Here is a 57,510-nt window from a genome sequence, read left to right as displayed (position 1 = left end):
GCGGGTGGCGACCCAGATGGGCAACACCGCCGCGCTTAAACGTTATATACAGAGTGGTGCAAATGTGGAAAGCACCGCGTACTGGTTATACAGGTGACAAAATGATTCCATTTAACGCACCGCCGGTGGTGGGAACCGAGCTTGAATACATGCAGTCAGCGATGAGCAGCGGTAAGCTGTGTGGCGATGGTGGTTTTACCCGTCGTTGCCAGCAATGGCTGGAGCAGCATTTTGGCAGTGAGAAAGTGCTGCTGACGCCATCCTGTACCGCGTCACTGGAGATGGCGGCATTATTGCTGGACATCCAGCCCGGCGATGAAGTCATCATGCCCAGCTACACATTTGTCTCTACCGCGAATGCATTCGTGCTGCGTGGCGCAAAAATCGTCTTTGTCGATATCCACCCGGATACCATGAACATTGATGAAACGCTGATTGAAGCGGCGATTACCGAGAAAACCCGCGCTATCGTGCCGGTGCACTACGCCGGGGTTGCCTGTGAAATGGATACCATTATGGCGTTGGCGTCACAGTACAACCTGTTCGTGGTGGAAGATGCTGCTCAGGGCGTAATGTCGACCTACAAAGGCCGTGCGCTGGGGACCATTGGGCATATTGGCTGCTTTAGCTTCCATGAGACCAAAAACTATACCGCAGGCGGTGAAGGCGGGGCGACGCTGATCAACGACCGTAAATTAGTTGAACGTGCAGAAATCATCCGTGAAAAGGGGACGAATCGCAGTCAATTTTTCCGCGGTCAGGTTGATAAATATACCTGGCGCGATATTGGCTCCAGTTATTTGATGTCCGATCTCCAGGCTGCCTATCTGTGGGCGCAACTGGAAGCGGCAGAGCGTATTAATCATCAGCGACTGGTACTGTGGCAGAATTATTATGATGCTCTCGAACCGCTGGCGCGCGCCGGGCGCATTGATTTACCCGTCATCCCGGAAGGGTGTGCGCAGAACGCCCATATGTTTTATATCAAGCTGCGTGATATTGACGATCGCGCGGCGTTGATTAACTTCCTTAAAGAAGCCGAAATCATGGCGGTATTCCATTATATTCCGCTGCATGATTGTCCGGCTGGCGATAAATTTGGTGTGTTTTCCGGAGTCGATCGTTACACCACTAAAGAGAGTGAACGTCTGTTGCGTCTCCCGCTGTTTTACAACCTGTCGCCGGTTAACCAGCGCACAGTGATTACGACCTTACTCAATTACTTCTCCTGATATGTCGCTGGCTAAAGCGTCCTTGTGGACGGCTACCAGTACGCTGGTAAAAATTGGTGCGGGTTTGTTGGTGGTAAAACTGCTGGCGGTCTCTTTCGGCCCTGCGGGTGTGGGCCAGGCGGGAAACTTCCGTCAGATGGTCACCGTGCTTGGCGTGTTGGCGGGCGCTGGGATTTTCAACGGTGTCACGAAATACGTTGCGCAGCACCATGATGACCCGGCGCGGTTGCGTAAGGTGGTGGGGACATCATCCGCAATGGTGTTGGGATTCTCTACGCTGATGGCGGTGATTTTTTTGCTGGCAGCAGCGCCTATCAGTCAGGGATTGTTTGGTCATACGCATTTTCAGGGGCTGGTACGCCTGGTTGCGCTGGTACAGATGGGGATTGCCTGGGCAAACCTGTTGCTGGCGTTGATGAAAGGGTTCCGTGATGCCGCAGGTAATGCGCTATCGCTGATTATTGGCAGCCTGGTCGGCGTCGTGGCCTACTACGGCTGCTATCGGTTGGGCGGATACGAAGGTGCCTTGCTGGGGCTGGCGCTGGTGCCAGCGCTGGTGGTGTTGCCCGCCATGCTTATGCTGATCAAGCGTGGAACCATTCCTGTGCAATACCTGAAACCTTCCTGGGATAACGGCCTGGCAGGACAACTCAGCAAGTTTACGTTGATGGCGCTGATTACCTCTGTGACGCTACCAGTGGCATATGTGATGATGCGAAACCTATTGGCGGCGCAATACAGCTGGGATGACGTGGGGATCTGGCAGGGGGTGAGCAGTATCTCTGATGCCTACCTGCAATTTATTACCGCTTCATTCAGTGTGTATCTATTGCCAACACTGTCTCGCCTGACTGAAAAGCGCGACATCACGCGTGAAGTTATCAAGTCGCTGAAATTTGTGTTGCCGGCAGTTGCTGCCGCGAGTTTTACCGTCTGGCTGTTACGTGATTTTGCTATCTGGCTGCTTTTCTCCGCTAAATTCACCGCCATGCGCGATTTGTTTGCCTGGCAACTTGTGGGGGATGTTCTGAAAGTTGGTGCCTACGTCTTTGGCTATCTGGTGATCGCGAAGGCCTCGCTGCGGTTTTATATTCTGGCCGAAATGAGCCAGTTCATTTTGTTGACGGCATTTGCCCACTGGTTGATCCCCGCGCACGGTGCTCTCGGCGCGGCACAGGCCTATATGGCAACGTACATCGTCTATTTTTCTCTTTGTTGTGGCGTGTTTTTACTCTGGCGTAGGCGGGTATGACTGTACTGATTCACGTTCTGGGATCGGATATCCCTCACCATAACCAAACCGTGCTGCGGTTCTTCAACGACGCGTTGTCTGCAACGAGTGAGCACGCGCGCGTGTTTATGGTTGCTGGTCAGGATACGGGATTAAGCGAGAGCTACCCGGCGTTATCACTGAGTTTTTACGGCGGAAAAAAGGCGCTGGCAGAGGCCGTTATTGCCAAAGCTAAGACGGATCGCCAGCAGCGTTTCTTCTTTCATGGGCAGTTCAATACCAGCCTGTGGCTGGCATTGCTGAGCGGGGGGATTAAACCTGAGCAGTTTTACTGGCATATCTGGGGCGCCGATCTGTATGAAGTCTCGAGTGGCCTGAAATTTCGTCTGTTTTACCCGATTCGTCGAATGGCGCAAAACCGCGTGGGTTGTGTCTTTGCCACGCGAGGCGATCTGAGCTATTTCGCTGAGCAGCATCCGTGTGTACGTGGGGAATTGCTCTATTTCCCAACGCGTATGGATCCGTCGCTGAACAATATGAGTAATGAGCGCCAGCAACGCGGGAAAATGACGATCCTGGTCGGAAACTCTGGCGATCGCAGTAATGAGCATGTAGCCGCGCTACGCGCTGTTCATCAGCAGTTTGGTGATACGGTGAACGTGATTGTGCCAATGGGTTACCCGGCAAATAATGCAGGCTATATTGATGAAGTACGCCAGGCAGGTCTGGCGTTATTTAGCGCCGATAATCTGCAAATTCTCAGTGAAAAGCTGGAGTTTGATGCCTATCTGGCGCTACTGCGTCAGTGCGATCTGGGTTACTTTATTTTTGCCCGTCAACAGGGGATTGGTACATTGTGTCTGCTGATTCAGGCGGGGATTCCGTGCGTGCTCAACCGTGAAAACCCATTCTGGCAGGATATGGCAGAGCAAAATATCCCGGTTCTGTTTACGACAGATGTACTCAATGAAGGTATTGTACGCGAAGCGCAGCGCCAGCTGGCATCGGTTGATAAAAGTGCAATTACTTTCTTTAGCCCGAATTATCTGCAACCGTGGCATAACGCGCTGCGCATTGCCTCAGGAGAAACCGTATGAGTCTGATGCAATTCAGCGGTCTGCTGGTGGTGTGGCTACTCTCTACTTTGTTTATCGCCACGCTGACCTGGTTTGAATTCCGACGCGTGCGGTTTAACTTCAATGTTTTCTTCTCGTTGCTGTTTTTATTGACGTTTTTCTTTGGTTTTCCGTTGACCAGCGTGCTGGTCTTTCGCTTTGATGTGGCGGTGGCCCCGCCGGAAATTCTGCTGCAGGCGTTGCTGTCTGCTGCCTGTTTCTACGCAGTGTACTATGTGACCTATAAAACACGCCTGCGTAAACGGAGCCTGGAGAGAACGCGCAGACCGCTGTTTACCATCAATCGCGTTGAAGCCCATTTGACCTGGATTATCCTGATGGCGATTGCGCTGGTGAGCGTGGGCATTTTCTTTATGCACAACGGTTTCCTGCTGTTCAGGCTGCAATCCTATAGCCAGATTTTCTCCAGTGAAGTCTCCGGGGTGGCTCTGAAACGCTTCTTCTACTTCTTCATTCCGGCGATGTTGGTGGTCTACTTCCTGCGTCAGGACAGCAAAGCGTGGCTGTTCTTCCTGGTGAGTACCGTTGCATTTGGTTTGCTGACGTACATGATTGTTGGCGGAACCCGCGCCAATATTATTATCGCGTTTGCCATTTTCCTGTTTATCGGCATTATTCGTGGCTGGATTTCGCTGTGGATGCTGGCCGCCGCGGGTGTACTGGGTATTGTCGGGATGTTCTGGCTGGCACTGAAGCGCTACGGGATGAACGTCAGCGGTGATGAGGCGTTCTATACTTTCCTGTACCTCACGCGCGATACCTTTTCGCCGTGGGAGAATTTGGCGCTATTGCTGCAAAATTACCACAATATTGAGTTTCAGGGACTGGCACCGATCGTCCGTGATTTCTACGTCTTTATACCGTCCTGGCTGTGGCCGGGCCGACCGGGCATTGTGCTCAATTCCGCGAACTATTTTACCTGGGAAGTGCTGAACAATCACTCGGGCCTGGCTATCTCCCCGACGCTGATTGGTTCGCTGGTGGTGATGGGCGGGGCCTTGTTTATACCGTTAGGTGCGATTGTCGTCGGCCTGATTATTAAATGGTTCGATTGGTTGTATGAATTAGGTAACCGGGAAACGAATCGCTATAAGTCAGCGATTTTGCACAGTTTCTGTTTCGGCGCCATTTTTAATATGATCGTTTTGGCACGTGAAGGGTTAGATTCGTTTGTCTCGCGAGTTGTCTTTTTCCTCGTGATTTTCGGCGTCTGTCTGTTGGTGGCAAAATTGTTGTACTGGCTGTTTGATAGTGCGGGACTCATCCATAAACGAATAAAGTCGGTGCCCCGGACACAGGTTGAAGGATCGTAATGACAGATAACACAACTGCGCCGCTGTATTCACTGCGCGGATTAGAACTGATTGGCTGGCGCGATATGCAGCATGCGCTGAATTACCTGTTTGCTGAGGGACATCTCAGGCAGGGGACGCTGGTAGCGATTAACGCCGAGAAAATGCTGACTGCGGAGGATAACCCAGAGGTTCGGACGTTGATCGAGGCCGCTGAGTTTAAATATGCGGATGGGATCAGCGTGGTGCGTTCCGTGTGTAAAAAATTCCCGCAGGCTCAGGTATCACGTGTGGCGGGGGCCGATCTCTGGGAAGCTCTGATGGCACGCGCCGGGAAGGAAGGAACGCCCGTATTCCTGGTTGGCGGTAAGCCTGATGTTCTGACACAAACAGAGGCAAAACTGCGCGCACAATGGCACGTCAATATTGTTGGCAGTCAGGACGGCTATTTTACCGCCGATCAGCGTCAGGCGCTGTTTGAGCGTATTCATGCCAGCGGCGCACAACTTGTTACCGTGGCGATGGGATCGCCGAAACAAGAAATTTTTATGCGCGATTGTCGCCTGGTCCATCCGCATGCGCTGTATATGGGCGTGGGTGGCACCTACGATGTGTTTACCGGGCACGTAAAGCGCGCGCCCAAATTCTGGCAGAGCCTGGGATTGGAGTGGCTGTATCGCTTGCTGCTGCAACCGAGTCGTATCACCCGCCAACTTCGTTTATTACGTTATCTCCGCTGGCACTATACCGGCAATCTCTGACATCACCTCTGCGTTGTTCAGTAGCGCGTTATGCTAAACGCGCTACTTATTCACAACATAATCGCTGCTTTCTCGCACAATCTATTCATTTTTTGAATGCTTTAATTGCCATTTAGACGATTTTAAGAAACCATTCGCAGCAATCATTGCAGTGCCGTGGTGTTTTTGGCGCCAACCGTAAAGCGGTCGGTGCTGAATGGCCTGTTATGGCAAAAAACGATGTACCCATAACGATAACCGGTAATACCGGAAACAATGCAAACACAACAAGAGGATCTATGGCAGAGAATAAATCTGAGCTACAGCGTGGGCTGGAGGCTCGTCATATCGAATTGATAGCCCTTGGGGGTACCATTGGTGTCGGACTGTTTATGGGGGCTGCCAGTACCCTGAAATGGGCTGGACCGTCGGTTCTGCTGGCGTATATCGTCGCTGGGCTGTTCGTCTTCTTCATCATGCGTTCCATGGGGGAGATGTTGTTCCTGGAGCCGGTCACTGGCTCATTCGCTGTTTACGCTCACCGTTATATGAGCCCCTTCTTTGGCTATCTCACCGCATGGTCATACTGGTTTATGTGGATGGCGGTGGGGATCTCGGAGATTACCGCCATTGGGGTCTACGTGCAGTTCTGGTTCCCGGAAATGGCGCAATGGATACCCGCGCTCATTGCGGTGGGTCTGGTGGCGCTGGCAAACCTGGCAGCAGTTCGCCTGTACGGTGAAATTGAGTTCTGGTTTGCCATGATCAAAGTGACCACCATCATTGTGATGATTGTCATTGGCGTAGGGGTTATTTTCTTCGGCTTTGGTAACGGTGGTCAGGCGATTGGCTTTGGCAATTTGACCGAGCATGGCGGCTTCTTCGCGGGTGGCTGGAAAGGGTTCCTGACAGCACTGTGTATTGTTGTTGCTTCCTATCAGGGCGTGGAGCTGATCGGTATCACGGCTGGTGAGGCTAAAAACCCGCAGGTCACGCTACGTAGCGCCGTGGGCAAGGTACTGTGGCGTATTCTGATTTTCTACGTGGGTGCGATTTTCGTTATCGTCACTATCTTCCCGTGGAATGAGATTGGTAGTAACGGCAGCCCGTTCGTTCTCACTTTTGCCAAGATTGGTATTACGGCAGCCGCTGGGATTATCAACTTTGTGGTCCTGACAGCCGCGCTGTCTGGCTGTAACAGCGGGATGTACAGCTGTGGCCGTATGCTCTATGCGCTGGCAAAGAACCGCCAGCTGCCTGCCTCCGTTGGAAAAGTCTCTCGTCACGGGGTGCCGGTCGCTGGCGTAGCGATTTCTATCGTGATCCTGCTGATTGGCTCGTGCCTGAACTACATCATTCCCAATCCGCAGCGGGTGTTCGTTTATGTCTATAGCGCCAGCGTGTTGCCGGGCATGGTTCCGTGGTTTGTGATCCTGATAAGCCAGTTGCGTTTCCGTCAGGCACATAAGGAAGCGATAGCCAGCCATCCGTTCCGTTCCATTCTGTTCCCGTGGGCGAATTATTTGACGATGGCATTCCTGATTTGCGTATTAATTGGGATGTACTTTAATGAAGATACCCGAATGTCGCTTTTTGTTGGCATTGGCTTCCTGTTGGCAGTAACGCTCATTTATAAGGTTTTTGGCCTGAATCGCCATGGTGTAGCCCAAAAACTGGAGGAATAAGCGACAAAACGCACAAAGCGTGACCAAACGATAATTTATTTTAAAAAAGCACTAGACAGCAGACCGAGACCTACGTAATATCCAGCCCCGCAACGGCGCTAAGCGCCCGTAGCTCAGCTGGATAGAGCGCTGCCCTCCGGAGGCAGAGGTCTCAGGTTCGAATCCTGTCGGGCGCACCATTTAGTAGGGTGCCAGAGCTGCGGTGGTTTTAATACCGCGTAAAAGATTTGCAGTGGTGGCTATAGCTCAGTTGGTAGAGCCCTGGATTGTGATTCCAGTTGTCGTGGGTTCGAATCCCATTAGCCACCCCATTAATTTAAAGTTGTGAAATGCGAAGGTGGCGGAATTGGTAGACGCGCTAGCTTCAGGTGTTAGTGTTCTTACGGACGTGGGGGTTCAAGTCCCCCCCCTCGCACCACGACTTAAAGAATTGAACTAAAAATTCAAAAAGCAGTAAAACGGCGAGTAGCGCAGCTTGGTAGCGCAACTGGTTTGGGACCAGTGGGTCGGAGGTTCGAATCCTCTCTCGCCGACCAATTTTGAACCCCGCTTCGGCGGGGTTTTTTGTTTTCTGTTCCTCACTTTTGTACCTCTTCTCCCCCAAATGTTATGAAGTCTTAAAAAGCCGCATTCCCTGGTTTTTACAGTGCAATCACCGCATACGCTGTGTAATAATATGCGTGTAGATGCTCATTCCATCTCTTATGTTCGCCATCAGGCCTCATAAACTCAGGAATGATGCAGAGCCGTTTACGGTGCTTATCGTCCACTGACAGATGTCGCTTTAGCTTCATCAAACACCATGGACATAACGTTGAGTGAAGCACCCATTTATGTTGTCATACAGACCTGTTTAACGCCTGCTCCTTACCGAGTGGGCGTTTTTTTATGCATCTACACGTCATCCTTCAGGCTGCTTCTCGAATGATGTTGCATACAGGGTGTGGGCCCGGTAAGCAAAACGCCACCGGGCAAGAGAGAGTTACTGCGGCGGGTTGTTGCTCTGCAAGGTCAACATCAGACCGTCACGGCGCATGGCCGCCGCTTCTTCTGGCTGATGCAGCCTGTCCAGTGCGTCGGCAAGCCAGGCGTAGTCATATGCATCCGGGCGTTGTTTAAGCGCGGCACGGAAGGCGAGCGTGGCTTCCTGCCATTCGCCGTGTTTCATCAATGACTGACCAAGCGTACTCCACAGCAGTGGGCGGTCGCCCACCACTTTAATTTGCTGGCGCAGTACTTTTTCTATCTGTTCCGGGTTGTTAGTTTTCAGACGTGGGATCGGCAGCACCAGCCGGTCGTCATACTGACGTTTCAGACCGTCGATGATGATTTGCTGTGCCGTATCGTGATCGTCACACTCAATCAGATGTTCTGCCATCGCCACCTGCAGGGCAACCTGATGACGAGTCTTACGGCTCTGGTTTTTCCACCATGCGCGTAATCCCTCGCTGCCCTGATCGGCGCGAACCTGATCCATCAGACCCACCCATGCCTGCTGTTCCAGCATCGCATGGTGTTCTTCATCACCAACATGCGCTTTCGCCATTGATGGAATGATATCCAGTAAAGAACTCCACGCACCGGTGCGAATGTAAGCCTGTTCAGCCAGGCGCAAGACTTCCGGATGGCGTGGCGTCACTTCCAGCAGTTTGTCTACGCTGTGGCGTGCGGCATGGTTTTCATTACGGGCCAGCTGCAAACGAACCCGGGCGATTTCAACCGGGATCGTATCATTTCCGGCGAGTTCGGCTGCGCGTTCAAGGTGTTGATTCGCCCGGGCTTCATCACCGCGCTGCTGAGCCGCTTCCGCCGCCAGAAGGTAATTCACCACCGGCTGTTCTGCGTGATCGGCATTTTTTGACATCAGCTTTTCAACCTGCTGATAGTCGCCTTCTGCCAGTTTAAGCAGCGCCTGCTCGGTCTGCTTACGTGCACGACGGCGTTTACGCCCCACAAACCAGCCGCGGGTATGCGCACCCGTACGGAATATACGGCGCAGCAGCCACTCAATCGCAAAAAGAATAACCATCGCGACGATCAAAATGATCACCAGACCCGTCACGCTGGTTTCGATGTTGTAGTTATCCGTCTGGATCAGAACATAACCCTGATGACCAGCAATCATCGGACCGACGACGATCCCGGCGATCAACAGCACAAAGAGTAATAATACTTTTAGCATCATTATTCTCCCTGCGGCGCGGTTGCCGGAGCATCTGCCTGAGGTACTGGTGCAGGTGCGGCTTCAGCCGGTGATGTGGATGGCTGGGCCAGCAAATTACGCACGCGAGTCTGCATTAGCTTCTCAAGAATGACCTGGCTCTGAAGTGTTTCCGGTACGTCCATGCTGATGCTTTGCTGGCTCAGTTGATCGACCTCTTCAAGGAACGCTTTTGTCGCCGCATCGTCAGTGTCGTAATAGGCGCGAACCCACGTGGAGACATTTTCCAGCGCCTGGCGGTATGTTTCTTCCTGATGGCGAGGCACGGCTTGCGCCGCCACTAGCAGGCGTGAACGGATGTTCTCACGTAAGTAAACATCCTGGTTTGGCGCCAGTAGCGGGACGGCGGTTTCATCACGACGGCGAATGGTGATAAAGCTGTCCATAAAGTTCTGCCAGCTTTTTTGTAGATTGACGCGCCATTCGCTAATGGAGCTGGAAAGCTCACTGCTGTCAGAATCCATCGGTGAATCATCGGTATCGTTATCAGCCAGACGCAGGTTATCAATTTGGTTAGCGAGCTGGTTTACCTTGAGGATGATGCCGTCATAGTCGACCTGAGTGACCGCAGAGAGGCTGGCGATATCGTCGGTAATCGCGCGGCGAGCGGCAATTAAGCTGGGGTCATTCATGTCAGCCAGGCTGGCGTCGGCGCTTTTCAGCAACGCTGCGGCGGTGGTAACGTCCTGGTCGCTCCATAATTTACGCCCCGCCAGTTTCACCAGAAAATCGGCCTGCGCCAGCAGCCAGGTTTTGGCATCGCTTCCGGATATAGCGGCGATTTTTTGCTGAACCTCATCAAGCTGCTTGGCCAGCGCAGTCTGCTGGCGATTGGCATCATCCAACTGTGTTGCCTGCTGCTTAATAATTCCTTCCAGCTCGGACTTTTGGGTCTCTTGCGCTTTTTGCAGCGCCATGAGTTGGTTTGCCAGCGCATCACTGGTTGCTGTCTGCGTAGTGGCCTGCTGTTTCCCCCAGCCATACAGTCCCACGCCTGCCGCCAGCGCAATAGCAATCGCTACAGCACTCAGAATCAGTGCGGTACTGTTCTTACTCTTCTTCTCAGCGTTGTTGACTGGCTGTGATGTGGTGTCCACGGCCTCCCTGGTCTCTTCAACCACGGCGGAGGTTTTTTCTTGTTCCGTCATTATGGCATCCCATTATGAGAGTTATTGTAATGCGCGTAGTAGCGCATCGTTGTCGGCGTTATCAGCGACCTTAATATCTTGCCAGCCCAGTTCCTGGGCGAGGTTCGCCAGACGCTCACTGACGACCAGTAGCCGACAGCGTAGTAACCAGTGCTCACGATACCACTGCGGAATAAGTGACCAGAGCTGCTGTAGCATCTCTCCGCTGGTGACAACCACTGTCTTCACACCGCGTGATTGCCAGCGCATCGCTTCCTCTGCGCCATCGTAATGTTTTGCACTGCGTTGATAACATTCACAAAAATTAACATCGGCTCCGCGCGTTATCAGGGTTTCACCGATCAACTCCCGACCACCGTTGCCACGTAAAATTAGCGCGCGTTTTCCCGCAATATTTTGTAATTCAGGTAATTGTAGCAAGACTTCGCTAATTTCCCGATCCAACGGATAGTGAATATTGCATCCACTCACGGTGTGCAACGCCAGCGCTGTTGTCCGGCCGATGGCAAAATAGCGCGGGAGAGTGGACCAACTTACCCCTTGCCGCTGAAGCTCGGCATCGGCAAAGGTCACGGCGTGCTGTGAGAGGGCAAAAACCAGATCGTTTTCGGTGAGCGCCGAAAGACGGGGGGCAAGCGTTGGCAGTTCCCGGCCCGGCGCGAACTCAATAAGCGGAAAGCTCCAGGCCACCTGCCCCAGTGTGCGCAGACGGCTCACTAACTCTTCCCCAGCGGGAGATGGGCGGGTGACCAGAATACTCATGCGGGGGCATCTCCGTTATAAACTTCAGCCAGAATGGCGCGTGCACCGTTTTCCAGCAGCTCTTCTGCCAGAGATATACCCATTTTTTCCGCATCCTGCGCTGCGCCACGACGTTCTCCACATACCATCTGTGAACCATCTGGCGCACCGACTAACGCGCGTAGCCAAATCTCACCGTTGATGAGTTCCGCATAACTGCCGATAGGAACCTGACATCCCCCCTCCAGGCGGGTGTTCATGGCGCGTTCTGCTTTTACGCGCAGGGCTGTTTCTTCATGGTTGAGTGGCGCTAACAGTGCCTGAGTGCGCTGATCGTCGAGTCGACATTCGATACCCACAGCGCCTTGTCCGACCGCAGGCAGAGACACTTCTGGCGCCAGTGCTGCGCGGATTCGTGACTCCAGCCCTAAGCGTTTTAATCCAGCGACGGCCAGAATAATGGCGTCGTAGTCACCGTTGTCCAGTTTGCTCAGGCGAGTACCTACGTTGCCGCGCAGCGAGCGGATGATGAGATCCGGGCGCTGTTTTGCCAACTGGCACTGGCGACGTAAGCTGGACGTTCCAACGATGCTACCCGCTGGCAACTCATCCAGTGTGTTGTATTTATTTGAGACGAAAGCATCACGCGGATCTTCACGCTCGCAAATAGTGACCAGCCCAAGACCTTCAGGAAATTCGACCGGCACATCCTTCATGGAATGCACGGCGATATCTGCGCGTTTTTCCAGCAGTGCGACTTCCAGCTCTTTAACAAACAAGCCCTTACCCCCGACTTTTGCCAGTGGGGTATCCAGAATCACGTCGCCACGGGTCACCATGGGAACCAGTTCAACGACCAGATCGGGGTGGTTTGCCATCAAGGCGTCTTTGACATAATGTGCCTGCCAGAGCGCAAGGGGGCTTTGGCGTGTGGCAATTCTCAAAACATTGTCTAACATGCTTGTTACCGTCATTATCAATCATTGACCATCCTAACATCCTTATCAAAGGGATGTCAGCGTTACGCTCAAACGTAAGTGAGAGGAAAAGGCGCTGCATCATCACTGGCAGTGATTAATGACGAGAAACCTCCCGACCGTATGAAGGAATTTACACGTAACGAACGGTGCTACACTTGTATGTAGCGCATCTTTCTTTACGGTCAATGAGCAAGGTGTTAAATTGATCACGTTTTAGACCATTTTTTCAGCTGTACTCCCTAAAAAAATAGGGGTGAAAAAACGGTAACGGTTATTTTTGACATACGGTTTATCCGAATTGCTGAAGATTGTTGATGAGCGCTTGCGCCGCAGCAATCGACAACATGATGGATAGCAACATCAGGCGATACGTCTTGTACCTCTATATTGAGACTCTGAAACAGAGACTGGATGCCATAAATCAACTGCGTGTGGATCGCGCGCTTGCTGCCATGGGACCTGCCTTCCAGCAGGTATACAGTCTGCTGCCGACATTATTGCACTACCACCACCCACTGATGCCGGGTTACCTCGATGGTAACGTTCCCAAAGGCATATGCTTTTACACGCCTGATGAAACCCAACGCCACTACCTGAATGAGCTGGAACTGTACCGCGGTATGTCACCGCAGGACCCTCCAAAGGGCGAACTGCCGATCACCGGTGTTTACTCTATGGGTAGCACATCTTCCGTAGGGCAAAGCTGTTCCTCTGACCTCGATATCTGGGTCTGCCATCAATCCTGGCTGGATAGCGAAGAGCGTCAGCTGCTGCAACGTAAATGCAGCCTGCTGGAAAGTTGGGCTGCCTCGCTGGGCGTGGAAGTCAGTTTCTTCCTGATTGATGAAAACCGTTTCCGCCATAATGAAAGCGGCAGTCTGGGTGGTGAAGACTGTGGCTCGACGCAGCATATCCTGCTGCTTGATGAATTCTATCGCACCGCTGTGCGCCTCGCAGGTAAACGTATTCTGTGGAATATGGTGCCTGGTGATGAAGAAGAGCATTACGACGATTACGTCATGACGCTCTACGCGCAGGGGGTGTTAACGCCAAACGAATGGCTGGATCTGGGTGGACTCAGTTCGCTTTCCGCCGAAGAGTACTTTGGTGCCAGCCTCTGGCAGTTGTACAAGAGTATCGATTCCCCGTACAAAGCGGTGCTGAAAACGCTGCTGCTGGAAGCCTATTCCTGGGAATACCCCAATCCACGCCTGTTGGCGAAAGACATTAAACAGCGCCTGCACGACGGCGAAATTGTCTCTTTTGGTCTCGACCCGTATTGCATGATGTTGGAACGTGTAACTGAGTACCTCACTGCGATTGAGGACTCAACGCGTCTTGATTTAGTGCGCCGATGTTTCTACTTGAAAGTCTGTGAGAAACTGAGCCGTGAACGCGCCTGCGTGGGCTGGCGTCGTGAAGTGTTAAGTCAGTTAGTACAAGAGTGGGGTTGGGATGAAGCCCGCCTGACGATGCTGGATAACCGCGCTAACTGGAAAATTGACCAGGTACGCGAAGCGCACAACGAACTGCTCGACGCAATGATGCAGAGCTATCGTAATTTGATCCGTTTTGCGCGCCGCAACAATCTTAGCGTCAGCGCCAGTCCGCAGGATATTGGCGTACTGACCCGTAAGCTGTATGCCGCATTTGAAGCCTTGCCCGGCAAAGTGACGTTGGTGAACCCGCAGATCTCACCGGATCTCTCAGAACCCAATCTGACCTTTATCCACGTGCCGCCAGGTCGCGCCAACCGTTCGGGTTGGTATCTTTACAACCGCGCACCTAACATGGATTCGATCATCAGCCATCAGCCGCTGGAATATAACCGCTATCTCAATAAGCTGGTGGCGTGGGCGTGGTTTAACGGCCTGCTGACATCGCGTACGCATTTGTTTATTAAAGGTAACGGTATTGTCGACTTGCCGAAGCTGCAGGAGATGGTAGCCGATGTATCACACCACTTCCCGCTGCGTCTGCCGGCACCAACGCCGAAAGCGCTGTACAGCCCGTGCGAAATTCGCCATCTGGCGATTATTGTCAACCTCGAATATGACCCGACGGCGGCGTTTCGCAATCAGGTCGTGCATTTTGATTTCCGTAAGCTGGATGTCTTTAGCTTTGGCGAAGAGCAAAATTGTCTGGTGGGTAGCGTAGACCTGCTGTATCGCAACTCGTGGAATGAAGTGCGAACCCTGCACTTCAACGGCGAGCAGGCGATGATTGAAGCGTTAAAAACGATTCTGGGCAAAATGCATCAGGATGCAGCGCCACCGGATAGCGTCGAAGTGTTCTGTTACAGCCAGCATTTGCGTGGTTTGATCCGCACGCGTGTCCAGCAACTGGTGTCTGAGTGCATCGAACTGCGCCTGTCCAGTACGCGCCAGGAAACCGGACGCTTCAAAGCGCTGCGCGTTTCCGGTCAGACGTGGGGCCTGTTCTTCGAACGTCTGAACGTTTCGGTGCAGAAACTGGAAAACGCCATTGAATTCTATGGCGCGATTTCGCACAACAAATTGCACGGTCTTTCCGTCCAGGTTGAGACGAACCATGTGAAATTACCGTCGGTGGTGGACGGTTTTGCCAGCGAAGGGATCATTCAGTTCTTTTTTGAAGAGACGGGTGATGAGCAGGGCTTTAACATCTACATTCTGGACGAGAGTAACCGCGTCGAGGTGTATCACCACTGTGAAGGCAGTAAAGAAGAGCTGGTGCGAGATGTCAGCCGCTTCTATTCATCGTCGCACGATCGCTTCACTTACGGCTCCAGTTTTATCAACTTTAACCTGCCGCAGTTTTATCAGATTGTGAAAACTGACGGGCGCGCGCAGGTGATCCCGTTCCGCACCCAGCCGATTAGTCCAGTCCCGCAAACCAGTCAGGATAACGACACACCGCTGTTGCAGCAGTATTTTTCGTGAACATGATGCCGGATAAGCAAAGTGCATCCGGCAACAAATCTTAACGGAAGCTCACTGCCTCGCCCGCCTGCTGCGTTGCCGCCTGTTCCAGCAGATCCCAGAAGGCTTCACCGCTGCGGTCGCAAATCCATTCGTCACCTTTCAGGTCAAAATGGTAGCCGCCCTGTTTGGTTGCCAGCCACACCTGATGCAGCGGCTCCTGACGGTTAATGATAATTTTGCTGCCATTTTCGAAGCTGATGGTCAGTACGCCACCGTTGATCTCACAATCGATATCGCTGTCGCCGTCCCAGTCATCCAGGCGCTCTTCAATGGTCATCCACAGGGTGTCGGCAAGGCGATGAAATTCACTGTCGTTCATTTTTTTATCCTGTTTTTCGTGATGGTCGCAGTATAACGCGGAATAAATCACGTTGCAGTTTTTAGCCAAACTCTTGCTTTTACGCCTTCTCCTGCGATGATAGAAAACAGAAAGCATGAACTTACAGGCAATCCATAATGAAAAACGTGTTTCAGGCACTCGCTGTACTTTTTACACTGTTCAGCCTGACGGGCTGTGGTCTGAAGGGACCGCTCTATTTCCCGCCAGCAGACAAAAACGCGCCGCCTCCGACAAAGAGCATTCAGTCGCCAGCACAATCTACGACGCCGGATAAAAACGATCGTGGAATCAGTGATGGACCTTCTCAGGTGAATTACTGACGGTAAGTTTCTGTACCCGCGTGAACGGAGTAAACAATGCAATTCTCTAAAATGCATGGCCTTGGCAACGATTTTATGGTCGTCGACGCGGTAACGCAGAATGTCTTTTTCTCACCCGAGCTGATCCGTCGTTTGTCCGACAGGCATCTGGGTGTTGGGTTCGATCAACTGCTGGTTGTCGAGCCGCCTTACGATCCGGAGCTGGATTTCCATTACCGCATTTTCAATGCTGATGGCAGTGAAGTCTCGCAGTGTGGAAATGGCGCTCGTTGCTTTGCCCGTTTTGTGCGCCTGAAAGGGTTGACGAATAAGCGTGATATTCGTGTCAGTACCGCGAATGGCCGCATGGTATTAAGCGTAACGGACGATGAGCTGGTGCGGGTCAACATGGGGGAACCCAACTTTGAACCCTCGCAGGTCCCTTTTCGTGCCAATAAAGCAGAGAAGACCTATATTATGCGAGCGGCCGAGCAGACAGTATTGTGCGGCGTGGTTTCAATGGGGAATCCGCATTGCGTGATTCAGGTTGATGATGTTGATACGGCCACGGTGGAAACGCTGGGACCGGTTCTGGAAAGCCATGAACGCTTCCCTGAGCGCGCCAATATCGGCTTTATGCAAGTAGTCAAACGTGAGCATATCCGACTGCGTGTTTATGAGCGTGGCGCAGGTGAAACGCAGGCTTGCGGCAGCGGCGCGTGTGCGGCTGTCGCTGTCGGTATTCAGCAGGGCCTGCTGGCAGATGAAGTGAGGGTGGAATTACCGGGCGGTCGACTTGATATCGCCTGGAAAGGTCCGGGTCATCCGTTATATATGACTGGCCCGGCGGCACATGTCTACGACGGATTTATTCACTTATGAAGCAACCAGGGGAAGAACTACAGGAAACGCTCATGGAACTGGACGACCGGGCGGTCGTCGATTATCTGCAACGTAATCCTGAGTTTTTTATCCGTAATGCTCAAGCGGTCGAAGCGATGCGCGTCCCGCACCCGGTGCGGGGCACGGTCTCTTTAGTTGAATGGCATATGGCTCGGGCACGCAATCATATCAACGTGCTGGAAGAGAACATGGCGTTGTTGATGGAACAAGCGAATGCCAACGAAAGCCTGTTCTATCGGCTGTTAAATCTGCAAGGACGGCTGGTGTCCGCGAACAGTCTTGACGACATGCTGATGCGACTTCATCGCTGGGCGCGTGAGTTAGGGCTGGCGGGAGCGACGGTCCGTCTGTTTCCGGATCGCTGGCGACTTGGTGCTCCCTCGAAATTTACCCATCTGGCATTAAGCCGTCAGGCTTTCGAACCGCTGCGCATTCAGCGTCTTGGTCAGTCACAGCACTACCTTGGACCACTCCACGGCCCGGAACTGTTAATCATGATGCCGGAAGCGAAAGCCATCGGCTCGGTGGCAATGTCGATGTTGGGGCAGGATGGCTCTCTTGGTGTCATGTTGTTCAGTAGCCGTGATGCCAATCATTACCAGCAGGGGCAGGGCACGCAGTTATTGCAGGAAATCTCGCTGATGTTGCCGGAACTGCTGGAGCGTTGGATTGAACGCGTATGACCGATTCACCTCTTTCTCAGGATGTGACGCGCTTTTTACGTTATCTGGGCGTTGAGCGCCAACTGAGCCCTGTCACGTTGCTTAATTATCAGCGTCAGCTTGATGCCATTATCGCTTTAGCCGGTGAAACCGGTCTGAAAAGCTGGCAGCAGTGTGATGCGCTCATGGTTCGTAGTTTTGCCGTACGTAGTCGTCGTAAAGGGCTGGGACCTGCCAGTCTGGCTTTGCGCCTGTCTGCACTGCGCAGTTTCTTCGACTGGATGGTTAATCAGGGTGAGCTGAACGCTAATCCGGCAAAGAGTGTTTCCGCGCCGAAAGCGCCGCGTCATTTACCCAAAAATATTGACGTTGATGACGTTAATCGCCTGCTGGATATCGATCTCAACGATCCCCTCGCCGTGCGCGACCGGGCAATGTTAGAAGTGATGTACGGCGCAGGGCTGCGTCTGTCTGAACTGATTGGGCTGGATATTAAACATCTCGATCTTGATACTGGAGAAGTGTGGGTGATGGGCAAGGGCAGCAAAGAACGCCGTCTGCCGATTGGCCGCAATGCGGTGGCGTGGATTGAGCACTGGTTAGATCTGCGCGGACTGTTTGGCAGCGATGAAGATGCGCTGTTCCTGTCAAAACTGGGTAAACGTATCTCTGCGCGTAACGTGCAGAAACGGTTTGCCGAGTGGGGTATTAAACAAGGGCTTAACAGTCACGTGCATCCCCACAAATTGCGCCACTCTTTTGCGACACATATGCTGGAGTCGAGCGGCGATCTTCGCGGTGTGCAGGAGTTATTGGGACACGCCAACCTCTCAACGACCCAAATCTATACCCATCTTGATTTTCAACACCTGGCTTCAGTGTACGATGCGGCGCATCCACGCGCCAAACGGGGGAAATAATGCGTTTTTACCGGCCTTTGGGGCACATTTCTGCGCTCACCTTTGACCTTGATGACACCCTTTACGATAACCGTCCCGTTATCACGCGCACCGAACAGGAAGCGCTCGCTTTTGTGCAAAACTATCACCCGGCGCTGAGCGCGTTGCAAAATTCCGATCTACAGCGTCTGCGTCAAGCCGTGCGCGACGCCGAACCGGAAATCTACCATGACGTGACCCAATGGCGTCATCGCGCCGTCGAGCGCGCCATGCTGGAGGCCGGCCTTTCGGCGGCAGAGGCGAAAATGGGGGCAAATGCCGCGATGATGAACTTCGCCAAATGGCGCAGCCGCATTGACGTCCCGCAGACAACGCATGACACGCTGAAGGCGCTGGCCCGCAAGTGGCCGCTGGTGGCAATCACCAACGGTAATGCGCAACCAGAGCTGTTTGGTCTGGGTGATTACTTTGAGTTTGTGCTTCGCGCGGGTCCTGATGGGCGATCAAAACCGTTCAGCGATATGTACGCGCTGGCGGCGGAAAAACTGAATATGCCAATGGGGGAAATTTTGCACGTGGGCGACGACCTGACGACAGACGTCGCCGGGGCCATTCGTTGCGGCATGCAGGCTTGCTGGATCAAACCGGAAAATGCCGACCTGATGCAAACTGCAGACAGCCGTTTGCTGCCGCATATCGAAATTTCACAGTTGGCATCTCTGACCTCGCTGATATAATCACCAACAGAACTCTGTATATATACCCAGCTTTTTGGCGGATGGCGCTACGCTTATCCGCCCTACCTACTTTTACGTGGCGGTGCCAATGGACGTTTCTTACCTGCTCGACAGCCTTAATGACAAACAGCGTGAAGCGGTGGCCGCGCCACGCAGCAACATGCTGGTTCTGGCGGGCGCGGGGAGTGGTAAAACGCGTGTGCTGGTGCACCGTATTGCCTGGTTACTGACGGTTGAAAACAACTCGCCGTACTCCATTATGGCGGTGACGTTTACCAACAAAGCGGCGGCAGAAATGCGTCACCGTATTGGTCAGATCATGGGAACCAGCCAGGGCGGTATGTGGGTGGGGACGTTCCATGGCCTGGCACACCGTCTGCTGCGCGCGCACCATATGGATGCGAATCTGCCGCAGGATTTCCAGATCCTCGACAGCGAAGACCAGTTGCGTCTGCTCAAGCGCCTTATCAAAGCCATGAATCTGGATGAGAAGCAGTGGCCACCGCGTCAGGCGATGTGGTTCATCAACAGCCAGAAAGACGAAGGACTGCGTCCGCATCACCTGCAAAGCTACGGCAACCCGGTTGAGCAAACCTGGCAGAAAGTCTATCAGGCCTACCAGGAAGCGTGTGACCGCGCCGGGCTGGTGGATTTCGCCGAGCTGCTGCTGCGCGCCCATGAACTGTGGCTTAACAAGCCGCATATCCTGCAGCACTACCGCGAACGCTTTACCAATATCCTGGTGGACGAATTCCAGGATACCAACAACATTCAGTACGCGTGGATCCGTCTGCTGGCGGGCGACACCGGCAAAGTGATGATCGTGGGTGATGACGATCAGTCGATCTACGGCTGGCGCGGAGCGCAGGTGGAAAACATCCAGCGCTTCCTCACGGATTTCCCCGGCGCAGAAACCATCCGCCTGGAGCAGAACTACCGCTCGACCAATAATATCCTCAGCGCGGCCAACGCCCTGATTGAAAACAACAATGGGCGCCTGGGTAAAAAACTGTGGACCGATGGTATCGACGGTGAACCGATTTCGCTTTATTGCGCGTTCAACGAACTGGATGAAGCGCGCTTTGTGGTTAATCGCATTAAAACCTGGCAGGACAACGGCGGTCAGCTTGCGCAGTGCGCGATTCTCTACCGTAGCAACGCCCAGTCGCGTGTGCTGGAAGAGGCATTGTTACAGGCCAGCATGCCGTACCGTATCTACGGCGGTATGCGCTTCTTTGAACGCCAGGAAATCAAAGATGCGCTCTCTTACCTGCGTTTAATCGCTAACCGCAACGATGATGCCGCGTTTGAACGCGTGGTGAATACCCCGACGCGCGGTATTGGCGATCGTACACTGGATGTGGTGCGCCAGACCTCGCGTGACCGCCAGCTGACGCTGTGGCAGGCATGTCGTGAGTTGCTACAGGAAAAAGCCCTTGCCGGTCGTGCTGCCAGCGCGCTGCAGCGTTTTATGGAGCTTATTGATGCTCTGGCGCAGGAAACGGCCGATATGCCACTGCATGTGCAAACAGACCGGGTGGTGAAAGACTCCGGCCTGCGCATGATGTACGAGCAGGAGAAAGGCGAGAAAGGCCAGACACGCATCGAAAACTTAGACGAACTGGTCACGGCGACACGCCAGTTCAGCTACAACGAAGAAGATGAAGATTTAATGCCGCTGCAGGCGTTCCTCTCTCACGCAGCGCTGGAAGCGGGCGAAGGGCAGGCGGATACCTGGCAGGACGCGGTACAGCTGATGACCCTGCACTCGGCGAAAGGCCTTGAGTTCCCGCAGGTGTTTATCGTGGGGATGGAAGAGGGCATGTTCCCCAGCCAGATGTCGCTGGACGAAGGCGGTCGTCTGGAAGAAGAACGTCGTCTGGCCTATGTCGGCGTCACCCGAGCTATGCAGAAGCTGACGCTAACCTATGCCGAAACGCGCCGTCTGTACGGCAAAGAGGTTTACCATCGCCCATCGCGCTTTATCGGCGAACTGCCGGAAGCGTGCGTGGAAGAGGTTCGCCTGCGCGCCACCGTCAGCCGCCCGGTCAGCCATCAACGGATGGGAACGCCAATGGCGGAGAACGATACCGGTTATAAGCTCGGCCAGCGCGTGCGCCACGCCAAGTTTGGTGAAGGCACTATCGTCAATCTGGAAGGCAGCGGGGAACACAGCCGTTTGCAGGTGGCGTTCCAGGGGCAGGGGATCAAATGGCTGGTTGCCGCTTACGCGCGGCTGGATACGATATAACTTTCAGAAAAATATCATTATTTTGTAACGATCTGCTAGCCTTACTGATGAGAAGGTAATTTATCCAGACTAGCGTTTCGTTGCGTGTTGACGTCAAAATTTTGCTGGCGTAACATGCGCGCACGATTACGCTAAGAGGACATTCGCCTTGGACACACCCAGTAGATACTGGCTCATTATCCTGTCATCCAGGATCAACTCCTAAGGCTATCCCTTTTTGCTGATAGCCTTCGCGGTTGTCAGCGACCTTCAATTTTATCCCGTCGCGCTGAGTCAGGCTGTTTAATGGTCTGAAACCCAATTTGTTTCTGTGTGCCCACCGAACTGTCCGATAATTTTTTGCATTGGGAGTCCCGGTCATGCTGAGCGCATTTCAACTGGAAAACAATCGTTTAACACGTCTTGAGGCGGATGAGATCGAGCACCTGGCCAGTTCGGTCTGGGTTGATTTAGTCGAGCCGGACGACGATGAACGAAACCGTGTGCAAAAGGACTTGGGCCAGAATCTGGCTACGCGCCCTGAACTGGAAGACATCGAAGCATCCGCACGTTTTTTTGAAGACGAAGACGGTTTGCATATCCACTCCTTCTTCTTTTATGAAGACGCCGACGATCACGCGGGTAACTCAACGGTCGCATTTACCATTCGCGAAGGCCGGTTGTTTACCCTGCGCGAACGCGAGCTACCGGCATTTCGCCTGTACCGCATGCGTGCGCGTAATCAGGCGATGGTGGATGGCAACGCCTATGAGTTGCTGCTCGATCTGTTCGAAACCAAAATCGAACAGCTGGCGGATGAAATAGAAAACATCTATAGCGATCTGGAAAAACTCAGTCGCGTGATTATGGAAGGGCGTCAGGGTGATGAGTATGACGAAGCACTTTCCACGCTGGCGGAGCTGGAAGATATCGGCTGGAAAGTTCGCCTGTGTCTGATGGATACCCAGCGCGCACTGAATTTCCTGGTACGTAAAGCGCGCCTGCCGGGTAGCCAACTGGAGCAGGCGCGTGAGATCCTGCGCGATATCGAATCCCTGTTGCCGCATAACGAATCACTGTTCCAGAAAGTTAACTTCCTGATGCAGGCGGCGATGGGCTTTATCAATATCGAGCAGAACCGCATCATCAAGATCTTTTCGGTGGTTTCTGTCGTGTTCCTGCCGCCGACGCTGGTGGCGTCCAGCTATGGGATGAACTTTGAGTTCATGCCGGAGCTGCACTGGAGCTTCGGTTATCCTGGGGCGATTGTCTTTATGATGCTCGCGGGTCTGGCGCCGTATCTGTACTTCAAGCGCAAGAACTGGCTGTAATGGTTGTGCCGGATGGCGGCAGTGTCATCCGGCACCACAACGTTAAAGTCCCCTTTGCGTTCTGCGTAGGGTATAAATCGCATCCATCACGAAAATTGCCAGCGCCACCCAGATAAAGGCGAAGGTGACCATTTTATCCGCTCCCGGCACTTCACCGTAGAAGGTTACCGCCAGCAGGAACATCAGCGTTGGCCCGATATACTGGAAAAAGCCCAGCGTGGACAGACGTAGGCGGGTTGCCGCACCGGTAAAGCACAGCAGTGGGATAGTGGTCACGACACCCGCAGCAATCAGCAGAAGATTGAGTGACATGGGGTTCTGACCCATATGGCTGGTTGGGCTGTCTGCGATACCGAACAGATAAATTGCCGCAATGGGCAAGAGCCACAAGGTTTCGATCAGCATGCCGGTTTGTGCCTCGACGGCGATCTTCTTACGCACCAGGCCATAAAAAGCAAAACTGAATGCCAGTCCCAGGGCGATTATTGGCAGGGAGCCGAAGGTCCACAACTGCACCAGCACGCCACAAGCGGCTAACAAGACCGCAAGCCACTGCATACGGCGGAACCGTTCTCCAAGAAAAATCATCCCCAACACGATATTTACCAGTGGGTTAATAAAGTAACCGAGACTGGCTTCCAGCATATGGTGGTTATTGACCGCCCAGATAAAAAGCAGCCAGTTTCCGCCAATTAGGACCGCTGAGAGCGCCAGCAGAAAAATCTTCTTTGGCGTTTGCAGCAGCGTTTTGATACCTGACCATTGGCGACTAACGCTCATCAGCGCCACCATAAAGAAAAATGACCAGATGACGCGGTGTGTCAGGATCTCATCCGCCGGGACGTAGTAAATCAGTTTGAAGTAGGCGGGAGCGATACCCCAAATAAAATAGGCAGCAAGAGCGAGTAACACGCCCTGCCGCGTTTGTTTAGCATCCATTGGGAGAACTCATTGCAGAAAAGTAACCGTAGTTTACCTTTTTTCAGACGCTTACCCCACCATATAAGTGGCAGTTGCACTGGCGATATAGCGCTGTTCTTCGTTATGCAGCTCCACTCGCGCGACTGCCACTTTATTGCCTGCTCGCAGCAGACTGCTGGTGGCCGTAAAGCGATTCCCTCTGCCTGGTCGCAGGTAATCAACGCGCAGATCGATGGTGCCCATGCGTGACATTCGCTGACGCAGTTCGTCCTCGCTGATGGTTTCGTGGCGGGTTAGCGTACTGCCAACACACACCAGTCCGGCGGCAACGTCCAGCGCTGAGGCGATCACCCCGCCGTGCAGGATGCTTTGCGCCCAGTTACCCACCATCATCGGTTGGTTATTAAACGCTAATTGCGCAAATTCTTTTTCATAACGTTCCAGTTCCAGCCCCAATGCCCGATTAAACGGCATGTGATAGACAAACATTTCACCCACTAATTTAAGGGCTTGCTCAGCAGTAAGAACAGCAGACATACGATCCCGACACCTTATTGGTTAATGAAATGTTGATATTATGCTTATTATTTGTTGTTTTCTACTTTAGGACGGGATAACTAACGATGAATTAGCTAAGTATGTAGAATACTTGGCAGATAATTATACAATTCATCAATATTTTGGTTCAGGAGAACACTACCGATGCGGGCGATTCTGGGTTGGTTACTACCAGCAGTCATGCTGCCGTTGACCGCGTATGCGCAGGAAGCGACAGTGAAAGAGATTCATGATGCACCTGCAGTGAGAGGCAGTATTATCGCCAATATGCTGCAAGAACACGATAATCCTTTCACGCTGTACCCCTATGACACCAACTATCTCATCTACACCAATACCAGCGACATGAACAAAGAGGCGATCAGCAGCTATAACTGGTCGGATAATGCGCGCAAAGATGAGGTTAAGTTTCAGCTAAGCCTGGCATTTCCGCTTTGGCGCGGGATTTTAGGCCCGAATTCAGTGCTCGGTGGTTCATATACTCAGAAATCCTGGTGGCAGCTTTCTAATAGTGAAGAGTCTTCACCGTTTCGTGAAACTAACTACGAGCCGCAGCTATTTCTAGGATTCGCCACCGATTATCGCTTTGCTGGCTGGACGCTACGTGACATCGAAATGGGCTATAACCATGATTCAAATGGTCGATCCGATCCCACCTCGCGCAGCTGGAACCGTCTGTACACTCGTCTGATGGCTGAAAATGGTAACTGGCTGGTGGAGGTTAAACCGTGGTACGTCATCGGTAGCACGGATGATAACCCCGACATCACCAAATACATGGGCTACTACCAGCTTAAAATGGGTTATCACCTCGGTGACGCCGTCATCAGCGTGAAGGGCCAGTACAACTGGAATACCGGTTATGGTGGTGCTGAAATCGGCGCGAGCTACCCGATCACTAAGCATGTCCGCTTCTACACCCAGGTCTATAGCGGCTACGGCGAATCGCTGATCGACTACAATTTCAATCAGACGCGTGTGGGTGTGGGTGTGATGCTCAACGATATCTTCTGATAGGTTTGATAGCATTTTAATCATTGCAGTTTCTCTCTCAGGCGCTGAAAATAGCGCCTGTTTTTCTTTAAGGCTAATGGGGTTAATGTGGCGCAGGCGGAAGTGTTGAATCTGGAAATGGGCGCTAAACAGGTTTTGCAGGAAACCTTTGGCTACCAACAGTTTCGCCCTGGTCAGGAAGAAATCATCGATACTGTGCTTTCTGGTCGCGACTGCCTGGTCGTCATGCCGACCGGTGGTGGTAAATCCCTCTGCTATCAAATTCCCGCATTATTGCTGAACGGACTCACCGTTGTTGTCTCGCCGCTTATTTCCCTGATGAAAGATCAGGTCGACCAATTATTAGCAAACGGCGTGGCGGCGGCGTGTCTGAACTCTACCCAAAGTCGTGAACAGCAGCTTGAGGTCATGGCGGGCTGTCGCAGCGGGCAAATTCGTTTGCTGTACATTGCACCCGAACGTTTGATGCTGGATAACTTCCTCGAACATCTGGCGCACTGGAATCCGGTGTTGCTGGCCGTTGATGAAGCCCACTGCATCTCGCAATGGGGGCACGATTTCCGCCCTGAATACGCCGCGTTGGGTCAATTGCGTCAGCGTTTTCCGACGCTGCCGTTCGTGGCGCTGACCGCGACCGCTGATGACACTACTCGCCTGGATATTGTGCGCTTGCTGGGGTTGAACGATCCGCTCATTCAGATCAGCAGTTTTGACCGGCCGAACATTCGTTACATGCTGATGGAGAAGTTTAAGCCGCTCGATCAGCTGATGCGCTATGTACAAGAACAGCGCGGCAAGTCCGGCATTATTTACTGTAACAGCCGCGCGAAGGTCGAAGACACCGCAGCGCGTCTGCAAAGTCGTGGCATCAGCGCGGGTGCCTATCATGCTGGGCTGGAAAACAGTGTACGTGCCGAGGTGCAGGAAAAATTCCAACGCGATGACCTGCAAATCGTGGTGGCGACCGTAGCGTTTGGGATGGGAATCAACAAACCTAACGTACGCTTTGTGGTGCATTTTGATATCCCGCGTAACATCGAATCCTATTACCAGGAAACCGGCCGTGCCGGGCGCGATGGACTGCCTGCGGAAGCGATGCTGTTTTACGATCCCGCTGATATGGCATGGTTACGCCGTTGCCTGGAAGAGAAACCCGCCGGGCAGCTACTGGATATTGAACGGCATAAACTCAATGCGATGGGAGCGTTTGCCGAGGCGCAAACCTGTCGTCGTCTGGTATTGCTGAATTATTTTGGTGAAGGGCGTCAGGAGCCGTGCGGTAACTGCGATATTTGTCTCGATCCGCCAAAACAGTACGATGGTTTAATGGATGCGCGTAAGGCGCTGTCGACAATCTACCGCGTCAACCAACGCTTTGGTATGGGGTATGTCGTGGAAGTCTTGCGCGGAGCCAATAACCAACGTATTCGCGAACTGGCCCATGACAAGCTGCCGGTCTATGGCATTGGTCGTGAACAGAGCCATGAACATTGGGTGAGTGTGATCCGCCAACTGATCCACCTTGGTCTGGTGACGCAGAATATTGCCCATCACTCCGCGTTACAGTTAACCGAAGCCGCACGACCGGTTCTGCGTGGCGAAATCTCGTTACAGCTTGCCGTGCCGCGTATTGTGGCGCTGAAACCACGTGCGATGCAGAAATCCTTCGGCGGCAACTACGACCGCAAGCTCTTCGCCAAATTGCGTAAGCTGCGTAAAGCTATTGCCGATGAAGAAAATATCCCGCCGTACGTGGTTTTCAACGATGCGACGCTGATAGAAATGGCCGAGCAGATGCCGGTTTCTCCGAGCGAAATGTTAAGTGTCAACGGCGTGGGTATGCGTAAACTTGAGCGTTTCGGCAAAGAGTTTATGGCGCTTATTCGTGCACACGTTGATGGTGACGACGAAGAGTAGTCAGCCGGGCAAAAAAGTGCCAGGATGGTGACTCACTGAACTATTCCCCCACGAGTCATTTTTATGTTAACGCTATTTTTCACCGTTGCGTTGGTGCATATCGTTGCACTGATGAGTCCCGGTCCCGATTTTTTCTTTGTCTCTCAAACGGCGGTGAGCCGTTCGCGTAAAGAAGCGATGATGGGTGTGCTGGGTATTACCTGCGGCGTCATGGTCTGGGCGGGCGTGGCGCTGCTCGGCCTGCATCTGATCATCGAAAAAATGGCCTGGCTGCATACCATTATTATGGTCGGCGGGGGTCTGTATCTGTGTTGGATGGGCTACCAGATGCTGCGCGGTGCGTTTAAAAAGCAGAATGTTGCGACTCCAACACCACAGGTTGAACTGGCACAGAGCGGGCGCAGCTTTTTAAAAGGTCTACTTACTAACCTGGCAAACCCTAAAGCCATTATCTACTTTGGCTCCGTGTTCTCATTGTTCGTTGGCGATAACGTAGGAACGGGCGCGCGCTGGGGGATCTTTGCCCTAATCATCGTGGAAACGCTGGCGTGGTTTACCGTAGTCGCCAGCCTGTTTGCGCTACCGAAAATGCGCCGCGGTTATCAGCGTCTGGCGAAGTGGATCGATGGATTTGCTGGCGCACTGTTTGCAGGTTTCGGCATTCACCTGATTATTTCGCGCTGATTCTGTTATCCGCCTGGGGATGCCCAGGCGGAACGCGGTTTATTGAGCAAGCTTTTGTAATTCGTCTTTCGACAGGCCAGTCATTTCCATAATTGCTTCGGTATCCAGCCCACGCTTGAGCATTGCCTTTGCTATGTCCAGTATGGCAATACGTTTGCCCTCTTCGCGACCTATCTGCTTTAGTTGATCCGCCATTGTCATCAATTTGTCTCCATGCTGCGGCACACGCTGTGCCAGCTTATACAGTAATGTCTGAACATCTTGTGTATTCCCTGCTTGCACCATGTAGTTTACCAGCATGGTTAATTGTTGTCCGCTCATCTTCTCCAGCATAAACAGGTGGGTAAGTTTATCCAGCAACTGCGCCATGTCGCGTTGGCGAATATGCTTTTGTACTAATGTTAGTGCCGCCATGCTGCGATGTTGCATGATCTCATCGTCGGGGATGACCGTCACATCCACCAACGGAAACGGCGTACTGTAAAGCTGAAGGGCGGTCCCCGAATCCTCAAAGTGATCCAGCCAGTTCATTGAACCTTGCCAGGGACTTTGTTTCCCATGGTAAAAGAGAACAGGAATAACCAGTGGTAGAGTGTCGTTTCCCACCTCCAGGTGACGTTGCATGGAGCGCATCAGTCGAAACGACATATGCTTGTCCGGTGAGCTTTGATGCTCAATGAGCACATGTGTACATAACCCTGCCCGCTGGTGGTTTCCAGTGAATAGAGAATATCGCTGAAATAGGGGCGTAGATCGTCCTCGACAAAGCTGCCTGATTCCAGGTGTAGCGTTTCTAGTTTGCAAATTTTGATTAACGAGGGAGGAAGATGGAGTTCAATGAAGTCCCGCGCGGTTTCCATGCGGGACAGGAAAGTCTTAAATACGGCGTCATGAGGTGTGGTTGCTTCCGCCATCGTTCATCATCCGTGAGTGGTGAATGTGGCGGCATTCTGGCACTAGCATTCAACACCTAACAGCACAGAATAAAAGACGTTTCTCCCTTTACGGCGAGTCTCGAAAAGGCATACAGTGATGTTCAGACCGTTCACATTTCATTGCGAGCGCTATTCCAGTTTTCTAGGCATGCCGTGCCGAGGCCAGCAGGGCGCCTATCAGCATAAACAGTGAACCAAACACTTTGTTCAGCGCCTTCATTTGCTTTGGCCCCTTAATCCAGCTCGCAATACGGGTGGCCAGCGTCGCGTAACCGATCATCACAATGATATCGACAACAATGGTGGTGATACCAAGCACCACATACTGCATGACCTGAGGTTCTTGCGGCATGATGAACTGTGGGAACAGCGCAGCAAGAAACACAATACTTTTCGGATTGGTCAGGTTAACGAAAACCGCCCTTTTGAACAGGCGGCTGCGTGTTTGCGTGTTCGCCATGGTGTTCAGATCGATAGCGCCCGCTGCCCGCCATTGCTGAATACCCAACCAAATCAAATAGGCAGCTCCCGCCCACTTCAGCACTTCAAACGCGATGACTGAACGTGAGAACAATGTCCCCAGCCCAACACCAACCAGTACGATATGAATGCCAAGCCCGGTCTGCAAACCGGCAATAGAGGCGCAGGCGCCACGATAGCCGTGACTGATGGCGGTTGTCATGGTGTTGATTGCGCCAGAGCCCGGAGACAGGCTCAAAATAATAGAGGTCAGCAGGTAGGCGAACCACCATTCAAAGGTCATGAGAAACTCCCGGATTGTCTATTTTTATGCCACAATACGCTACTGCCGTTGCGTTGTATCAGGCTCGGCGAAAAAAACGATTTTACTTGGTCAGCGAGGCTGGATACCCGATGTTTCAGCAGCAAAAAGACTGGGAAACAAGAGAAAACGCGTTTGCCGCTTTTTCCATGGGTCCACTGACAGATTTCTGGCACCAGCGGGAGGAAGCGGAGTTTACGGGTGTAGATGATGTTCCCGTACATTTTGTTCGCTTTCGTGCCGAAAAAAACGATCGTGTCATCGTTGTCTGTCCAGGGCGCATTGAAAGCTATGTGAAATACGCTGAGCTGGCGTATGACCTGTTTCATTCAGGTTTTGACGTACTCATTATCGATCACCGTGGTCAGGGGCGTTCCGGGCGGATGTTATCGGACCCACATCGTGGTCATGTCGATAACTTTAATGACTACGTCGATGATTTAGCCGCCTTCTGGCAGCAGGAAGTACAACCTGGCCCGTGGCGAAAACGCTATATACTGGCCCATTCCATGGGCGGCGCGATTGCCACGCTGTTCCTGCAGCGCCATCCAAATCAATGTGATGCCATTGCGCTTTGTGCGCCAATGTTTGGTATCGTGATGCGTTTTCCCGACTGGATGGTGCGCCACATTCTTGACTGGGCCGAAGGGCATCCGCGCATCCGTGAAGGCTATGCGATGGGGACCGGCCGCTGGCGGGCGTTGCCATTCGGTATGAATGCGCTAACCCATAGTCGACAGCGCTATCGGCGTAACCTACGCTTCTACGCCGATGATCCGCGATTACGTGTGGGTGGCCCTACCTATCACTGGGTGCGTGAAGGTATTCAGGCGGGCGAACAGGTTCTGGCTGGAGCGGGTGATGACGCAACGCCAGCGCTGCTTATTCAGGCCGAAGAAGAACGTGTGGTGGATAACCGCATGCACGATCGTTTTTGTGAACTCCGCGCTGCAGCAGGCCATCCGGTAGAAGGAGGTCAGCCGCTTGTCATAAAAGGCGCGTACCATGAGATCCTTTTCGAAAAGGACGCAATGCGCTCAGTCGCGCTTAACGCCATTGTTGATTTTTTCAACAGGCATAACTCATCCAGCGGAACTCGCTTTTCCTAGAGGTTTAATTTTCTTATGTATCAGGTTGTTGCGTCTGATTTAGACGGTACGCTGCTTTCTCCCGACCATACTTTGTCCCCTTATGCCAAAGAGACGCTGAAACTTCTGACGGCTCGCGGTGTTCACTTCGTGTTTGCCACTGGTCGTCATCATGTTGATGTGGGGCAAATTCGCGATAACCTCGGCATTAAAACCTACATGATCACATCCAACGGTGCCCGCGTGCACGATCCTGACGGAAATCTCGTGTTTTCCCACAACCTGGATCGCGACATTGCCAGCGATCTGTTTGGTGTTGTGAACGCCAACCCGGATATCGTGACGAACGTTTACCGCGATGATGAGTGGTTCATGAACCGCCACCGCCCGGAAGAAATGCGTTTCTTTAAAGAGGCGGTATTCAATTATTCACTGTTTGAACCTGCGCTGCTGGAGCCTGAAGGCGTTAGCAAAGTGTTTTTCACTACCGATTCTCACGAAAGGTTGCTACCGCTGGAACAGGCGATTAACGCCCGCTGGGGCGATCGTGTGAACGTCAGTTTCTCCACACTGACGTGCCTGGAAGTCATGGCAGGTGGCGTGTCGAAAGGCCATGCGCTGGAGGCGGTGGCAAAAGCGATGGGCTATAGCCTGAAGGACTGTATCGCCTTCGGTGACGGGATGAACGACGCGGAAATGCTCTCGATGGCAGGCAAAGGCTGTATCATGGGCAACGCGCATCAACGCCTGAAGGACCTGCATCCGGAACTGGACGTGATTGGCCTCAATGCCGACGATGCCGTGCCGCATTATCTGCGCGATCTCTTTTTAACGTAACTGTTCTTTAGTTGACCAGTTGTCAACTAAACTCTTCGCTACAATGGGTGTACCTTTTGTTCAGAGACATCCATTGTGGCGCTACTCATCATTACCACTATTTTGTGGGCCTTTTCTTTTAGCCTGTTTGGCGAGTACCTTGCCGGTCATGTCGATAGCTATTTTGCAGTGCTGGTGCGTGTTGGGCTGGCGGCTCTGGTGTTTTTACCGTTTTTGCGTACCCGTGGGCACAGCGTAAAAACAATCGCGCTGTATATGCTGGTGGGCGCCATGCAGCTTGGCATCATGTATATGCTGAGTTTTCATGCCTATCTGTATCTGACGGTTTCAGAGCTGCTGCTCTTTACCGTTCTGACACCGTTGTACATTACGCTAATTTATGACCTGATGAGCGGGCGCCGTTTACGCTGGAGCTATGCGTTCAGCGCACTACTGGCGGTAATTGGCGCCGGGATTATCCGTTACGATCAGGTGACCAGCCACTTCTGGACCGGCCTGCTGCTGGTACAGCTTTCCAACATTAGTTTTGCCATCGGCATGGTGGGCTATAAGCGCCTGATGGAAACCCGCCCGATGCCACAGCACAACGCCTTTGCCTGGTTTTATATGGGGGCGTTGCTGGTGGCAGTTGTTGCCTGGTCTATATTAGGGAATGCGCAAAAAATGCCTGAAACCACGCTGCAGTGGGGAATTCTGGTGTTCCTTGGCGTGGCGGCTTCTGGCATTGGTTACTTTATGTGGAACTATGGCGCGACGCAGGTGGATGCCGGTACGTTGGGTATTATGAACAATATGCATGTACCGGCGGGGCTGCTGGTCAACCTGGCTATCTGGCACCAACAGCCGCACTGGCCAAGCTTTATCATTGGTGCGGCTGTGATAGTGGCTTCACTGTGGGTACATCGTAAGTGGGTCGTTCCGCACTCCGCACAAACGGCAGGTGATCGCAGGCGTGATTCCGCGCTGAGCGAATAAATGCTTCCGTGACCGGCTGGCGCTGCTCGCCATCGCGCACGGCGGCGTACAGTCGGCTCCACAGCCCATCGCCCAGGGTTTTGGTTACCACCAGACCCTGGCGTTCAAAACTCTCTACTACCCAGTGCGGCAGGGCCGCAATACCCATCCTGGCGGCTACCATCTGGATCAACAGCAGGGTGTTATCCACGCTCTTCAGCGACGGGCTGACGCCCGCGGGCTGCAGGAAATTCCGCCAGATATCCAGGCGGCTGCGTTGTACCGGATATATCAGCAGCGTCTCGCTGGCCAAATCTTCCGGCGTGACCTGTGTTTTGCTGGCCAGTGGGTGATCGGGTGCCAGTACCAGACGAACTTCAAAATCGAACATCGGTGAATAGTGCAGGCCGCTGCGCGGCAGAATGTCGGATGTCATCACCAGATCCAGCTCATCCTGCTGTAGCGCCGGTTGCGGATCGAAGGTCACACCGGATTTAAAATCCATCTCCACCTGTGGCCAGTTAGCACGGAAATTTTCCAGCGCGGGCGTCAGCCACTGAATACAGCTGTGGCATTCAATCGCGATACGCAGTCGGGTTTGCTGCGGTTCATTGCATGCCTGCAGCGCGCGACCGATTTGCGGCAAGACCTGGTTTGCCAGCTGGAGCAGAATTTCACCCTGTGGCGTAAAGCGCAGCGGTTGGCTTTTACGTACAAATAGACGAAAGCCGAGGCGTTGTTCCAGATCGCTGAACTGGTGAGACAGGGCGGATTGGGTCTGATGCAACGTCGCTGCTGCGCCTGCCAGCGAACCACTGTTCCGCAACGCCTGTAGCGTTTTCAGATGCTTAATCTCGATCATGAAAGTCCTTCACTTCGGCATGAATAAATTGCGCTTGAGGATTATACAGTACCTGTCAATTATGGATGTGTAAACATCTGGACGGCTAAAATCCTTCGTCTTTTAAATTTATGGTGCGTTGGCTGCGTTTCTCCACCCCGGTCACTTACTTCAGTAAGCTCCCAGGGATGAATAAATTTGCCGCCTTCCCTAAATTCAAAATCCACAGGATTTACATATAATTAGAGGAAGAAAAATGACAATACTGAATCACACCCTCGGTTTCCCTCGCGTTGGCCTGCGTCGCGAGCTGAAGAAAGCGCAAGAAAACTACTGGGCAGGTAACGCCTCTCGTGAAGAATTGCTGGCAACGGGTCGCGAACTGCGCGCCCGTCACTGGGATCAGCAAAAACAGGCTGGCGTTGACCTGCTGCCGGTGGGCGATTTCGCCTGGTACGATCACGTGCTGACGACCAGCCTGCTGCTGGGTAACGTCCCGGCCCGTCATCAGAACAAAGATGGCTCCGTCGATATCGACACCTTATTCCGCATTGGTCGTGGGCGTGCACCGACCGGTGAACCTGCTGCTGCGGCAGAAATGACCAAATGGTTTAACACTAACTATCACTATATGGTGCCTGAATTCACCAAAGGCCAGCAGTTCAAGCTGACCTGGACTCAGTTGCTGGATGAAGTTGACGAAGCGCTGGCACTCGGCCACAACGTAAAACCCGTCCTGCTGGGCCCGGTAACTTACCTGTGGCTGGGCAAAGTGAAGGGCGAACAATTTGACCGCCTGAGCCTGCTGAACGACATTCTGCCGGTTTACCAGCAGGTGCTGGCAGAGTTGGCTAAGCGTGGCATTGAGTGGGTTCAGATTGATGAACCTTCGCTGGTGCTGGAGCTACCCCAGGAATGGCTGAACGCCTTTAAACCGGCGTATGACGCTCTAACCGGTCAGGTGAAGCTGCTGCTGACCACCTATTTCGAAGGCGTCACGCCAAACCTGGATACCATCACCACGCTGCCGGTGCAGGGTCTGCACGTTGACTTCGTGCACGGTAAAGATAACGTCGCCGAGTTACACAAGCGCCTGCCTGCCAACTGGCTGCTGTCAGCCGGTCTGGTGAACGGTCGTAACGTCTGGCGTGCTGATTTGACAGAAAAACATGCACAAATTAAGGACATTGTCGGCAAACGTGCGCTATGGGTGGCCTCTTCCTGCTCTCTGCTGCATAGCCCGATTGACCTGAGCGTTGAAACCCGCCTGGATGCCGAAGTGAAGAGTTGGTTTGCCTTCGCCCTGCAAAAATGCGGCGAGCTGGCGCTACTGCGTGATGCGCTGAACAGCGGCGATACCGCGGCGCTGGTTGAATGGAGCGCACCGATTCAGGCGCGTCGCCACTCCACTCGTGTACATAATGCCGCGGTGGAAAAACGTCTGGCTGCGATCACCGCCAGGGACAGCCAGCGCGCCAACCCTTACCCGGTTCGCGCCGAGGCGCAACGTGCCCGCTTTAATCTGCCGGCATGGCCGACCACCACTATCGGCTCATTCCCGCAAACCACGGAGATTCGCGGCCTGCGTCTGGACTTTAAAAAGGGCAATCTGGATGCGAATAACTATCGCACTGGCATTGCAGAGCACATTAAACAGGCGATTGCCGAGCAGGAACGTCTGGGCCTCGACGTACTGGTACACGGTGAAGCTGAACGTAACGACATGGTGGAATACTTTGGCGAACATCTGGATGGCTTCGTCTTTACCCAGAATGGCTGGGTGCAGAGCTACGGTTCACGCTGTGTGAAACCACCGGTTGTTATTGGCGACGTCAGCCGCCCGGAAGCGATTACCGTTGAGTGGGCTAAATACGCGCAGTCGCTGACTGACAAACCCGTTAAAGGCATGCTGACTGGTCCGGTGACCATTCTTTGCTGGTCGTTCCCGCGTGAAGATGTGACCCGTGAAACGATCGCCAAACAGATTGCGCTGGCGTTGCGTGACGAAGTAGCGGATCTGGAAGCGGCGGGTATCGGTATTATTCAGATTGATGAACCGGCACTGCGTGAAGGCCTGCCGCTGCGTCGCAGTGACTGGGCGGCGTATCTGGAGTGGGGCGTGGAAGCCTTCCGTATCAATGCCGCGGTGGCGAAGGATGAAACCCAGATCCACACTCACATGTGTTACTGCGAGTTCAACGACATCATGGACTCTATTGCCGCGCTGGACGCGGATGTGATCACCATTGAAACCTCGCGTTCCGACATGGAGTTACTGGAATCGTTTGAAGAGTTCGACTACCCGAACGAAATCGGGCCGGGCGTCTATGACATTCACTCGCCTAACGTCCCGAGCGTGGAGTGGATTGAAGCCCTGCTGAAGAAAGCCGAACAGCGTATCCCGGCTGAGCGTCTGTGGGTGAACCCGGACTGCGGCCTGAAAACCCGCGGCTGGCCGGAAACTCGGGCAGCCCTGGCTAACATGGTCAAAGCTGCGCAGAATCTGCGTCAGGCGTAACGAAACGTAGGCCCGGTAAGCGAAGTGACTCCGGGCAATAGGTCGGGTGGCGGCTTTGCCTTACCCGACCTACTCGATTATCTATTCTCACCGTATTGCGCGAACCACTCCAGCATTCTCTGCCAGGCGTCTTTGGCCGACTCCTCGTGGTAGCTTGGACGATAATCGGCGTTAAAGGCATGGCCCGCGTCGGGATACACCACAATTTCCGCTTTGGCATTTGCGGCGCGTAATGCCTGACGCATGGTTTCCACGCTGTCCTGCGAAATACTGGTGTCCTGAGCGCCATAGAGCCCCAAAACGGGGGCGTTCAGATCGGTGGCGATATCGACGGGATGTTTGGGGGAGTTTAACGTTTTGTCGCCGACCAGTTTGCCATACCACGCCACCGCCGCTTTTAGCTGTGGATTGTGTGCGGCATACAGCCAGGTAATACGTCCACCCCAGCAAAAACCCGTCATCATTAATTTATGCACATCGCCGCCGTTGCGGGAGGCCCAACTGGCAACATGATCCAGATCGGCAAGAACCTGTGAGTCCGGGACTTTCGCCACCAGGCCGCTTAGAAGCGTCGGGATATCGGCAAAATCACTGGGATCGCCCTCGCGAAAATAGAGTTCGGGTGCGATAGCCAGATAACCTTCCAGCGCCAGTCGACGGCAAACATCACGAATGTGCTCATGAATACCAAAAATTTCCTGCACGACAATGACGACGGGCAGCGGGCCATCGGTCTGTTGTGGTCGTGCGTAATACGCAGGCATATCATCGCCTTGTGAGGGTATTGATGTCACTCCAGCGATAATCGCGTTATCCGGAGTGTGAACCGTCGTGGACGCCGGTGGGGATACAGCAGGTGCAAAACCAGATTGTCGTGTTGTCATGGTATTCTCCGTACCCTTAAATATTGTGCAAAATAGCGCATTGTTAACTATAGACACATGCAACGAACCACATTGCCTCAAACGGTCTATCTTTTGTGCAAGGCTTCCTTACATTGCGCCATCAATGTGACGCAAGTCACTATTTTACGGTAATTCGATGCAATTGATTTCCGTCATGGTGATGGCTGTCACGAAAAGATGTTTGTGCCTTCGGTAAAGTGTGTTTTTGCTTCTTCTGACAAAACCGATTCACAGAGGAGTTTTTATGTCTAAGTCTGATGTTTTTCATCTCGGCCTCACTAAGAACGATTTACAAGGGGCCCAGCTCGCTATCGTCCCTGGCGACCCGGAGCGTGTGGAAAAGATCGCCGCGCTGATGGACAAGCCGGTTAAGCTGGCATCTCATCGCGAGTTCACTACCTGGCGTGCTGAGCTGGATGGTAAAGCAGTGATCGTCTGCTCTACCGGTATCGGCGGCCCGTCGACGTCTATTGCCGTAGAAGAACTGGCGCAACTGGGCATTCGTACCTTCCTGCGTATCGGTACGACCGGCGCTATTCAGCCGCATATCAACGTTGGCGACGTGCTGGTTACCACCGCGTCTGTCCGTCTGGACGGGGCGAGTCTGCATTTTGCACCAATGGAGTTCCCGGCAGTTGCCGATTTCGAATGCACCACCGCGTTGGTGGAAGCGGCGAAATCTATCGGTGCGACCACCCACGTAGGCGTTACCGCGTCTTCAGACACCTTCTACCCGGGCCAGGAGCGTTATGACACTTTCTCTGGTCGCGTAGTGAGCCGTTTCAAAGGCTCGATGGAAGAGTGGCAGTCGATGGGCGTCATGAACTATGAAATGGAATCTGCGACGCTGCTGACCATGTGCGCAAGCCAGGGTCTGCGTGCCGGTATGGTTGCAGGTGTTATCGTCAACCGTACTCAGCAAGAGATCCCGAATGCAGAAACGATGAAGCAAACGGAAAGCCACGCGGTGAAAATCGTGGTAGAAGCCGCACGTCGTTTACTGTAATTCTCCCTTCTTTGTTAAAAGGCCGACCTGTTCGGCCTTTTTATTTTGCGTAGTACCTCGCAGGAAATTCCTTTTAAACTGGACGTTTATACAGCACAATTCTATTTTGTGCGGGTAAGTCGTTGCTGTAAGGGGGCGTTGTGGATATTTCAATTTTGATGAGTGCCGTGCTGGCATTAGCTGCAGGGCTGCTGGTGGGCTGGCTGGCGACAAAAGCGCGCGCCGATCAGATCCGCGCAGACCTCATCGAAGAACGACGAGAACTGGATATTGCTCTCAGTGCAGCCCGGCAACAGCTCTCGCAGGAAGCCCACTGGCGCGACGAATGCGAGTTGCTGAATAACGAACTCCGCAGCCTGCAGAGTATCAATACCTCACTAGAAGCCGATCTCCGGGAAGTCACCACCCGTCTGGAAGCAACGCAACAGCATGCAGAAGATAAAATTCGCCAGATGATCAACAGTGAACAGCGCCTGAGCGAACAGTTTGAGAATCTGGCGAACCGCATTTTCGAGCACAGTAACCGTCGGGTAGATGAGCAAAATCGCCAAAGCCTTAACAGCCTGCTTACACCATTACGCGAACAGCTGGACGGTTTTCGCCGTCAGGTGCAGGATAGCTTTGGTAAAGAGGCTCAGGAGCGCCATACCCTGGCACACGAAATTCGTAACCTCCAGCAGTTGAATGCGCAGATGGCACAGGAAGCGGTTAACCTGACGCGGGCATTGAAAGGTGATAACAAAACACAGGGAAACTGGGGAGAGGTGGTACTTACGCGGGTACTGGAGGCTTCCGGCCTGCGGGAAGGCTATGAATACGAAACCCAGGTTAGCATCGAGAATGATGCGCGCTCACGGATGCAACCGGACGTTATTGTCCGGCTACCGCAGGGTAAAGATGTGGTGATCGACGCTAAAATGACGCTGGTTGCCTATGAGCGCTATTTTAATGCAGAAGATGAATACACCCGGGAGGGGGCGCTGCAGGAGCATATCGCCTCCGTGCGGAATCATATTCGTCTGCTGGGTCGTAAAGACTACCAACAGCTTCCAGGGCTGCGTACACTGGACTATGTGCTGATGTTTATCCCCGTTGAACCTGCTTTCCTGCTGGCGCTGGACAGACAGCCCGAACTGATTACCGAAGCGCTCAGAAATAACATTATGCTGGTGAGTCCTACCACGCTGTTGGTGGCATTACGTACTATCGCTAACCTGTGGCGCTATGAGCATCAAAGCCGCAACGCGCAACAAATTGCGGATCGGGCCAGTAAACTTTATGACAAGATGCGCCTGTTTGTGGATGATATGTCGGCAATCGGCCAAAGCCTGGATAAAGCCCAGGATAACTACCGACAGGCAATGAAGAAGCTCTCTTCGGGGCGTGGAAATGTCTTATCACAGGCGGAAGCCTTCCGCGGCTTAGGCGTGGAAATTAAGCGTGAGATTAATCCTGAGTTGGCTGAACATGCCATGAGCCAGGATGAAGAGTACCGTTTGCGCTCGGTTTCCGAGGCGCAACAAGAAGAGACATACGCCGATAATGCGGCGGTAAATCAGCAATCGAGCTAGCCCATTTGGGGTAGTTGAACCCGGCAGAAGGGTAGGGCAAATGGGCCCAATCTGTTACACTTCTCGAACATTTTTTGGATGAGCAGGCACTGAGATGGTGGATAATTCACAAGAAACGACGCACTTTGGCTTTCAGACCGTCGCTAAAGAGCAGAAAGCTGACATGGTGGCCCACGTTTTTCATTCTGTGGCGTCTAAATATGACGTTATGAATGACTTAATGTCATTTGGCATTCATCGTTTGTGGAAGCGCTTCACCATTGACTGTAGTGGCGTGCGTCGTGGACAAACCGTTCTGGATTTAGCGGGCGGCACGGGCGATCTGACCGCAAAATTTTCTCGCATGGTTGGTGAAACCGGTAAGGTTATTCTTGCAGATATCAATGACTCAATGCTCAAAATGGGTCGCGAAAAACTGCGCAATATTGGCGTGATTGGTAACGTTGAATATGTCCAGGCAAATGCTGAGGCACTGCCGTTCCCTGACAATACCTTTGATTGCATCACCATTTCTTTCGGCCTGCGTAACGTTACGGATAAAGAGAAAGCGCTACGCTCGATGTATCGTGTGTTGAAACCTGGTGGACGCTTACTGGTGCTGGAATTCTCTAAACCGATCATCGAACCGCTGAGCAAAGCGTATGATGCGTACTCTTTCCATATCTTGCCACGTATTGGTTCGATGGTTGCGAGCGACGCAGATAGCTACCGCTATTTGGCTGAGTCTATCCGTATGCATCCCGATCAGGACACGTTAAAAGCAATGATGCAAGATGCCGGGTTTGAAAGTGTTGATTACTACAACCTGACGGCAGGTGTTGTTGCGCTGCATCGTGGTTACAAGTTCTGACAGGAGACCGGGGATGCCTTTAAAACCCTTAGTTACCGCTGGCGTTGAAAATCTGCTCAACACCTTTCTGTATCGTTCTCCTGCGCTAAAATCAGCCCGAACGCGTTTGCAGAGCAAGGTACTGCGTGTTGATCTTAAAGGATTTTCTACGCCGTTAGTCCTGGTGTTCAGTGAGCGCCAGGTCGATGTGCTGGGGGCATGGGAAGGCGAAGCCGATTGCACCGTGATCACACATGCCAGCGTGTTACCTAAATTACGTGACCGGCAGCAGCTCACAACGCTTATTCGTAGCGGCGAACTGGAAGTGCAGGGCGATATTCAGGTGGTGCAGAACTTTGTGGCTCTGGCTGACCTGGCGGAATTTGACCCTGCAGAGCTATTAGCACCTTATACCGGTGATATCGTCGCGGAAGGTGTTAGCAAAGTCCTGCGCGGCGGCGTGAAGTTCCTGCGTCATGGCATTCAACGTCAGCAACGTTATGTTGCCGAAGCGATCACTGAAGAGTGGCGTATGGCCCCTGGCCCGCTTGAAGTTGCATGGTTTGCGGAAGAAACGGCAGCGGTTGAGCGCACGGTCGAATCTCTGGCCAGACGGCTGGAAAAACTGGAGGCCAAATGACGCCAGGAGAAGTACGGCGCCTTTATTTCATCATTCGCACTTTTTTAAGCTACGGTCTTGATGAACTCATCCCCAAAATGCGTATTACGCTGCCGCTCCGTTTGTGGCGTTACACATTGTTTTGGATGCCAAACCGACATAAAGATAAGCCGCTGGGTGAAAGGCTGAGACTGGCTTTGCAGGAATTGGGGCCGGTGTGGATCAAATTTGGTCAAATGCTGTCCACCCGTCGAGATCTGTTTCCGCCGCATATCGCTGATCAGCTGGCCCTGTTGCAGGATCGGGTTGCTCCATTCGATGGACAACGAGCAAAAGAACAAATTGAAGAAGCAATGGGTGGGCTACCTGTTGAAGCGTGGTTTGATGATTTTGAGATCACACCATTGGCATCTGCGTCTATTGCTCAGGTGCATACCGCGCGACTGAAGTCGAATGGCAAAGAGGTGGTGATCAAGGTTATTCGTCCGGATATCCTGCCGGTAATCAAAGCCGATTTAAAACTGATCTATCGTCTTGCTCGCTGGGTCCCTCGCCTGTTGCCGGACGGCCGTCGTCTGCGGCCAACAGAAGTGGTCCGTGAATATGAAAAAACATTGATCGACGAGCTGAACCTGCTGCGTGAGTCGGCAAACGCCATTCAACTGCGACGCAATTTTGAAGACAGCCCGATGCTGTACATCCCGGAAGTGTATTCCGACTATTGTAGTCAGAACATGATGGTGATGGAGCGTATTTACGGTATCCCTGTTTCGGATGTTGCAACGCTTGAGAAGAACGGTACCAACATGAAACTGTTGGCTGAGCGTGGTGTTCAGGTCTTCTTTACCCAGGTATTCCGCGACAGTTTTTTCCATGCCGATATGCACCCTGGTAACATTTTCGTCAGCTATGAGCACCCTGAAAACCCGAAATACATCGGTATTGATTGCGGGATCGTGGGCTCATTAAATAAAGAAGATAAGCGTTATCTGGCTGAAAACTTTATTGCGTTTTTTAATCGCGATTACCGTAAGGTTGCCGAGCTACATGTTGATTCTGGTTGGGTTCCTCCCGATACCAATGTTGAAGAATTTGAATTTGCAATTCGTACCGTGTGTGAGCCGATCTTCGAAAAGCCGCTGGCAGAGATCTCCTTTGGTCACGTGTTGTTGAATTTGTTCAATACGGCACGTCGATTTAATATGGAAGTCCAGCCTCAACTGGTGTTGTTACAGAAGACGCTGCTGTACGTTGAGGGTGTTGGCCGACAGCTCTATCCTCAGTTGGATTTGTGGAAAACGGCCAAGCCTTTCCTTGAATCCTGGATTAAAGATCAGGTAGGTATTCCGGCGCTTGTCAGGGCATTTAAAGAAAAAGCACCGTTCTGGGTCGAAAAAATGCCAGAAATACCTGAACTTGTGTATGACAGTTTGCGCCAGGGCAAATATTTACAGCACAGTGTTGATAAGATTGCGCGCGAGCTTCATGCGAATCACGTACGTCAGGGACAATCCCGTTATTTATTGGGTATTGGCGCAACGTTGCTGTTAAGTGGGACATTCCTGCTGGTAAGCCGTCCTGAGTGGGGGCTTATGCCTGGCTGGTTAATCGCGGGTGGTGTTATCGCCTGGCTGATCGGCTGGCGCAAAATGCGCTGATTTTTTCATCGCCCAAGGCAGGTCGTGTAACGTATACTACGGCCTTATTAATTCATCATCTATGACAGAGGAACATGTATGGGTGGTATCAGTATTTGGCAGTTGTTGATCATTGCCGTCATCGTTGTACTGCTATTTGGCACCAAGAAACTCGGCTCCATCGGTTCCGACCTTGGCGCGTCTATTAAAGGCTTCAAGAAAGCGATGGGTGATGATGAACCTAAGCAGGATAAAACCAGCCAGGATGCTGATTTTACCGCTAAATCCATCACCGATAAGCAGGGTGAAGTGAAGAAAGAAGACGCCAAAAGCCAAGATAAAGAGCAGGTATAATCCGTGTTTGATATCGGTTTTAGCGAACTGTTATTGGTGTTCGTTATCGGCCTCATCGTACTGGGGCCACAACGATTGCCAGTGGCAGTAAAAACGGTCGCGGGCTGGGTCCGTGCGCTGCGCTCTCTTGCAACTACTGTGCAGAATGAACTGACCCAGGAGCTTAAGCTTCAGGAGTTTCAGGACAGCCTGAAGAAAGTGGAGAAAGCGAGCCTGACAAATCTAACGCCGGAGCTGAAAGCATCGATGGATGAGCTGCGCGAAGCGGCTGAGTCGATGAAGCGTTCTTACAGCGTGCACGATCCTGAGAAGGCGAGCGATGAAGCGCACACTATCCATAACCCTGTGGTGAAAGGAAGTGAAGCGCAGCACGAGGGGGCTACCCCTGCTACTGCTGAAGCACAGGCCAGTTCGCCGGAGCAAAAACCGGAATCCACGGGTGCTGACACGCCGGAGTTGAAGGACACTGTTTCCGTTACGTCGATGGACGCGGAAAAGAAACCTGCTGCACCGGCTGTCGAATCCTCACCCTCGTCGAGTGATAAACCGTAAACATGTCTGTAGAAGATACTCAACCGCTCATCACGCATCTTATTGAGCTGCGTAAGCGACTCCTGAACTGCATTATTGCGGTTATGGTAATCTTTCTGGCGTTGGTTTATTTTGCCAACGACATTTACCATATGGTTGCGGCACCGCTGATTAAGCAGATGCCTCAGGGGGCAACGATGATCGCCACCGATGTGGCTTCACCGTTCTTTACCCCGATAAAGCTAACCTTTATGGTGTCGCTGATCCTGTCGGCACCAGTGATCCTGTACCAGGTATGGGCATTTATTGCGCCTGCTTTGTATAAGCATGAACGCCGCCTTGTCGTGCCGCTGCTGGTCTCAAGTTCGCTGTTGTTCTATATCGGGATGGCATTCGCCTATTTTGTCGTCTTCCCGCTGGCATTTGGCTTCCTTGCCAACACAGCTCCGCAAGGCGTGCAGGTTTCGACAGACATTGCCAGTTATCTCAGCTTTGTCATGGCACTGTTTATGGCGTTTGGCGTCTCTTTTGAGGTACCTGTCGCCATTGTATTGCTGTGCTGGATGGGCATTACGACACCTGATGATTTACGTAAGAAACGTCCTTACGTAGTTGTCGGGGCATTTGTTGTGGGGATGTTACTGACTCCACCAGATGTCTTCTCGCAAACGCTGTTGGCTATACCGATGTACTGCCTGTTTGAAGTGGGTGTTTTCTTCTCTCGTTTTTATGTTGGCAAGCGACGTACGCGAGACGAAGATAACGAGGCTGAGAATGCGAAAGAAGCCGAAACCACCGAGAAAACCGAAGAGTAAATTCAGCCGCCCGTAAGGGCGGTTGTCATATGGGAGGAAGCATGTTTGATATTGGCGTTAATCTAACCAGTTCACAATTTGCGAAAGACAGGGATGAAGTTGTAGCGCGCGCTTTTGCTGCAGGTGTAAACGGCATGCTTCTGACCGGAACAAACCAGCATGAAAGCCAGCAGGCGCTAAAGTTAGCACAGCATTATCCACATTGCTGGTCCACAGCAGGCGTCCACCCGCATGACAGTAGCCAATGGCAATCCTCAACAGAGGCGGAAATTATTGCATTGGCGAATCAGTCCGAAGTGGTCGCCATTGGTGAATGCGGCCTGGATTTCAATCGTAACTACTCCACTCCGCAGGAACAGGAACGAGCGTTCGAGGCGCAATTGCGTATTGCCGCCGAATTGCAGATGCCAGTTTTCATGCATTGTCGGGATGCCCACGAACGTTTTCTGACGCTGCTGGAACCCTGGCTGGACAGCCTTCCTGGCGCAGTGCTGCACTGTTTCACTGGCTCGCGCCGGGAGATGCAGGACTGCGTGGACAGAGGGCTTTACATTGGGATTACCGGATGGATCTGCGATGAACGTCGGGGGATGGAACTGCGGGAGCTGTTGCCGTTTATCCCGGTGGAAAGGCTATTGATCGAAACCGATGCCCCTTATTTACTCCCCCGCGATTTAACACCGAAACCGGCTTCCCGACGTAATGAACCTGCACACCTGCCGCATATTCTTGAGCGTATTGCGCACTGGCGCGGGGAAGATCCTCAGTGGCTATCAACGGCGATTGATGCCAATGTCAGAACGTTATTCGAAGTGACCTTCTGAGTCTGTTTATATCTTTCGAAAGCCGGTGTTTTTCACGCTCTGCTTAATCTCTTTATTCAACAGGTTAAGCAGGAGCATGGAGCGCGCTTCGCCGTCGGGTTCGGTGAAAATCGCCTTTAACCCTTCAAATGCCCCTTCAGTGATAATTACGCTGTCGCCAGGATGCGGCGTTTCCGGGTCTACAATCCCCTCGGGCTTGTAGATAGAAAGCTGGTGAATAACGGGAGAGGGGACGGTGGCAGGTGTTGCCCCAAAGCGTACAAAATGGCTGACGCCACGCGTCGCATTGATGGTCGTGGTGTGGATCACTTCCGGATCGAATTCGACAAACATGTAATTAGGGAAAAGTGGCTCACTGACTGTGGTACGTTTACCACGCACCATTTTTTCCAGGGTGATCATTGGCGTCAGACAGTTGACTGCTTGTCTTTCCAGGTGTTCCTGGGCGCGCTGAAGTTGCCCGCGTTTGCAGTACAGTAAATACCAGGCTTGCATAATAACTCTTATCCGCTTGTTTTGAGCGCAAGCATAGCAAAAGTCATTATACACTTCATCTTTCAAGCCTCATCGGTGTGGGTTGCCAGAGTTCACGCTAATTTAACAAAAATACAGCATCACAATGATGAACGCCGTATAATGAGGCGCTTACAAAGAGGCCATAATGGACGCCATGAAATATCACGATTTACGCGACTTCCTGACGCAGCTTGAACAGCAGGGCGAGCTCAAACGCATTACTCTTGAGGTGGATCCCCACCTGGAGATCACTGAAATTGCCGATCGCACCTTGCGTGCCGGTGGGCCTGCGCTGTTGTTTGAGAACCCTAAAGGCTATTCGATGCCGGTACTGTGCAACCTGTTTGGCACGCCAAAACGTGTCGCCATGGGGATGGGGCAAGAGGATGTCTCGGCGCTAAGGGAAGTGGGTAAGCTGTTGGCGTTTTTGAAAGAGCCGGAGCCGCCGAAAGGATTCCGCGATCTGTTTGATAAACTGCCGCAGTTCAAGCAGGTGCTTAACATGCCAACCAAACGGCTACGCGGTGCGCCTTGTCAGCAAAAAATTTCTTCAGGCGATGACGTTGATTTAAACCGTATACCGGTAATGACCTGCTGGCCGGAAGATGCAGCGCCGCTAATTACATGGGGACTCACCGTCACGCGTGGTCCGCATAAAGAGCGACAGAATCTGGGCATTTATCGCCAACAGTTGATTGGCAAAAATAAGCTCATTATGCGTTGGCTTTCACATCGTGGTGGCGCGCTGGATTATCAGGAGTGGTGTGCTGCACACCCCGGTGAGCGTTTCCCCGTCTCCGTGGCGTTAGGGGCAGACCCGGCGACCATTCTGGGCGCTGTGACCCCTGTGCCTGATACATTATCAGAGTACGCCTTCGCCGGGCTGCTGCGTGGCACTAAGACTGAAGTTGTCAAATGTATCTCTAACGATCTCGAAGTACCCGCCAGCGCTGAAATTGTTCTGGAAGGCTATATCGAGCCGGGTGAACTGGCACCGGAAGGGCCGTATGGCGATCATACGGGTTATTACAATGAAGTGGATAGCTTCCCGGTTTTCACCGTCACACACATTACCCAGCGTGAAGATGCGATTTATCACTCCACCTATACCGGGCGTCCACCCGATGAACCTGCGGTGCTCGGCGTGGCGCTGAACGAAGTGTTCGTGCCGATTCTGCAAAAGCAGTTCCCGGAAATCGTCGACTTTTATCTGCCGCCGGAAGGCTGTTCTTATCGACTGGCCGTGGTGACGATGAAAAAACAGTACGCAGGCCATGCCAAACGCGTCATGATGGGTGTTTGGTCATTTTTGCGTCAGTTTATGTACACCAAATTTGTTATTGTCTGCGATGATGATGTTAACGCACGTGACTGGAACGATGTGATTTGGGCAATTACTACCCGTATGGACCCGGCCCGGGATACGGTACTGGTAGAGAATACGCCGATTGATTACCTGGACTTTGCCTCGCCGGTTTCCGGCCTTGGTTCAAAAATGGGGCTGGATGCCACAAATAAATGGCCGGGTGAAACCCAACGAGAGTGGGGGCGCCCGATTAAAAAAGATCCTGAAGTGACTGCGCGTATTGACGCAATTTGGGATGAATTAGCCATCTTTAATGACGGCAAAAGCGCCTGAGGCGCGATCGTTTTGCCTATTGATCCGACAGAGAGAGCGCATGACAACCTTAAGCTGTAAAGTGACCTCGGTAGAAGCTATCACTGACACCGTATATCGCGTACGTTTAGTGCCGGACGCGGCGTTTTCCTTTCGTGCTGGTCAGTATTTAATGGTCGTGATGGACGAACGTGATAAACGCCCGTTCTCCATGGCATCTACGCCGGATGAGCACGGATTCATTGAGCTGCATGTGGGGGCTTCTGAGCTAAATCTTTATGCCATGGCTGTTATGGACCGAATTCTGAAAGATCGGGAAATTAAGGTCGACATCCCGCACGGTGAAGCCTGGCTGCGTGATGATGAGAATCGTCCGCTGATCCTGATTGCTGGCGGCACAGGGTTCTCATACGTACGCTCGATTTTGCTGACAGCACTGGCGCGCAACCCAAACCGTGATATCACTATTTACTGGGGCGGACGAGAAGAGAAACATCTCTACGATCTCTCTGAACTGGAGGCACTGTCAGTTAATCATCCGAACCTGCGTGTTGAGCCTGTAGTGGAACAGCCTGAAACGGGCTGGCGTGGTCGTACGGGAACCGTATTAACGGCAGTGTTACAGGATTACGGCACTCTGGCGGAACATGATATTTATATCGCCGGGCGTTTCGAGATGGCTAAAATCGCGCGCGACCTGTTCTGCAATGAACGTCAGGCGCGTGAAGATCGTCTGTTTGGCGACGCGTTCGCGTTTATTTAAACGATGTGCGCCGGAACCCCACCGGCGCATTCATGAATTCCCCACCTTCCACATGACGGTTGCTGGCCCAGCATCTTTGCATATCTCCTGTTTTACAAAACCTCATCATTTTTAGTGAACAAAGTTATTTCCCTATTTTCCTGTAGATATAACAACATTTTGTGATACTCCATCATTTGTTTAGTAAACAAATTTGGCGCTCTATGCAGCATCATAATTGTGAGAGGCCAATGAGGGGAGAGGTCACCATGAGGCTCGGACTGGATATAGGCGGGACTAAAATCGAAGCGGTGGTAATTGATAAAACAGGTGAGATTATTTACCGCGAACGACGCGCTACACCCAAGCAAAGCTACGGCGATTTTTTCCATGCCGTGACGGATATGATTGCTAAGGCTATGCAGACCGTTAACCAACCTTTATCGGTCGGTATTGGGGGCCCTGGAGCAGTAGATAGCAGGGGATTAATTAAAAATTCCAACATTCTGGTGCTAAATCAGCAGGCTTTTACCCGTGACCTTGAACAAGCATTAGGGATGCCTGTGCCCGTCACTAACGATGCTAACTGCTTTACACTGTCAGAGGCTATGGACGGCAGTGGATGCGGACACTGTGTGGTATTTGGCGTAATTCTCGGTACTGGCTGCGGAGGCGGGTTGTGTGTTGATAACCGTTTGATCTCCGGCCCTAATACCTGCGCAGGGGAGTGGGGGCATAATGCATTGCCACGTTACCATGAGTCCCGGGATGGTGAGGGGGTTACCTGCTATTGCGGACAACAGAACTGTATTGAAAGTTTTATCTCTGGCACTGGTCTGGAACGCCAGTACATGAATCACACGAATTATCGGGCCAGCTGATGCGGTAAGTGAGCAGGTCATGTTGCATCAGCCTGATGCGTTGATCTGCGCCGGATTTTTTTAGCCAGAGCTGCTTGGGCTGCTGCAACAAATGAAATTGCCGCTGGTGCTTGTAGATCTGTGGGCTCCAGGTTTGCCATGCGTCAATCCGGACAATACCCAGGGCGGCTATCTGGCGACAAAACATTTGATCGAACAGGGGTGTAGCCGTATCGCTTATCTTGCCAGTACTCTCTCACACTACAGTATTCGTCAGCGTGAAAAGGGTTATCGCCAGGCACTGTATGAAGCCCGTCTGCTGATGCCTCCGGAGTACGAAGCCATCGCACCGCCGCTGCTCGATACTGAACAATCGTTGGTCGAGGCGGTTAATGAACTGCTCAGACTGCCGGAACCGCCCGATGCTATTTTTGCTTATAACGATGCGGCGGCGATGGTTGTTCAGCGGGTGTGTGCGCAGCAGGGGATTCGTATTCCAGAAGATCTTGCGCTGGTAGGATTTGATGATATTGATGCTGCGGCCTGGTCACATCCGCCGCTGACTACAATTGCGGTTGATAAGCAGCAACTGGGGCGCGAAGCACTGCGTTTACTGCTGGAAGGCAAGCCGGAAGAGAATCTGTTGCTGCCGGTACAATTGGTGGTACGTAGCAGTTCAGGGAAATAAAAAACCCGCCCCTGACAGGCGGGAAGAACGGCAACTAAACCTTTCCCCGTCATAATTCACACTGCCTCTTTGTTGGCTGCCTTTGCTCACCCCGGTCACATAGTTATCTATGCTCCCGGGGATTCGCTCAGTTACCGCCGCGATGCAGCACGAATTATTTAGGGGAATTTATCTTTGATTACACTCGCTCAAATACTGTGGCGATGCCCTGACCTAACCCGATACACATCGTCGCCAGACCGAACTGCACGTCTTTGCGTTCCATCAGGTTGATCAGAGTGGTACTGATACGCGCACCAGAGCATCCCAGTGGGTGACCCAGTGCGATCGCCCCGCCATTGAGGTTGATCTTCTCGTCGATCTGTTCCATCAGCCCCAGATCTTTAATGCACGGCAGGATCTGGGCGGCAAAGGCTTCGTTCATCTCAAACAAGCCGATGTCGCTGGTGGAGAGTCCCGCTTTTTTCAGCGCCAGCTTTGAGGCAGGAACCGGACCATAACCCATGATTGAGGGGTCACAGCCGACTACGGCCATCGAGCGAATACGTGCACGCGGCGTCAGACCCAGTTCACGAGCACGGCTCTCACTCATTACCAGCATCGCGGCAGCACCATCGGAGAGCGCGGAAGAGGTACCCGCGGTGACGGTACCGCTGACCGGATCGAATGCCGGGCGTAGGGTGGACAGCGCGTCGACAGTGGTTTCCGGACGGATAACCTCATCATAGTTAAACTGTTTCAACACGCCGTCGGCATCATGACCGCCAGTCGGGATGATCTCGTTTTTAAAGGCACCGGACTGAGTAGCGGCCCAGGCGCGAGCATGTGAGCGTGCGGCGAAGGCATCCTGCATTTCACGGCTAATACCGTGCATACGAGAGAGCATTTCTGCCGTCAGCCCCATCATTCCCGCGGCTTTCGCTACGTTACGGCTCATACCTGGGTGGAAATCAACGCCGTGGCTCATCGGCACATGGCCCATATGTTCCACGCCGCCCACCAGGCACGCCTGCGCATCGCCAGTCATAATCATGCGTGCTGCATCGTGTAGCGCCTGCATCGACGAACCACACAGACGGTTGACCGTAACCGCAGGAACGGAGTGTGGGACTTCTGCCAGCAGTGCGGCGTTACGGGCGATATTGAAACCCTGCTCCAGCGTCTGCTGCACACAACCCCAGTAAATATCATCGAGTGCGGTGGGTTCCAGCGCGGGATTACGCGCCAGCAGACTACGCATCAAGTGTGCGGAGAGATCTTCTGCCCGCACGTTGCGAAACGCGCCCCCTTTCGAACGGCCCATCGGGGTACGGATCGCATCAACAATTACAACCTGTTCCATTGTGACTCCTTAAGCCGTTTTCAGGTCGCCAACCGGGCGGGCAGGCTCAACCGGGGGATAATACGGTTCGTTATGGCGTGCTTTATCACACAGACCGGCTGGTACTTCATACAGCGGACCCAGGTGCTGATACTGCTGCGCCATATCGAGATACTTCGCACTGCCAAGTGTATCCAGCCAGCGGAACGCACCGCCGTGGAACGGAGGGAAGCCCAGGCCATAAACCAGTGCCATATCGGCTTCTGCCGGGCTGGCAATGATGCCTTCCTCCAGGCAACGCACCACTTCGTTGACCATTGGGATCATCATACGAGCGATAATCTCTTCGTCGCTGAAGTCGCGTTTCGGCTGGCTGACGTCTGCCAGTAAGCCATCAACGGCGGCGTCTTCTTCTTTCTTCGGCTTGCCCTTGTTGTCTTCTTTATAACGCCAGAATCCGAGACCGTTTTTCTGTCCGAAACGGCTGGCATCAAACAGCGCATCAATCGCGTCGCGATAATCTTTCTGCATACGCTGCGGGAAGCCCGCGGACATCACAGCCTGAGCGTGATGTGCGGTATCAATACCCACCACGTCCAGCAGATAAGCCGGACCCATTGGCCAGCCAAACTGTTTCTCCATCACTTTGTCAACTTTGCGGAAATCCGCACCATCGCGCAGTAACTGGCTGAAACCTGCAAAGTAAGGGAACAGCACGCGGTTAACGAAGAAACCAGGGCAGTCGTTGACCACAATCGGCGTTTTGCCCATTTTGCTGGCCCAGGCGACAACCCTGGCGATGGTTTCATCCGAGCTTTTCTCTCCGCGAATGATTTCAACCAGCGGCATACGGTGTACCGGGTTAAAGAAGTGCATACCGCAGAAGTTTTCCGGGCGTTTGAGAACGCTGGCCAGCTCGTTAATTGGGATCGTGGACGTATTCGACGCCAGTACAGTATCCGGGCGTACCTTATCTTCGGTTTCTGCCAGCACTGCTTTTTTCACTTTTGGGTTTTCGACTACGGCTTCAACGACCACATCTACACGCTCGAAACCGCTATAGTCGAGAGTTGGCTGAATGGTTGAAATAACACCAGCCATTTTCAGACCGTCTATCTTGCCGCGCTCCAGCTGCTTGTTAAGCAGCTTGGCCGCTTCGGTCATACCCAGCGTCAGTGATTTGTCATTGATGTCTTTTATCACTACCGGTACGCCTTTCCAGGCAGACTGGTAAGCAATGCCGCCGCCCATAATGCCAGCGCCCAGTACCGCTGCTTGCTGAGGTGCCTCAACATTCCTGGTGAGTTTTTTCGCTTTGGCTTTGACAAACTGATCGTTGAGGAAGATACCAACCAACGCGCGAGCTTCACTGGTGTGCGCCAGTGGAACAAAGCTCTTATTTTCCAGATTCAGCGCTTCTTCACGACCGAATCGCGCTGCTGCTTCAATGGTTTTCACTGCGGTAATCGGTGCGGGATAATGTTTACCGGCCGTCTGCGCCACCATGCCTTTGGCGATGGTAAAGCTCATGGCTGCTTCAATTTTGCTGAGTTTCAGTGGTTCCAGTTTCGGCTGGCGTTTAGCTTTCCAGTCGAGGTCGCCGTTGATTGCCTGACGTAATACAGCGATCGCGCCATCAAGCAGTTTGTCTTGTTTCACCACGCCATCAACCAGGCCAATTTTCAGCGCGTGCTCAGCGCCAACATCTTTACCTGCAGCAATGATTTCCAGCGCGCTATCAGCACCCAGCATACGAGGCATACGCACGGAACCGCCAAAGCCCGGCATAATGCCCAGTTTGGTTTCCGGCAGACCAATGCGCAGGTCTGGTGTTGCCAGACGATAATCAGTTGCCAGCACGCACTCGCAGCCGCCGCCCAGCGCGTAACCGTTTACCGCAGAGAGAGTCGGAACAGGCAGATCTTCCAGGCGATTAAAGACGCTATTGGCAAAGTGCAGCCACTGGCTCAACTGCTCTTCGGGAACGAGGAACAGTGAAAGAAATTCGGTGATATCGGCACCGACAATAAAAGCCGCTTTATTAGAGCGCAGGAGCAGCCCTTTTAAATTTGGTTGTTTTTCCAGCACATCAAGCGCATGGCCCAGGCTGGCAACGGTGGCCGTGTCGAGTTTATTGACCGAGCCAGGGGCATCGAACACCAGTTCGGCGATGCCATCTTCCAGCCAGTCAAGGTACAGGGTGTCGCCTTTGTAAAGCATGTCAGTCTCCTGAATCCGCAAGGTGATCTGGTCATACCAGATGAATCGAAGTGTGTGTTTTATGTTAAAGAAATGCAAATAAATGATTAAAGAAATGACGATTCGATCACGCTCGGCAGAAATCACGCAGTCATAAAGCGATGTGCTAAGATGCGGAGACTTGAGGTCAAAAAAACAGAAGGGTAGAAAATGGAATCACTGGCCGCACTCTATAAAAATCATATTGTTACCTTACAAGAACGTACCCGTGATGCACTGGCGCGCTTCAAGTTGGATGCGTTACTTATTCATTCTGGTGAGCTTGTTAACGTTTTTCTCGACGACCATCCGTATCCGTTTAAGGTCAACCCGCAGTTTAAAGCCTGGGTTCCCGTCACGCAGGTTCCCAACTGCTGGTTGCTGGTGGATGGCGTGAATAAGCCAAAACTGTGGTTCTATTTGCCGGTTGATTACTGGCACAACGTAGAGCCGCTGCCGACGTCCTTCTGGACGGAAGAGGTCGAGATCATTGCGCTGCCTAAAGCGGATGGTATTGGTAGCCAACTGCCTGCTGCACGCGGCAATATCGGTTATATCGGTCCGGTTCCGGAACGTGCGCTGCAACTGGACATCGCGGCCAGCAACATCAACCCGAAAGGGGTGATCGACTACCTGCACTATTACCGCGCCTATAAAACTGATTACGAACTGGCCTGTATGCGTGAAGCGCAGAAAATGGCGGTGAGTGGGCACCGTGCCGCGGAAGAAGCGTTCCGTTCCGGGATGAGCGAGTTTGATATCAACCTGGCTTACCTGACTGCCACCGGTCATCGCGACACCGACGTGCCGTACAGCAACATCGTTGCGCTTAACGAACATGCTTCGGTTCTGCATTACACCAAGCTGGATCACCAGGCTCCGTCTGAAATCCGTAGCTTCCTGCTGGATGCGGGGGCGGAATATAACGGTTATGCGGCAGACCTGACGCGTACCTGGTCGGCGAAAAGCGACAACGACTACGCGCAGCTGGTGAAAGACGTGAACGACGAAGAGCTGGCGCTCATCGCGACGATGAAAGCGGGTGTCAGCTATGTGGACTATCACATTCAGTTCCATCAGCGTATTGCGAAGCTGCTGCGTAAACATCAAATCATCACCGACATGAGTGAAGAGGCGATGGTGGAAAATGATCTCACCGGACCGTTTATGCCGCACGGTATCGGTCACCTGCTGGGTCTACAGGTACATGATGTTGCAGGTTTCATGCAGGATGACACGGGCACACACCTTGCCGCGCCGTCGAAGTACCCTTACCTGCGTTGCACCCGTGTGCTGCAGCCAGGCATGGTTCTGACCATCGAGCCGGGTATCTACTTCATTGAATCGCTGCTCGCCCCGTGGCGTGAAGGGAAATTCAGCAAGCACTTCAACTGGCAGAAAATTGAAGCACTGAAGCCGTTCGGCGGGATTCGTATTGAAGACAACGTGGTTGTCCACGAGAACAATATTGAAAACATGACGCGGGATTTGAAACTGGCGTAATGGACAGTTGGTTAATCCCTGCGGCGCCGGTTAGCGTCGTTGAAGAAATCAAAAAAAGCCGCTTCATTACGTTGCTCGCTCATACGGACGGTGTAGAAGCGGCGAAAGCGTTTGTTGAGTCAGTCAGAGCGGAACACCCGGATGCCCGTCATCATTGTGTAGCGTGGGTGGCGGGTGCGCCGAATGACTCGCAGCAACTGGGGTTTTCAGACGATGGTGAACCGGCGGGTACGGCAGGCAAGCCGATGCTCGCACAACTGATGGGGAGCGGCGTCGGCGAGATTACCGCGGTGGTAGTGCGTTACTACGGTGGTATTCTTCTCGGTACTGGTGGGCTGGTAAAAGCCTACGGTGGTGGTGTAAATCAGGCGCTGCGCCAGTTGACGACACAGCGCAAGACGCCATTAACCGAATATACTTTGCAGTGTGAGTACGGCCAACTGGCAGGTATTGAAGCACTGTTGGGGCAGTTAGACGGTAAAATCGTTTCCAGTGATTACCAGGCATTCGTTCTGCTTCGGGTCGCGCTTCCTTATGCGAAAGTGGATGAATTTTCAGCAAAGCTGGCGGATTTTAGTCGTGGTTCATTGCAATTGTTAGCGATTGAAGAATAATCCCCACCTCATTTTAAAGAACTAAGGAAGCGGCAGAGATGCATTTTCGCGCCATCACCCGAATCGTTGGACTACTGGTCATCTTATTTTCGGGGACGATGATCATCCCCGGGCTGGTAGCACTTATCTACCGTGATGGTGCGGGTCGTGCATTTACGCAAACTTTCTTTGTTGCCCTGGCGATCGGCTCCATGTTGTGGTGGCCGAACCGTAAGGAGAAGGGCGAGCTGAAATCCCGGGAAGGGTTTCTGATAGTAGTCTTATTCTGGACTGTGCTGGGTAGCGTGGGTGCGCTACCGTTCATTTTCGCAGAAAGCCCGAACCTCACGATCACCGATGCTTTTTTTGAATCCTTCTCCGGGTTAACAACCACGGGGGCGACTACATTGGTGGGGTTGGATTCACTGCCGCATGCCATTCTCTTTTATCGTCAGATGTTGCAATGGTTTGGTGGTATGGGGATCATCGTCCTGGCGGTGGCTATCCTGCCTATCCTTGGCGTGGGGGGGATGCAGCTCTATCGTGCAGAAATGCCGGGGCCGCTGAAAGATAACAAAATGCGCCCACGTATTGCCGAAACGGCGAAAACCTTGTGGCTCATCTATGTGCTATTGACGGTTGCGTGTGCGCTGGCGCTGTGGTTTGCCGGCATGCCTGCCTTTGACGCTATTGGCCATAGCTTCGCCACCATTGCTATCGGCGGCTTTTCAACACATGACGCCAGTGTGGGTTATTTCGACAGCCCTACCATCAACACCATTATCGCTATCTTCTTGCTGATCTCCGGTTGTAACTACGGTTTGCACTTCTCTTTACTAAGTGGGCGCAGCCTGAAGGTTTATTGGCGCGACCCTGAATTCCGCATGTTTATCGGGGTACAGTTAACGCTGGTGGCCGTTTGTACGCTGGTGCTGTGGATACACAATACATACGGTTCGGCGCTTACGACAATCAACCAGGCATTTTTCCAGGTTGTATCGATGGCGACCACTGCCGGATTTACTACAGACAGTATTGCTCGCTGGCCGTTGTTCCTGCCGGTGTTGCTACTGTGTTCTGCGTTTATTGGTGGCTGTGCCGGGTCAACGGGCGGTGGTTTGAAGGTGATTCGTATCCTGTTACTGTTTAAACAGGGTAACCGCGAACTGAAACGACTGGTTCACCCCAATGCGGTCTATAGCATTAAGTTGGGTAACCGTGCGTTGCCGGAACGAATCCTTGAAGCGGTATGGGGCTTCTTTTCTGCCTATGCGCTGGTCTTTATTATCAGTATGCTGGCAATTATTGCGACTGGTGTGGATGACTTCTCTGCGTTTGCCTCCGTAGTGGCGACGTTGAATAACCTCGGGCCTGGGCTGGGGGTGGTTGCCGACAATTTTGCCAGCATGAACCCGGTGGCGAAATGGATCCTGATTGCCAACATGCTGTTTGGTCGTCTGGAAGTCTTTACTCTGCTGGTGCTCTTTACCCCTACTTTCTGGCGTGAATAATGGAGTAACACGTGAAAACACTGATTCTTTTTTCTTCCCGGGACGGACAAACGCGCGAAATCGCTGAGTATCTGGCTTCTGAACTTAAAGAGCTGGGTGTCTGGGCAGATGTCATGAATTTGCATCGTACCGAAGAGCCTGAGTGGAAAAATTATGACAGCGTGGTGATTGGCGCATCAATTCGCTATGGCCATTACCATTCTGCATTTCAGGAATTTGTGAAAAGGCATGCCACGCAGCTGAATACGATGCCGAGTGCGTTTTACTCTGTTAACCTGGTTGCCCGTAAACCGGAAAAACGCACACCGCAAACCAATAGCTATGCGCGTAAGTTTCTGATGAGTTCTCCGTGGCGTCCAGATCGCAGTGCGGTGATCGCAGGTGCTTTGCTTTATCCTCGTTATCGTTGGTATGACCGTGTCATGATCCAACTGATTATGAAGATGTCAGGCGGTGAAACTGATACGAAGAAAGAAGTGATCTATACCGACTGGGAACAGGTAGCGGGTTTTGCGCGGGAAATAGCCCAATTAACCAACAAAACGTTGCCAAAATAAACGGAAAGAATAAAAAATACGCACTTAGTAAATAATTTCAAATTTCCCCTTGTCAGCCTGAAATAACTCCCTATAATGCGCCTCCACTGACACGGAACAACGGATTACACGCCGCCGGGTCAGCGGGGTTCCACTGAGAACCTCACGAAGAAAAGCGAAATTAAATGCTTGACTTCATAGCGGGATGGCGTAATATGCACACCCCGCGCCGCTGAGAAAAAGCGAAGCGGCACTGCTCTTTAACAATTTATCAGACAATCTGTGTGGGCACTCGAAGATACGGATTCTTAACGTCGCAAGACGAAAAATGAATGCCAAGTCTCAACGAGTGAACACGTAATTCATTACGAAGTTTAATTCATTGAGCATCAAACTTTAAATTGAAGAGTTTGATCATGGCTCAGATTGAACGCTGGCGGCAGGCCTAACACATGCAAGTCGAACGGTAGCACAG

Annotated in this window: 51 protein-coding genes, 4 tRNA genes, 1 rRNA gene and 3 pseudogenes (1 of these 59 only partly in view); 45 read left to right on the top strand and 14 right to left on the bottom strand. The window is 52.6% G+C overall.

The genetic code is table 11. From position 1 onward, the window contains the following. The 11 genes from rffC to OGX95_RS13385 all read left to right on the top strand — a co-directional run. On the top strand, window positions 1–97 hold the end of the coding sequence (gene rffC, locus OGX95_RS13435) for a dTDP-4-amino-4,6-dideoxy-D-galactose acyltransferase (protein ID WP_286629778.1). It extends 581 nt beyond the left edge of the window; only the last 97 of its 678 coding nucleotides appear in the window; its start codon lies beyond the left edge, outside the window; its stop codon occupies window positions 95–97. A 4-nt stretch (window positions 98–101) separates the two neighbouring features. After that, window positions 102–1,232, top strand: a complete 1,131-nt coding sequence (gene rffA / locus OGX95_RS13430) for a dTDP-4-amino-4,6-dideoxygalactose transaminase (protein ID WP_286629777.1) — start codon at window positions 102–104, stop codon at window positions 1,230–1,232. Window position 1,233: 1 nt separating this feature from the next. Beyond that, entirely contained in the window at window positions 1,234–2,484 is a 1,251-nt protein-coding gene (gene wzxE, locus OGX95_RS13425; protein ID WP_286629776.1) for a lipid III flippase WzxE, read from the top strand. Beyond that, complete coding sequence (locus OGX95_RS13420; protein ID WP_286629775.1) at window positions 2,481–3,560, top strand: TDP-N-acetylfucosamine:lipid II N-acetylfucosaminyltransferase; 1,080 nt, start codon at window positions 2,481–2,483, stop codon at window positions 3,558–3,560. The genes wzxE and OGX95_RS13420 overlap by 4 nt, the downstream gene beginning before the upstream one ends. Continuing rightward, entirely contained in the window at window positions 3,557–4,912 is a 1,356-nt protein-coding gene (gene wzyE / locus OGX95_RS13415) for an ECA oligosaccharide polymerase (RefSeq protein WP_286629774.1), read from the top strand. The genes OGX95_RS13420 and wzyE overlap by 4 nt, the downstream gene beginning before the upstream one ends. After that, window positions 4,912–5,652 (top strand): lipopolysaccharide N-acetylmannosaminouronosyltransferase, encoded by a 741-nt coding sequence (gene wecG, locus OGX95_RS13410; protein WP_286629773.1) that lies wholly within the window; start codon window positions 4,912–4,914, stop codon window positions 5,650–5,652. The genes wzyE and wecG overlap by 1 nt, the downstream gene beginning before the upstream one ends. A gap of 278 nt (window positions 5,653–5,930) precedes the next feature. Beyond that, window positions 5,931–7,316: a bifunctional threonine/serine APC transporter ThrP gene (gene thrP, locus OGX95_RS13405; RefSeq protein WP_286629772.1), complete on the top strand. Its 1,386-nt coding sequence runs from the start codon at window positions 5,931–5,933 to the stop codon at window positions 7,314–7,316. 102 nt (window positions 7,317–7,418) lie between these two features. Beyond that, a tRNA-Arg gene (locus OGX95_RS13400) sits at window positions 7,419–7,495 on the top strand. 56 nt (window positions 7,496–7,551) lie between these two features. Continuing rightward, window positions 7,552–7,627: transfer RNA gene (locus OGX95_RS13395), tRNA-His, on the top strand. A gap of 20 nt (window positions 7,628–7,647) precedes the next feature. After that, window positions 7,648–7,734: transfer RNA gene (locus OGX95_RS13390), tRNA-Leu, on the top strand. 41 nt (window positions 7,735–7,775) lie between these two features. Then, window positions 7,776–7,852, top strand: a tRNA-Pro gene (locus tag OGX95_RS13385). A gap of 446 nt (window positions 7,853–8,298) precedes the next feature. Here the strand turns inward: OGX95_RS13385 and hemY are convergent. The 4 genes from hemY to hemC are packed head-to-tail and all read right to left on the bottom strand — an operon-like array spanning window position 8,299 to window position 12,385. Further along, entirely contained in the window at window positions 8,299–9,498 is a 1,200-nt protein-coding gene (hemY, locus tag OGX95_RS13380) for a protoheme IX biogenesis protein HemY (RefSeq protein ID WP_286629792.1), read from the bottom strand. 2 nt (window positions 9,499–9,500) lie between these two features. Beyond that, on the bottom strand, window positions 9,501–10,685 hold the full coding sequence (gene hemX, locus OGX95_RS13375; RefSeq protein ID WP_286629771.1) for a uroporphyrinogen-III C-methyltransferase: 1,185 nt from the start codon (window positions 10,683–10,685) through the stop codon (window positions 9,501–9,503). Window positions 10,686–10,706: 21 nt separating this feature from the next. Then, complete coding sequence (gene hemD / locus OGX95_RS13370) at window positions 10,707–11,447, bottom strand: uroporphyrinogen-III synthase (RefSeq protein WP_286629770.1); 741 nt, start codon at window positions 11,445–11,447, stop codon at window positions 10,707–10,709. Beyond that, the gene (gene hemC / locus OGX95_RS13365) at window positions 11,444–12,385 is read right to left on the bottom strand and encodes a hydroxymethylbilane synthase (RefSeq protein ID WP_286629769.1); all 942 of its coding nucleotides are present in this window, start codon (window positions 12,383–12,385) and stop codon (window positions 11,444–11,446) included. The genes hemD and hemC overlap by 4 nt, the downstream gene beginning before the upstream one ends. A gap of 395 nt (window positions 12,386–12,780) precedes the next feature. Between hemC and cyaA the strand changes: the two genes are divergently transcribed. Next, on the top strand, window positions 12,781–15,327 hold the full coding sequence (cyaA, locus tag OGX95_RS13360) for a class I adenylate cyclase (protein ID WP_286629791.1): 2,547 nt from the start codon (window positions 12,781–12,783) through the stop codon (window positions 15,325–15,327). Window positions 15,328–15,367: 40 nt separating this feature from the next. Here cyaA and cyaY read toward each other — a convergent pair whose 3' ends face one another. Next, a complete protein-coding gene (gene cyaY / locus OGX95_RS13355) occupies window positions 15,368–15,688 on the bottom strand; it encodes an iron donor protein CyaY (RefSeq protein WP_286629768.1) in 321 nt (106 codons plus the stop codon). Window positions 15,689–15,825: 137 nt separating this feature from the next. On the opposite strand from cyaY, the gene lptM reads away from it, so the two are divergent. The 8 genes from lptM (at window position 15,826) to corA (ending at window position 22,770) form a co-directional block, all read left to right on the top strand. Next, a complete protein-coding gene (gene lptM / locus OGX95_RS13350) occupies window positions 15,826–16,029 on the top strand; it encodes an LPS translocon maturation chaperone LptM (protein WP_005133315.1) in 204 nt (67 codons plus the stop codon). A 36-nt stretch (window positions 16,030–16,065) separates the two neighbouring features. After that, window positions 16,066–16,890 carry a diaminopimelate epimerase gene (dapF, locus tag OGX95_RS13345; protein ID WP_286629767.1) on the top strand — a complete coding sequence of 275 codons (825 nt, stop codon included), beginning with the start codon at window positions 16,066–16,068 and terminating at the stop codon, window positions 16,888–16,890. Next, window positions 16,887–17,594, top strand: coding sequence for a DUF484 domain-containing protein (locus OGX95_RS13340; protein ID WP_271441009.1), 708 nt, complete (start codon window positions 16,887–16,889; stop codon window positions 17,592–17,594). The genes dapF and OGX95_RS13340 overlap by 4 nt, the downstream gene beginning before the upstream one ends. Further along, the gene (xerC, locus tag OGX95_RS13335; RefSeq protein WP_286629766.1) at window positions 17,591–18,493 is read left to right on the top strand and encodes a tyrosine recombinase XerC; all 903 of its coding nucleotides are present in this window, start codon (window positions 17,591–17,593) and stop codon (window positions 18,491–18,493) included. Before OGX95_RS13340 ends, xerC begins: the two co-directional genes overlap by 4 nt. Next, window positions 18,493–19,209: a 5-amino-6-(5-phospho-D-ribitylamino)uracil phosphatase YigB gene (gene yigB, locus OGX95_RS13330; RefSeq protein ID WP_286629765.1), complete on the top strand. Its 717-nt coding sequence runs from the start codon at window positions 18,493–18,495 to the stop codon at window positions 19,207–19,209. The genes xerC and yigB overlap by 1 nt, the downstream gene beginning before the upstream one ends. A gap of 88 nt (window positions 19,210–19,297) precedes the next feature. Next, a complete protein-coding gene (gene uvrD / locus OGX95_RS13325) occupies window positions 19,298–21,460 on the top strand; it encodes a DNA helicase II (RefSeq protein ID WP_286629764.1) in 2,163 nt (720 codons plus the stop codon). 148 nt (window positions 21,461–21,608) lie between these two features. After that, window positions 21,609–21,665 carry a YsgD/CorL family protein gene (gene ysgD / locus OGX95_RS13320; protein WP_212723238.1) on the top strand — a complete coding sequence of 19 codons (57 nt, stop codon included), beginning with the start codon at window positions 21,609–21,611 and terminating at the stop codon, window positions 21,663–21,665. Window positions 21,666–21,819: 154 nt separating this feature from the next. Continuing rightward, the gene (gene corA, locus OGX95_RS13315) at window positions 21,820–22,770 is read left to right on the top strand and encodes a magnesium/cobalt transporter CorA (protein ID WP_271449823.1); all 951 of its coding nucleotides are present in this window, start codon (window positions 21,820–21,822) and stop codon (window positions 22,768–22,770) included. 42 nt (window positions 22,771–22,812) lie between these two features. Here corA and rarD read toward each other — a convergent pair whose 3' ends face one another. Both rarD and yigI read right to left on the bottom strand, forming a co-directional pair. Then, window positions 22,813–23,709 (bottom strand): EamA family transporter RarD, encoded by an 897-nt coding sequence (rarD, locus tag OGX95_RS13310; protein ID WP_286629763.1) that lies wholly within the window; start codon window positions 23,707–23,709, stop codon window positions 22,813–22,815. Window positions 23,710–23,760: 51 nt separating this feature from the next. Continuing rightward, window positions 23,761–24,228 carry an acyl-CoA thioesterase YigI gene (gene yigI / locus OGX95_RS13305; RefSeq protein ID WP_286629762.1) on the bottom strand — a complete coding sequence of 156 codons (468 nt, stop codon included), beginning with the start codon at window positions 24,226–24,228 and terminating at the stop codon, window positions 23,761–23,763. A gap of 165 nt (window positions 24,229–24,393) precedes the next feature. Between yigI and pldA the strand changes: the two genes are divergently transcribed. From pldA to rhtC, 3 genes are all read left to right on the top strand, one after another. Further along, on the top strand, window positions 24,394–25,263 hold the full coding sequence (gene pldA / locus OGX95_RS13300) for a phospholipase A (protein WP_286629761.1): 870 nt from the start codon (window positions 24,394–24,396) through the stop codon (window positions 25,261–25,263). 87 nt (window positions 25,264–25,350) lie between these two features. Continuing rightward, on the top strand, window positions 25,351–27,180 hold the full coding sequence (gene recQ, locus OGX95_RS13295) for an ATP-dependent DNA helicase RecQ (RefSeq protein WP_271441016.1): 1,830 nt from the start codon (window positions 25,351–25,353) through the stop codon (window positions 27,178–27,180). A 63-nt stretch (window positions 27,181–27,243) separates the two neighbouring features. Continuing rightward, window positions 27,244–27,864 (top strand): threonine export protein RhtC, encoded by a 621-nt coding sequence (gene rhtC, locus OGX95_RS13290; RefSeq protein ID WP_271441017.1) that lies wholly within the window; start codon window positions 27,244–27,246, stop codon window positions 27,862–27,864. Between the two features lie 39 nt (window positions 27,865–27,903). On the opposite strand, the pseudogene OGX95_RS13285 reads toward rhtC, so the two are convergent. Further along, window positions 27,904–28,778 (bottom strand): annotated as a pseudogene (locus OGX95_RS13285) (Rpn family recombination-promoting nuclease/putative transposase). 163 nt (window positions 28,779–28,941) lie between these two features. Continuing rightward, window positions 28,942–29,562, bottom strand: a complete 621-nt coding sequence (rhtB, locus tag OGX95_RS13280; RefSeq protein WP_286629760.1) for a homoserine/homoserine lactone efflux protein — start codon at window positions 29,560–29,562, stop codon at window positions 28,942–28,944. Between the two features lie 110 nt (window positions 29,563–29,672). Here rhtB and pldB point away from each other — a divergent pair, with 110 nt between their 5' ends. The 3 genes from pldB (at window position 29,673) to OGX95_RS13265 (ending at window position 32,480) form a co-directional block, all read left to right on the top strand. Next, complete coding sequence (gene pldB, locus OGX95_RS13275) at window positions 29,673–30,689, top strand: lysophospholipase L2 (RefSeq protein WP_137383159.1); 1,017 nt, start codon at window positions 29,673–29,675, stop codon at window positions 30,687–30,689. A 15-nt stretch (window positions 30,690–30,704) separates the two neighbouring features. After that, window positions 30,705–31,505 carry a sugar/pyridoxal phosphate phosphatase YigL gene (yigL, locus tag OGX95_RS13270; protein WP_286629759.1) on the top strand — a complete coding sequence of 267 codons (801 nt, stop codon included), beginning with the start codon at window positions 30,705–30,707 and terminating at the stop codon, window positions 31,503–31,505. A gap of 75 nt (window positions 31,506–31,580) precedes the next feature. Continuing rightward, a complete protein-coding gene (locus OGX95_RS13265) occupies window positions 31,581–32,480 on the top strand; it encodes a carboxylate/amino acid/amine transporter (RefSeq protein ID WP_286629758.1) in 900 nt (299 codons plus the stop codon). Here the strand turns inward: OGX95_RS13265 and metR are convergent. After that, entirely contained in the window at window positions 32,368–33,321 is a 954-nt protein-coding gene (gene metR, locus OGX95_RS13260; protein ID WP_286629757.1) for an HTH-type transcriptional regulator MetR, read from the bottom strand. The genes OGX95_RS13265 and metR overlap by 113 nt on opposite strands. Window positions 33,322–33,556: 235 nt before the next feature. On the opposite strand from metR, the gene metE reads away from it, so the two are divergent. Continuing rightward, complete coding sequence (metE, locus tag OGX95_RS13255; protein WP_286629756.1) at window positions 33,557–35,818, top strand: 5-methyltetrahydropteroyltriglutamate--homocysteine S-methyltransferase; 2,262 nt, start codon at window positions 33,557–33,559, stop codon at window positions 35,816–35,818. 77 nt (window positions 35,819–35,895) lie between these two features. Here the strand turns inward: metE and OGX95_RS13250 are convergent, their stop codons facing one another. Further along, window positions 35,896–36,702 carry a dienelactone hydrolase family protein gene (locus OGX95_RS13250; protein WP_286629755.1) on the bottom strand — a complete coding sequence of 269 codons (807 nt, stop codon included), beginning with the start codon at window positions 36,700–36,702 and terminating at the stop codon, window positions 35,896–35,898. A 265-nt stretch (window positions 36,703–36,967) separates the two neighbouring features. Between OGX95_RS13250 and udp the strand changes: the two genes are divergently transcribed. The 9 genes from udp to tatD all read left to right on the top strand — a co-directional run bounded on the left by udp (window position 36,968) and on the right by tatD (window position 44,909). Further along, window positions 36,968–37,729, top strand: a complete 762-nt coding sequence (udp, locus tag OGX95_RS13245) for a uridine phosphorylase (RefSeq protein ID WP_006686084.1) — start codon at window positions 36,968–36,970, stop codon at window positions 37,727–37,729. A gap of 158 nt (window positions 37,730–37,887) precedes the next feature. Next, a complete protein-coding gene (rmuC, locus tag OGX95_RS13240; RefSeq protein WP_410752040.1) occupies window positions 37,888–39,300 on the top strand; it encodes a DNA recombination protein RmuC in 1,413 nt (470 codons plus the stop codon). A 94-nt stretch (window positions 39,301–39,394) separates the two neighbouring features. Next, the gene (gene ubiE / locus OGX95_RS13235) at window positions 39,395–40,150 is read left to right on the top strand and encodes a bifunctional demethylmenaquinone methyltransferase/2-methoxy-6-polyprenyl-1,4-benzoquinol methylase UbiE (protein WP_202037298.1); all 756 of its coding nucleotides are present in this window, start codon (window positions 39,395–39,397) and stop codon (window positions 40,148–40,150) included. Window positions 40,151–40,163: 13 nt separating this feature from the next. Next, window positions 40,164–40,769 (top strand): ubiquinone biosynthesis protein UbiJ, encoded by a 606-nt coding sequence (gene ubiJ, locus OGX95_RS13230; RefSeq protein WP_286629753.1) that lies wholly within the window; start codon window positions 40,164–40,166, stop codon window positions 40,767–40,769. Further along, window positions 40,766–42,406, top strand: coding sequence for a ubiquinone biosynthesis regulatory protein kinase UbiB (gene ubiB, locus OGX95_RS13225; protein ID WP_199970849.1), 1,641 nt, complete (start codon window positions 40,766–40,768; stop codon window positions 42,404–42,406). Before ubiJ ends, ubiB begins: the two co-directional genes overlap by 4 nt. 78 nt (window positions 42,407–42,484) lie before the next feature. Then, window positions 42,485–42,739 (top strand): Sec-independent protein translocase subunit TatA, encoded by a 255-nt coding sequence (gene tatA / locus OGX95_RS13220; protein WP_003017888.1) that lies wholly within the window; start codon window positions 42,485–42,487, stop codon window positions 42,737–42,739. 3 nt (window positions 42,740–42,742) lie between these two features. Beyond that, window positions 42,743–43,291, top strand: coding sequence for a Sec-independent protein translocase protein TatB (gene tatB / locus OGX95_RS13215; protein ID WP_286629752.1), 549 nt, complete (start codon window positions 42,743–42,745; stop codon window positions 43,289–43,291). A 2-nt stretch (window positions 43,292–43,293) separates the two neighbouring features. Then, a complete protein-coding gene (gene tatC, locus OGX95_RS13210) occupies window positions 43,294–44,085 on the top strand; it encodes a Sec-independent protein translocase subunit TatC (protein ID WP_286629751.1) in 792 nt (263 codons plus the stop codon). A gap of 41 nt (window positions 44,086–44,126) precedes the next feature. Next, window positions 44,127–44,909 (top strand): 3'-5' ssDNA/RNA exonuclease TatD, encoded by a 783-nt coding sequence (tatD, locus tag OGX95_RS13205; RefSeq protein ID WP_286629750.1) that lies wholly within the window; start codon window positions 44,127–44,129, stop codon window positions 44,907–44,909. 6 nt (window positions 44,910–44,915) lie between these two features. Here tatD and rfaH read toward each other — a convergent pair whose 3' ends face one another. Then, on the bottom strand, window positions 44,916–45,404 hold the full coding sequence (rfaH, locus tag OGX95_RS13200) for a transcription/translation regulatory transformer protein RfaH (RefSeq protein WP_286629749.1): 489 nt from the start codon (window positions 45,402–45,404) through the stop codon (window positions 44,916–44,918). Between the two features lie 166 nt (window positions 45,405–45,570). On the opposite strand from rfaH, the gene ubiD reads away from it, so the two are divergent. The 4 genes and pseudogenes from ubiD to OGX95_RS13180 all read left to right on the top strand — a co-directional run. After that, window positions 45,571–47,064 (top strand): 4-hydroxy-3-polyprenylbenzoate decarboxylase, encoded by a 1,494-nt coding sequence (gene ubiD, locus OGX95_RS13195; protein WP_286629748.1) that lies wholly within the window; start codon window positions 45,571–45,573, stop codon window positions 47,062–47,064. A gap of 40 nt (window positions 47,065–47,104) precedes the next feature. After that, the gene (gene fre, locus OGX95_RS13190) at window positions 47,105–47,806 is read left to right on the top strand and encodes an NAD(P)H-flavin reductase (RefSeq protein ID WP_137383145.1); all 702 of its coding nucleotides are present in this window, start codon (window positions 47,105–47,107) and stop codon (window positions 47,804–47,806) included. A gap of 248 nt (window positions 47,807–48,054) precedes the next feature. Beyond that, window positions 48,055–48,660 (top strand): annotated as a pseudogene (locus OGX95_RS13185) (ROK family protein); the annotation flags it as partial. Then, window positions 48,653–49,333 (top strand): annotated as a pseudogene (locus OGX95_RS13180) (LacI family DNA-binding transcriptional regulator); the annotation flags it as partial. The pseudogenes OGX95_RS13185 and OGX95_RS13180, both read left to right, overlap by 8 nt. A 178-nt stretch (window positions 49,334–49,511) precedes the next feature. Here OGX95_RS13180 and fadA read toward each other — a convergent pair. Both fadA and fadB read right to left on the bottom strand, forming a co-directional pair. Further along, window positions 49,512–50,675, bottom strand: a complete 1,164-nt coding sequence (fadA, locus tag OGX95_RS13175; RefSeq protein ID WP_286629745.1) for an acetyl-CoA C-acyltransferase FadA — start codon at window positions 50,673–50,675, stop codon at window positions 49,512–49,514. 9 nt (window positions 50,676–50,684) lie between these two features. After that, window positions 50,685–52,874 carry a fatty acid oxidation complex subunit alpha FadB gene (gene fadB, locus OGX95_RS13170; protein ID WP_286629744.1) on the bottom strand — a complete coding sequence of 730 codons (2,190 nt, stop codon included), beginning with the start codon at window positions 52,872–52,874 and terminating at the stop codon, window positions 50,685–50,687. Window positions 52,875–53,063: 189 nt separating this feature from the next. On the opposite strand from fadB, the gene pepQ reads away from it, so the two are divergent. The 5 genes from pepQ to OGX95_RS13145 all read left to right on the top strand — a co-directional run. Continuing rightward, complete coding sequence (gene pepQ / locus OGX95_RS13165) at window positions 53,064–54,395, top strand: Xaa-Pro dipeptidase (protein ID WP_286629743.1); 1,332 nt, start codon at window positions 53,064–53,066, stop codon at window positions 54,393–54,395. Next, a complete protein-coding gene (locus OGX95_RS13160; RefSeq protein ID WP_286629742.1) occupies window positions 54,395–55,009 on the top strand; it encodes an IMPACT family protein in 615 nt (204 codons plus the stop codon). Before pepQ ends, OGX95_RS13160 begins: the two co-directional genes overlap by 1 nt. 38 nt (window positions 55,010–55,047) lie before the next feature. Then, window positions 55,048–56,499, top strand: coding sequence for a Trk system potassium transporter TrkH (gene trkH, locus OGX95_RS13155; RefSeq protein ID WP_003017848.1), 1,452 nt, complete (start codon window positions 55,048–55,050; stop codon window positions 56,497–56,499). A gap of 11 nt (window positions 56,500–56,510) precedes the next feature. Continuing rightward, the gene (gene hemG / locus OGX95_RS13150; RefSeq protein ID WP_286629741.1) at window positions 56,511–57,056 is read left to right on the top strand and encodes a menaquinone-dependent protoporphyrinogen IX dehydrogenase; all 546 of its coding nucleotides are present in this window, start codon (window positions 56,511–56,513) and stop codon (window positions 57,054–57,056) included. 377 nt (window positions 57,057–57,433) lie between these two features. After that, window positions 57,434–57,510: ribosomal RNA gene (locus OGX95_RS13145) — 16S ribosomal RNA — on the top strand; the annotation flags it as partial.

The sequence above is a fragment of the Citrobacter sp. Cu233 genome, assembly GCF_030332225.1.
GTDB lineage: Bacteria > Pseudomonadota > Gammaproteobacteria > Enterobacterales > Enterobacteriaceae > Citrobacter.
This window is presented reverse-complemented; position numbering and strand designations above follow the sequence as displayed.

What these genes read in the sequence shown, in the direction of transcription:
- fre (WP_137383145.1), top strand. Translation starts at nt 47,105, where the DNA reads ATGACAACCTTAAGCTGTAAAGTGACCTCGGTAGAAGCTATCACTGAC.
- metE (WP_286629756.1), top strand. Translation starts at nt 33,557, where the DNA reads ATGACAATACTGAATCACACCCTCGGTTTCCCTCGCGTTGGCCTGCGT.
- yigI (WP_286629762.1), bottom strand. Translation starts at nt 24,228, where the DNA reads ATGTCTGCTGTTCTTACTGCTGAGCAAGCCCTTAAATTAGTGGGTGAA.
- dapF (WP_286629767.1), top strand. Translation starts at nt 16,066, where the DNA reads ATGCAATTCTCTAAAATGCATGGCCTTGGCAACGATTTTATGGTCGTC.
- fadA (WP_286629745.1), bottom strand. Translation starts at nt 50,675, where the DNA reads ATGGAACAGGTTGTAATTGTTGATGCGATCCGTACCCCGATGGGCCGT.
- hemX (WP_286629771.1), bottom strand. Translation starts at nt 10,685, where the DNA reads ATGACGGAACAAGAAAAAACCTCCGCCGTGGTTGAAGAGACCAGGGAG.
- ubiD (WP_286629748.1), top strand. Translation starts at nt 45,571, where the DNA reads ATGGACGCCATGAAATATCACGATTTACGCGACTTCCTGACGCAGCTT.
- lptM (WP_005133315.1), top strand. Translation starts at nt 15,826, where the DNA reads ATGAAAAACGTGTTTCAGGCACTCGCTGTACTTTTTACACTGTTCAGC.
- pepQ (WP_286629743.1), top strand. Translation starts at nt 53,064, where the DNA reads ATGGAATCACTGGCCGCACTCTATAAAAATCATATTGTTACCTTACAA.
- tatA (WP_003017888.1), top strand. Translation starts at nt 42,485, where the DNA reads ATGGGTGGTATCAGTATTTGGCAGTTGTTGATCATTGCCGTCATCGTT.
- udp (WP_006686084.1), top strand. Translation starts at nt 36,968, where the DNA reads ATGTCTAAGTCTGATGTTTTTCATCTCGGCCTCACTAAGAACGATTTA.
- wzyE (WP_286629774.1), top strand. Translation starts at nt 3,557, where the DNA reads ATGAGTCTGATGCAATTCAGCGGTCTGCTGGTGGTGTGGCTACTCTCT.
- fadB (WP_286629744.1), bottom strand. Translation starts at nt 52,874, where the DNA reads ATGCTTTACAAAGGCGACACCCTGTACCTTGACTGGCTGGAAGATGGC.
- rffA (WP_286629777.1), top strand. Translation starts at nt 102, where the DNA reads ATGATTCCATTTAACGCACCGCCGGTGGTGGGAACCGAGCTTGAATAC.
- pldB (WP_137383159.1), top strand. Translation starts at nt 29,673, where the DNA reads ATGTTTCAGCAGCAAAAAGACTGGGAAACAAGAGAAAACGCGTTTGCC.
- xerC (WP_286629766.1), top strand. Translation starts at nt 17,591, where the DNA reads ATGACCGATTCACCTCTTTCTCAGGATGTGACGCGCTTTTTACGTTAT.
- rhtC (WP_271441017.1), top strand. Translation starts at nt 27,244, where the DNA reads ATGTTAACGCTATTTTTCACCGTTGCGTTGGTGCATATCGTTGCACTG.
- ubiB (WP_199970849.1), top strand. Translation starts at nt 40,766, where the DNA reads ATGACGCCAGGAGAAGTACGGCGCCTTTATTTCATCATTCGCACTTTT.
- rhtB (WP_286629760.1), bottom strand. Translation starts at nt 29,562, where the DNA reads ATGACCTTTGAATGGTGGTTCGCCTACCTGCTGACCTCTATTATTTTG.
- OGX95_RS13160 (WP_286629742.1), top strand. Translation starts at nt 54,395, where the DNA reads ATGGACAGTTGGTTAATCCCTGCGGCGCCGGTTAGCGTCGTTGAAGAA.
- tatC (WP_286629751.1), top strand. Translation starts at nt 43,294, where the DNA reads ATGTCTGTAGAAGATACTCAACCGCTCATCACGCATCTTATTGAGCTG.
- trkH (WP_003017848.1), top strand. Translation starts at nt 55,048, where the DNA reads ATGCATTTTCGCGCCATCACCCGAATCGTTGGACTACTGGTCATCTTA.
- tatD (WP_286629750.1), top strand. Translation starts at nt 44,127, where the DNA reads ATGTTTGATATTGGCGTTAATCTAACCAGTTCACAATTTGCGAAAGAC.
- wecG (WP_286629773.1), top strand. Translation starts at nt 4,912, where the DNA reads ATGACAGATAACACAACTGCGCCGCTGTATTCACTGCGCGGATTAGAA.
- rfaH (WP_286629749.1), bottom strand. Translation starts at nt 45,404, where the DNA reads ATGCAAGCCTGGTATTTACTGTACTGCAAACGCGGGCAACTTCAGCGC.
- cyaY (WP_286629768.1), bottom strand. Translation starts at nt 15,688, where the DNA reads ATGAACGACAGTGAATTTCATCGCCTTGCCGACACCCTGTGGATGACC.
- yigB (WP_286629765.1), top strand. Translation starts at nt 18,493, where the DNA reads ATGCGTTTTTACCGGCCTTTGGGGCACATTTCTGCGCTCACCTTTGAC.
- thrP (WP_286629772.1), top strand. Translation starts at nt 5,931, where the DNA reads ATGGCAGAGAATAAATCTGAGCTACAGCGTGGGCTGGAGGCTCGTCAT.
- OGX95_RS13340 (WP_271441009.1), top strand. Translation starts at nt 16,887, where the DNA reads ATGAAGCAACCAGGGGAAGAACTACAGGAAACGCTCATGGAACTGGAC.
- OGX95_RS13250 (WP_286629755.1), bottom strand. Translation starts at nt 36,702, where the DNA reads ATGACAACACGACAATCTGGTTTTGCACCTGCTGTATCCCCACCGGCG.
- corA (WP_271449823.1), top strand. Translation starts at nt 21,820, where the DNA reads ATGCTGAGCGCATTTCAACTGGAAAACAATCGTTTAACACGTCTTGAG.
- rarD (WP_286629763.1), bottom strand. Translation starts at nt 23,709, where the DNA reads ATGGATGCTAAACAAACGCGGCAGGGCGTGTTACTCGCTCTTGCTGCC.
- pldA (WP_286629761.1), top strand. Translation starts at nt 24,394, where the DNA reads ATGCGGGCGATTCTGGGTTGGTTACTACCAGCAGTCATGCTGCCGTTG.
- metR (WP_286629757.1), bottom strand. Translation starts at nt 33,321, where the DNA reads ATGATCGAGATTAAGCATCTGAAAACGCTACAGGCGTTGCGGAACAGT.
- wzxE (WP_286629776.1), top strand. Translation starts at nt 1,234, where the DNA reads ATGTCGCTGGCTAAAGCGTCCTTGTGGACGGCTACCAGTACGCTGGTA.
- ubiE (WP_202037298.1), top strand. Translation starts at nt 39,395, where the DNA reads ATGGTGGATAATTCACAAGAAACGACGCACTTTGGCTTTCAGACCGTC.
- yigL (WP_286629759.1), top strand. Translation starts at nt 30,705, where the DNA reads ATGTATCAGGTTGTTGCGTCTGATTTAGACGGTACGCTGCTTTCTCCC.
- ubiJ (WP_286629753.1), top strand. Translation starts at nt 40,164, where the DNA reads ATGCCTTTAAAACCCTTAGTTACCGCTGGCGTTGAAAATCTGCTCAAC.
- OGX95_RS13420 (WP_286629775.1), top strand. Translation starts at nt 2,481, where the DNA reads ATGACTGTACTGATTCACGTTCTGGGATCGGATATCCCTCACCATAAC.
- hemC (WP_286629769.1), bottom strand. Translation starts at nt 12,385, where the DNA reads ATGTTAGACAATGTTTTGAGAATTGCCACACGCCAAAGCCCCCTTGCG.
- rmuC (WP_410752040.1), top strand. Translation starts at nt 37,888, where the DNA reads ATGAGTGCCGTGCTGGCATTAGCTGCAGGGCTGCTGGTGGGCTGGCTG.
- hemD (WP_286629770.1), bottom strand. Translation starts at nt 11,447, where the DNA reads ATGAGTATTCTGGTCACCCGCCCATCTCCCGCTGGGGAAGAGTTAGTG.
- uvrD (WP_286629764.1), top strand. Translation starts at nt 19,298, where the DNA reads ATGGACGTTTCTTACCTGCTCGACAGCCTTAATGACAAACAGCGTGAA.
- hemY (WP_286629792.1), bottom strand. Translation starts at nt 9,498, where the DNA reads ATGCTAAAAGTATTATTACTCTTTGTGCTGTTGATCGCCGGGATCGTC.